Source organism: Actinoplanes sp. NPDC049118, from assembly GCF_040648555.1.
Lineage (GTDB): Bacteria > Actinomycetota > Actinomycetes > Mycobacteriales > Micromonosporaceae > Actinoplanes.
Map to the genome: position 1 here is coordinate 1 of NZ_JBEZDY010000011.1, position 55364 is coordinate 55364.

At 72.7% G+C, this 55364-nt stretch carries 42 protein-coding genes and 1 pseudogene; 23 read left to right on the forward strand and 20 right to left on the reverse strand.

Annotated elements, in window-relative coordinates; all coding sequences use genetic code 11:
* Both AB0B58_RS18450 and AB0B58_RS18455 read left to right on the forward strand, forming a co-directional pair.
* The coding region (locus tag AB0B58_RS18450; RefSeq protein ID WP_360224811.1) for an SDR family NAD(P)-dependent oxidoreductase at positions 1–2987 on the forward strand (2987 nt) is incomplete at its 5' end.
* Between the two features lie 12 nt (positions 2988–2999).
* The gene (locus AB0B58_RS18455) at positions 3000–3857 is read left to right on the forward strand and encodes a HemK/PrmC family methyltransferase (protein ID WP_360224813.1); all 858 of its coding nucleotides are present in this window, start codon (positions 3000–3002) and stop codon (positions 3855–3857) included.
* 46 nt (positions 3858–3903) lie between these two features.
* On the opposite strand, the gene AB0B58_RS18460 is transcribed toward AB0B58_RS18455, so the two are convergent.
* The 8 genes from AB0B58_RS18460 to AB0B58_RS18495 form a co-directional block, all read right to left on the reverse strand.
* Complete coding sequence (locus AB0B58_RS18460) at positions 3904–5496, reverse strand: GGDEF domain-containing protein (protein ID WP_360224815.1); 1593 nt, start codon at positions 5494–5496, stop codon at positions 3904–3906.
* Between the two features lie 191 nt (positions 5497–5687).
* Complete coding sequence (locus tag AB0B58_RS18465) at positions 5688–10517, reverse strand: beta-ketoacyl synthase N-terminal-like domain-containing protein (protein ID WP_360224817.1); 4830 nt, start codon at positions 10515–10517, stop codon at positions 5688–5690.
* 15 nt (positions 10518–10532) lie between these two features.
* Complete coding sequence (pabB, locus tag AB0B58_RS18470) at positions 10533–12632, reverse strand: aminodeoxychorismate synthase component I (RefSeq protein ID WP_360224819.1); 2100 nt, start codon at positions 12630–12632, stop codon at positions 10533–10535.
* Positions 12633–12670: 38 nt separating this feature from the next.
* Entirely contained in the window at positions 12671–13447 is a 777-nt protein-coding gene (locus AB0B58_RS18475) for an alpha/beta fold hydrolase (RefSeq protein WP_360224821.1), read from the reverse strand.
* Between the two features lie 59 nt (positions 13448–13506).
* Entirely contained in the window at positions 13507–13698 is a 192-nt protein-coding gene (locus tag AB0B58_RS18480; RefSeq protein ID WP_360224823.1) for a ferredoxin, read from the reverse strand.
* Positions 13699–13725: 27 nt separating this feature from the next.
* On the reverse strand, positions 13726–14907 hold the full coding sequence (locus AB0B58_RS18485; RefSeq protein WP_360224825.1) for a cytochrome P450: 1182 nt from the start codon (positions 14905–14907) through the stop codon (positions 13726–13728).
* On the reverse strand, positions 14904–15965 hold the full coding sequence (locus tag AB0B58_RS18490; RefSeq protein ID WP_360224827.1) for a DegT/DnrJ/EryC1/StrS family aminotransferase: 1062 nt from the start codon (positions 15963–15965) through the stop codon (positions 14904–14906). Before AB0B58_RS18490 ends, AB0B58_RS18485 begins: the two co-directional genes overlap by 4 nt.
* Entirely contained in the window at positions 15962–17311 is a 1350-nt protein-coding gene (locus tag AB0B58_RS18495) for a glycosyltransferase (RefSeq protein WP_360224829.1), read from the reverse strand. The genes AB0B58_RS18490 and AB0B58_RS18495 overlap by 4 nt, the downstream gene beginning before the upstream one ends.
* Before the next feature lie 288 nt (positions 17312–17599).
* Between AB0B58_RS18495 and AB0B58_RS18500 the strand changes: the two genes are divergently transcribed.
* The gene (locus tag AB0B58_RS18500) at positions 17600–19363 is read left to right on the forward strand and encodes a LuxR C-terminal-related transcriptional regulator (RefSeq protein WP_360224831.1); all 1764 of its coding nucleotides are present in this window, start codon (positions 17600–17602) and stop codon (positions 19361–19363) included.
* A gap of 16 nt (positions 19364–19379) precedes the next feature.
* On the opposite strand, the gene AB0B58_RS18505 is transcribed toward AB0B58_RS18500, so the two are convergent.
* On the reverse strand, positions 19380–20072 hold the full coding sequence (locus AB0B58_RS18505) for an endonuclease/exonuclease/phosphatase family protein (protein WP_360224833.1): 693 nt from the start codon (positions 20070–20072) through the stop codon (positions 19380–19382).
* Positions 20073–20190: 118 nt separating this feature from the next.
* Here AB0B58_RS18505 and AB0B58_RS18510 point away from each other — a divergent pair, with 118 nt between their 5' ends.
* From AB0B58_RS18510 to AB0B58_RS18520, 3 genes are all read left to right on the forward strand, one after another.
* On the forward strand, positions 20191–21924 hold the full coding sequence (locus AB0B58_RS18510; RefSeq protein WP_360224835.1) for an ABC transporter ATP-binding protein: 1734 nt from the start codon (positions 20191–20193) through the stop codon (positions 21922–21924).
* 92 nt (positions 21925–22016) lie between these two features.
* Positions 22017–23705, forward strand: coding sequence for an ABC transporter ATP-binding protein (locus tag AB0B58_RS18515; RefSeq protein ID WP_360225310.1), 1689 nt, complete (start codon positions 22017–22019; stop codon positions 23703–23705).
* 119 nt (positions 23706–23824) lie between these two features.
* Positions 23825–23959, forward strand: coding sequence for a hypothetical protein (locus tag AB0B58_RS18520; RefSeq protein ID WP_360224837.1), 135 nt, complete (start codon positions 23825–23827; stop codon positions 23957–23959).
* Between the two features lie 55 nt (positions 23960–24014).
* Here the strand turns inward: AB0B58_RS18520 and AB0B58_RS18525 are convergent, their stop codons facing one another.
* The 4 genes from AB0B58_RS18525 to AB0B58_RS18540 all read right to left on the reverse strand — a co-directional run bounded on the left by AB0B58_RS18525 (position 24015) and on the right by AB0B58_RS18540 (position 31898).
* Positions 24015–24887, reverse strand: a complete 873-nt coding sequence (locus AB0B58_RS18525) for a tetratricopeptide repeat protein (RefSeq protein WP_360224839.1) — start codon at positions 24885–24887, stop codon at positions 24015–24017.
* Between the two features lie 183 nt (positions 24888–25070).
* Positions 25071–28367, reverse strand: coding sequence for a S8 family serine peptidase (locus AB0B58_RS18530; protein WP_360224841.1), 3297 nt, complete (start codon positions 28365–28367; stop codon positions 25071–25073).
* Between the two features lie 192 nt (positions 28368–28559).
* Positions 28560–28856: a hypothetical protein gene (locus tag AB0B58_RS18535; RefSeq protein WP_360224843.1), complete on the reverse strand. Its 297-nt coding sequence runs from the start codon at positions 28854–28856 to the stop codon at positions 28560–28562.
* A 96-nt stretch (positions 28857–28952) separates the two neighbouring features.
* Entirely contained in the window at positions 28953–31898 is a 2946-nt protein-coding gene (locus tag AB0B58_RS18540; RefSeq protein ID WP_360224845.1) for a family 16 glycoside hydrolase, read from the reverse strand.
* A 159-nt stretch (positions 31899–32057) separates the two neighbouring features.
* Between AB0B58_RS18540 and AB0B58_RS18545 the strand changes: the two genes are divergently transcribed.
* A complete protein-coding gene (locus AB0B58_RS18545; RefSeq protein ID WP_360224847.1) occupies positions 32058–32873 on the forward strand; it encodes a ThuA domain-containing protein in 816 nt (271 codons plus the stop codon).
* A 165-nt stretch (positions 32874–33038) separates the two neighbouring features.
* Positions 33039–34826, forward strand: a complete 1788-nt coding sequence (locus AB0B58_RS18550) for a TIGR03767 family metallophosphoesterase (RefSeq protein ID WP_360224849.1) — start codon at positions 33039–33041, stop codon at positions 34824–34826.
* 45 nt (positions 34827–34871) lie between these two features.
* Here AB0B58_RS18550 and AB0B58_RS18555 read toward each other — a convergent pair whose 3' ends face one another.
* Positions 34872–36557 carry a S8 family serine peptidase gene (locus tag AB0B58_RS18555; RefSeq protein WP_360224851.1) on the reverse strand — a complete coding sequence of 562 codons (1686 nt, stop codon included), beginning with the start codon at positions 36555–36557 and terminating at the stop codon, positions 34872–34874.
* A gap of 475 nt (positions 36558–37032) precedes the next feature.
* Here AB0B58_RS18555 and AB0B58_RS18560 point away from each other — a divergent pair, with 475 nt between their 5' ends.
* From AB0B58_RS18560 to AB0B58_RS18595, 8 genes are all read left to right on the forward strand, one after another.
* A complete protein-coding gene (locus AB0B58_RS18560; RefSeq protein ID WP_360224853.1) occupies positions 37033–37857 on the forward strand; it encodes an AfsR/SARP family transcriptional regulator in 825 nt (274 codons plus the stop codon).
* Positions 37858–37926: 69 nt separating this feature from the next.
* Positions 37927–38454 carry a sigma-70 family RNA polymerase sigma factor gene (locus tag AB0B58_RS18565; protein WP_360224855.1) on the forward strand — a complete coding sequence of 176 codons (528 nt, stop codon included), beginning with the start codon at positions 37927–37929 and terminating at the stop codon, positions 38452–38454.
* Positions 38451–39101, forward strand: a complete 651-nt coding sequence (locus AB0B58_RS18570) for a hypothetical protein (RefSeq protein WP_360224857.1) — start codon at positions 38451–38453, stop codon at positions 39099–39101. The genes AB0B58_RS18565 and AB0B58_RS18570 overlap by 4 nt, the downstream gene beginning before the upstream one ends.
* 173 nt (positions 39102–39274) lie before the next feature.
* Positions 39275–39565: a hypothetical protein gene (locus tag AB0B58_RS18575; RefSeq protein ID WP_360224859.1), complete on the forward strand. Its 291-nt coding sequence runs from the start codon at positions 39275–39277 to the stop codon at positions 39563–39565.
* Positions 39566–39640: 75 nt separating this feature from the next.
* Positions 39641–40345, forward strand: coding sequence for a hypothetical protein (locus AB0B58_RS18580; protein ID WP_360224861.1), 705 nt, complete (start codon positions 39641–39643; stop codon positions 40343–40345).
* A 1-nt stretch (position 40346) separates the two neighbouring features.
* On the forward strand, positions 40347–41381 hold the full coding sequence (locus AB0B58_RS18585) for a peptidoglycan-binding domain-containing protein (RefSeq protein ID WP_360224863.1): 1035 nt from the start codon (positions 40347–40349) through the stop codon (positions 41379–41381).
* Positions 41372–42004 carry an ATP-binding cassette domain-containing protein gene (locus AB0B58_RS18590; RefSeq protein ID WP_360224865.1) on the forward strand — a complete coding sequence of 211 codons (633 nt, stop codon included), beginning with the start codon at positions 41372–41374 and terminating at the stop codon, positions 42002–42004. Before AB0B58_RS18585 ends, AB0B58_RS18590 begins: the two co-directional genes overlap by 10 nt.
* Positions 42001–43068, forward strand: coding sequence for a hypothetical protein (locus tag AB0B58_RS18595; RefSeq protein WP_360224867.1), 1068 nt, complete (start codon positions 42001–42003; stop codon positions 43066–43068). Before AB0B58_RS18590 ends, AB0B58_RS18595 begins: the two co-directional genes overlap by 4 nt.
* Positions 43069–43077: 9 nt before the next feature.
* On the opposite strand, the gene AB0B58_RS18600 is transcribed toward AB0B58_RS18595, so the two are convergent.
* Complete coding sequence (locus AB0B58_RS18600; protein WP_360224869.1) at positions 43078–44058, reverse strand: NAD(P)-dependent alcohol dehydrogenase; 981 nt, start codon at positions 44056–44058, stop codon at positions 43078–43080.
* 121 nt (positions 44059–44179) lie between these two features.
* Between AB0B58_RS18600 and AB0B58_RS18605 the strand changes: the two genes are divergently transcribed.
* From AB0B58_RS18605 to AB0B58_RS18615, 3 genes are read left to right on the forward strand one after another with little or no spacing between them, the layout of a single operon-like run.
* Positions 44180–44872, forward strand: a complete 693-nt coding sequence (locus AB0B58_RS18605; protein ID WP_360224871.1) for a TetR/AcrR family transcriptional regulator C-terminal domain-containing protein — start codon at positions 44180–44182, stop codon at positions 44870–44872.
* Positions 44869–45843 (forward strand): nucleoside hydrolase, encoded by a 975-nt coding sequence (locus tag AB0B58_RS18610; RefSeq protein WP_360224873.1) that lies wholly within the window; start codon positions 44869–44871, stop codon positions 45841–45843. The genes AB0B58_RS18605 and AB0B58_RS18610 overlap by 4 nt, the downstream gene beginning before the upstream one ends.
* Positions 45844–45886: 43 nt before the next feature.
* Complete coding sequence (locus AB0B58_RS18615) at positions 45887–46375, forward strand: hypothetical protein (RefSeq protein WP_360224875.1); 489 nt, start codon at positions 45887–45889, stop codon at positions 46373–46375.
* A 24-nt stretch (positions 46376–46399) separates the two neighbouring features.
* Here the strand turns inward: AB0B58_RS18615 and AB0B58_RS18620 are convergent, their stop codons facing one another.
* Positions 46400–47158, reverse strand: coding sequence for a DUF4190 domain-containing protein (locus AB0B58_RS18620; RefSeq protein ID WP_360224877.1), 759 nt, complete (start codon positions 47156–47158; stop codon positions 46400–46402).
* Between the two features lie 200 nt (positions 47159–47358).
* On the opposite strand from AB0B58_RS18620, the gene AB0B58_RS18625 reads away from it, so the two are divergent.
* Entirely contained in the window at positions 47359–47799 is a 441-nt protein-coding gene (locus tag AB0B58_RS18625) for a protealysin inhibitor emfourin (protein ID WP_360224879.1), read from the forward strand.
* A gap of 16 nt (positions 47800–47815) precedes the next feature.
* On the opposite strand, the gene AB0B58_RS18630 is transcribed toward AB0B58_RS18625, so the two are convergent.
* Entirely contained in the window at positions 47816–49402 is a 1587-nt protein-coding gene (locus tag AB0B58_RS18630; RefSeq protein WP_360224881.1) for a methyl-accepting chemotaxis protein, read from the reverse strand.
* A gap of 147 nt (positions 49403–49549) precedes the next feature.
* Here AB0B58_RS18630 and AB0B58_RS18635 point away from each other — a divergent pair, with 147 nt between their 5' ends.
* Positions 49550–50410, forward strand: a complete 861-nt coding sequence (locus AB0B58_RS18635; protein WP_360224883.1) for an ABC transporter substrate-binding protein — start codon at positions 49550–49552, stop codon at positions 50408–50410.
* A 6-nt stretch (positions 50411–50416) separates the two neighbouring features.
* On the opposite strand, the gene AB0B58_RS18640 is transcribed toward AB0B58_RS18635, so the two are convergent.
* Both AB0B58_RS18640 and AB0B58_RS18645 read right to left on the reverse strand, forming a co-directional pair.
* Positions 50417–51091 carry a DUF6891 domain-containing protein gene (locus AB0B58_RS18640; RefSeq protein WP_360224885.1) on the reverse strand — a complete coding sequence of 225 codons (675 nt, stop codon included), beginning with the start codon at positions 51089–51091 and terminating at the stop codon, positions 50417–50419.
* A gap of 59 nt (positions 51092–51150) precedes the next feature.
* Positions 51151–51978, reverse strand: coding sequence for a DUF4142 domain-containing protein (locus tag AB0B58_RS18645; RefSeq protein ID WP_360224887.1), 828 nt, complete (start codon positions 51976–51978; stop codon positions 51151–51153).
* Positions 51979–52332: 354 nt separating this feature from the next.
* Here AB0B58_RS18645 and AB0B58_RS18650 point away from each other — a divergent pair, with 354 nt between their 5' ends.
* Both AB0B58_RS18650 and AB0B58_RS18655 read left to right on the forward strand, forming a co-directional pair.
* Entirely contained in the window at positions 52333–52974 is a 642-nt protein-coding gene (locus AB0B58_RS18650) for a TetR/AcrR family transcriptional regulator (RefSeq protein WP_360224889.1), read from the forward strand.
* Positions 52971–54353, forward strand: coding sequence for a patatin-like phospholipase family protein (locus tag AB0B58_RS18655; protein WP_360224891.1), 1383 nt, complete (start codon positions 52971–52973; stop codon positions 54351–54353). Before AB0B58_RS18650 ends, AB0B58_RS18655 begins: the two co-directional genes overlap by 4 nt.
* A gap of 22 nt (positions 54354–54375) precedes the next feature.
* Here AB0B58_RS18655 and AB0B58_RS18660 read toward each other — a convergent pair.
* A pseudogene (locus AB0B58_RS18660) lies at positions 54376–55004 on the reverse strand (response regulator transcription factor).
* Positions 55005–55364 lie beyond the last annotated feature (360 nt).

Here is a 55364-nt window from a genome sequence, read left to right on the forward strand (position 1 = left end):
ACCCGCCGGTGGTTTCGTTGGTCTCCAACGTGACCGGCCGGGTCGAGTCGGAGTTGTTCACCGATCCGGCGTACTGGGTGCGGCACGTCCGCGAGGCCGTGCGGTTCGCCGACGGGGTCGCCGCCGCAACGGCCGACCGGTTCCTGGAGGTGGGTCCGGACGCCGTGCTTTCGGCGATGGTCGACGACGGTGTACCGGCGATGCGCCGCGACCGGGACGAGGTCGCCACGCTGCTCACCGCGGTCGGGCGGCTCTGGGTTTCCGGTCAGCACGTCGACTGGACCGCCATCGTCAGCGGCGACCGGGTCGACCTGCCCACCTACCCGTTCCAGCACCAGCGGTTCTGGCCGCACGGCTCGGCGCTGCCCGGCGGCGACATGCGCCGGGCCGGACTCACCGACGCCGGACACCCCATGCTCGGCGCCGCCCTCGAACTGGTCACCACCGACGGGTACCTGTTCACCGGCCTGCTCAGCGCGCAGGACCAGCCGTGGATCACCGACCACGAGGTCTTCGGCAGCGTGCTCGTGCCCGGCACCGCCCTGGTCGAGCTGGCCCTGCACGCCGGCGCCGAGGCCGGCACCCCCGGCCTGGAGGAGCTCACCCTCGCCGCGCCGCTGGTGCTGCCCGAACGCGGCGCGGTGCAGGTCCGGGTCAGCGTCGGCGCGCCCGACGACACCGGCCGCCGCCCGGTGGCGGTGCACTCCCGGCCGGAGAACGAACCGGACGGCGACTGGGCCGCGCACGCGAGCGGCACCCTCGGCGCGGCGGGCACGCCGGAGACGTTCACCGTCACCGGCGAGGAGATCGACCTCGCCGGCGCCTACGAACGCATGGCGGACGCCGGATTCGTGTACGGCCCGGTCTTCCAAGGCCTGCGCGCCGCCTGGCGCGACGGCGACGACCTGTACGCCGAGGTGGCCCTGCCCGAGGACGCGGGCGCGGACCGGTACGGCCTGCACCCGGCCCTCTTCGACGCCGCCCTGCACGCGATCATGGCGGCCGGCGGGGACGGCCCGGCGGGTGTCCCGTTCGCCTGGGAGGGCGTCACCCTGCACGCCCGGGGCGCGTCCACGGTCCGGGTCCGGCTGCGCCGCACCGGCGACGGCATCGCCCTGGCCTTCGCCGACACCGCCGGAAACCCGGTCGCCACCGTGGACTCCCTGGTCACCCGGCCGCTGGACCCGGGCGCGCTGACCGCCCGCGACCTCTACGCCGTGAACCGGGTGCCGGTGGCGCTACCGGAGACCGGCGTGGAATCCGTCGCGGTCCTCGGCGCAGGCTGGGAGACGTTCGCCGGCCTGCACGCCAAGTCGTTCCCCGACCTGGACACCCTCGCCGGCTCCGGCGTACCGCAGGCCGTCGTCGTGCCCGTCGCCGCCGCGCCCGGGGCGGACACCGCCGACGCGGCCCACGCCGAGACCGCCCGCGTGCTGGCCCTGCTCCAGGACTGGCTCGCCGACGACCGGTTCGCGGCCGCCCGGCTCGTCCTGGCCACCCGCGCCGGTGACCTGGCCGGCGCGGCGGTCCGCGGCCTGGTCCGCAGCGCACAGGCGGAGAACCCGGGCCGGCTCGGCCTGATCGAACTGGACGGCGGGGACCTCACCGGGCCCGCGCTCGCCGCGGACGAACCACACCTGATCCTCGCCGCCGACGGCCCGTACGCGCCGCGGCTGGCCCGGATCGGCGCCGGCGGGGAACCGGCGCGGTGGCGCGGCACCGTGCTCGTCACCGGCGGCACCGGCGGCCTGGGCGCGCTCGTCGCCCGGCACCTCGCCGCGCAGGGCGTCACCGACCTGCTGCTGGTCAGCCGCCGTGGCCCGGAGGCGCCCGGCGCCGACGAGCTGCCCGGCCGGGCGGTCGCCTGCGACGTGACCGACCGCGCCGCGGTCGACGCGCTGATCGCCGGCATCCCGGACCTGCGCGCGGTCGTGCACTGCGCCGGGGTCATCGACGACGGCGTGATCGGCTCGCTCACCCCCGAGCGGCTGGCCGCCGTGCTCCGGCCCAAGGTGGACGCCGCGTGGCAGCTGCACCGGGCCACCGCGGGACTGGACCTGGACGCCTTCGTCCTGTTCTCCTCCCTGGCGGGCCAGCTCGGCAACCCCGGGCAGGGCAGCTACGCGGCGGCCAACGCGTTCCTGGACGCGCTGGCCGCGCACCGCGTCGCGGACGGCCTGCCGGGCACCTCCCTGGCCTGGGGGCCGTGGGTGCGCTCCGGTGGCATGACCGCGACGCTGAACGCCGCCGACATCGACCGGATGACCCGGGCCGGCATGCCGCCCCTCACCGTCGAACAGGGCCTCGACCTGTTCGACGCGGCCCTGACCGCGGGCACGCCCGTGGTCGCGCCGGTGCGGCTGGACCCGGCCGCGCTGCGGGCCCGCGGCGACCTGCCCGCGGTGCTCGGCGGACTGGTCCGCACGCCGGCCAAGCGGGCCGCCGCGGCCGGCGACGGCGGCGCCGAACTGGCGCGCCGGCTGGCCGGCGCCTCGGTGCCGGAGCGGCGGGAGATCCTGCTGGACCTGGTCCGGGCGCAGGTCACCCAGGTGCTGGGCCACTCGGACAGCGGCCGGATCGGGACCGCCACGGCGTTCAAGGACCTCGGCTTCGACTCGCTCACCTCGGTCGAACTGCGCAACCGCCTCACCGCCCTCACCGGCGTGCGGCTGCCGGCCACCCTGCTCTTCGACCACCCGACGCCGGACGAACTGGTCACCCACCTGTACGCGCAGGTGGCGCCCGCCCCGGTGTCCGGCGCCGAGGCGCTGCTGGCCGAGCTGGAGCGCATGGAACAGGTCCTCGGCGAGCTGGAGGTCTCCGAGGACCGGCACGAGCAGATCGCCGGGCGGCTCGAGGTGCTGCGCACCAGGTGGAGCAAGCGGCGCGGGGGAGCGGACGCCGGGAACGGGCCGGAGTTCGACTTCGACTCCGCGTCCGACGACGACGTCTTCGACCTGCTGGACAACGAACTGGGCCTTTCCTGACTGGAGTGTCACATGACGATCGGCAAACTCATCGACGCCGCGGTCGGCCCGATAGCGCACGGGATGAGCGCCACCCCGCACCGGGACGCCGAGGAGCTGTACGCCCTGGCCGCCGGGATCGGCGCCGCGGACATCGACCGCGACGCCGAACCGGACGACACGGTCGCCGAGGAGTTCCAGCGCCTGACGAAGCGCCGGATCTCCGGCGTGCCGATGGCGTACCTGACCGGGGTGGCCCCGTTCGCCGGGCTGGAGCTGCGGGTCGGCGCGGGCGTGTTCGTACCGCGGCGCGACTTCAGCGACCCGGTCGAGCCGGCGCTCGAGCACGTACGGGCGACCACCGCCCCGCTGATCGTCGACCTGTGCGCCGGCGCCGGCGCGATCGCCCTCGCGATCGCCCACCGCCGCCCCGACGCCGAGGTGCACGCGGTGGAGATCGCCGAGCAGGCGTACGGGTTCGCCGAGCTGAACGCCGCCGACCGGGTCGCGGCGGGAGACACCGCGATCCACCTGCACCGCGGCGACGTCACCGCGCCGGACGTGCTCGCCGAGCTGAACGGCAGGGTGGACGTCGTGGTGACGAACCCGCCGTTCGTGCCCGAGCAGGCCCAGCTGCCGCCGGAGTTCGCGGTGCACCAGCCGCGCATCGCGATCTACGCCGGACCGGACGGCCTGGACGTCATCCGTGGCGCGGTTGACACCGCGGCCCGGCTGCTTCGGCCCGGCGGCGCGCTGGTCCTGGAGCACGGACACCTGCACGGCGAGACGATGCCGGCGCTGTTCGCCGCCGACACCCGGTTCACCGGGGTGACGCTGCACCCCGACCGGTTCGGCTACCCGCTCTACCTGCTCGCGCTGCGTGCTGGCTGAGCCTAGGGCCGCGTTCCCGGCCTGTCGAGGTGGACGCTCCCGCCCGTCAGGACACCACCCGGTCGCGGCCCTGCCGCTTGGCCCGGTACAGGTTCTCGTCGGCCGCGGCGAACAATCCGTCGGCCGGCACGCCGCCGCCGACCGCGGCCATGCCCATGCTGATCGTGACCTTCAGGCCCGGTGCGAGCGCGTCCCAGTCGCGGTTGGACACCGCCTGGCGGATCCGTTCGCCGATATCCGCGGCGCTGGCCCGGTCGGCGTACAGGAACACCGCGAACTCGTCGCCGCCGAAGCGGGTGACGACATCGCGGTCCCCTCGGCAGCCGGTACGCAACGCGGTCGCGATCTCGACAAGCACCTGGTCGCCGACGGCGTGTGAGTACGTGTCGTTGATGGGTTTGAACTCGTCGACGTCGATCAGCAGCAGGTACCGCGGCTCGTCACAGGACTCGCGGAAGGTGGCCATCAGGCGCTCGAACAGGCGGCGATTGCCGACGCCCGTCAACTCGTCGCGGAGCAGCTCCGCGTCGGTGCGGCGACGCTCCTTCTCGAAGTCGATGCGCTCGGTCGCCTGGCGGAGCATCGCCACCCGCTCCAGGCGCAGCTCCCACAGGCATCTCGCCTGCTCGTGCACGGCGTTCATGAGGTCGCGGGCATGCGCCGGGGCCACCTGGGCTGCGGCCAACCGGGCCAGCTCGTACTGCACCTGCAGCCGTTCCATCCGGGTGCTGCCGTACTCGCAGAGCTGCTGCGCCGCCAGCAGCTCCCGATGGGCGCCCTCGACATCGCCCGCCGCGTGGATCGCCAGTCCGGCGGCGAGATGCGCAAGCCGGGCGTCCATGTACTGCTGCTCCTCCCGCAGCGGCCCGATGATCTCCCGCGCCAGGGCGAGCGCGGCGGTGAACTCGCCGAGTTTGGCAAGCGTCAACGCGTACGCGCCCTTCATCACGAGGGTGGGTGTGGATTCCCGGAGCTCCAGGTCGGTGATGATCTCGACGGCGATCGCCCGGCATCGGCGCAGGCGCGCCCGGGCCTCGTCCGGCCGGCCGATCTGCTCCAGCCGCAGGCCCCACTCGAGCAGAAGCATGACGTACGTCTCGTGGATCGGACAGGCGAAGTTCATCCTGGTGCCGACGCGGTGCATGACCCGTCGGCACGCCTGCTCGCCCAGCTCGTACAGCTCGACCCCGTGTGCGGCGTTGGCGAGCGAGTTCACCGCCGCGAGGTACCGCAGGTCGTTGCTGTCGATGGGCGCCAGCGTCGCGCTTGCCCGCGCCAGACCCTCAAGCCCCTCGTCGAGCCGCCCGAGCCGGAACTGCATCTCGACGAGATCCGCACGGGTCTTCGCCTCGGCCACCCGGTTGCCGAGCCGCTCGCGCAGGCGCAGGAGCTCCTGGCCCACCGTCACCGCTTCGCGGTCACGGCCCATCCACATGAGTGCGAACATCCGGCACTGCTGCAGGTAACCGAGCGTGATCTCGTCGCCGGCTAGCCGGATCAAGGCCTCGTAGTGGTCGGCGGCCTCGATCGCGCGGCGGAACTCACCCTTGACGATCATCTTGTGTACCCGGAAGGCGAACGCCGTGAACGGACCGTCACTGGAGAGGGGCACGGGGAGGGGCGCGCGACCCGGATCCATCCGTTCCATGATCAACTCCCGGGCGGCCGCAGGCAACTCACCATCACTGATCGGCTTCCCGCGCGACGTCCTGAGCGAATGTCCGATTATTGTATTTTGGGTGGTCTCGGGGCGAAGTCGGGCCGCCATCAGGCGAGTTGCCCGTCGTTCGCGCCCGCGAGGCGTCGCGAGGGGGACACGGTGCCGATCGGCTAGGCGTTGTCCAGGAGACGGAACAGCTCGTCGTCGCCGGCGGCGTCGAGATCCAGCCGCGCGCCGGCCAGGGCGCGCAGCCGGGCCGCCGCGGCGGCGTCCAGGGTGGTCCCGTCGGCCAGCAACCGCTCCAGCCGGGTGATCAGCTCGTCCGGGGTGTCGGCCGACGGCGCGAGGGACGCGCGGATCAGCCGCACGATCGCGTGCGGCGTCGGGTGGTCGAAGACCAGCGTCGCGGGCATCGTCACCCCGGTACGCGCCATCAGCCGGTTGCGCAGCTCGATGGCGTTCACCGAGGTGATGCCCAGCTCGGTCAGCGGCCGGGCCGGGTCGATCGGCCTCGACGGCGCGCCGCCAAGCACCGCGGCCAGCTCGGCCACCACGACGCCGAGGACGACCTCGTCCCGCTCGAACGCGCCGGGCCCGGCCGCAACCGGCTCGACCACGTCGTCGATCTCCGGCGTCCGCGGCGGCGCGGACGGGGTCACCGACACCCAGTACCGCCGGTGCTGGAACGCGTACGTCGGCAGCGGTGTCCGCCGCGCGCCGGGCAGCACCGCGGACCAGTCCACGGCCACGCCCGCGCCGTGCAGGCGGGCCACCGCCTCCAGCAGCGCGGCGTCCTCGTCGCGGTCGCGGCGGCCGGCCGGTACCACCGTCGCCCCGGTGATCGCGGGCGTCAGCACGGCGTCCGGGCCGATCTCGACGTACGTGGTGATCCGCGCCTCCCGCAGGGTCGCCACGGCGTCGGCGAACCGGACCGTCTCCCGCACGTGCCGGACCCAGTGGCCGGGGCCGGCCTCGGTGACGCGCGCCCCGGTGGTGTCGCAGATCCACGTGATCGACGGCGGGTGGAACGTCAGCCCCCGCAGCACCTCGGCGAACTCGTCCAGCATCGGCTCCATCAGCGCCGAGTGGAACGCGTGGCTGACGGCGAGCCGCCTGGTCCGCGCGAACCGTGCCGCGTAGGCGAGCACCGGCTCCTCCGGTCCGGACAGGACGATAGCGTCGGGCGCGTTGATCGCCGCGATCGAGACGCCCTCGGGCAACTCCAGCCCGTCGGGCGAGGCCTGCACGGCGACCATCGCGCCGCCGGCCGGCAGGTCCTGCATGAGGCGGGACCGGGCGGACACCAGCGTGCAGGCGTCCGCCAGCGACAGCACCCCGGCGACGTGCGCCGCGGCGATCCCGCCGATCGAGTGCCCGGCGACCGCGTCGGGCGTGACGCCCCAGGACTCGAGGAGCCGGTACTGCGCGACCTCGAAGGCGAAGATGGCCCGCTGCGCGTTGCCGGTGCGGTCGAGGCGGTCCGGGTCGAAGCCGCCGAGCAGCGCGCGGGCCTCGTCGAAGGCGGCCGCGAAGACCGGGTAGCGCCCGGACAGCGCCCGCCCCATGCCGGGACGCTGGCTGCCCTGCCCGGAGAAGACGAAGGCGAGCCCGCCGTGCTCGGCCGTCCGGCGGGTGATCTGCGGTCCGCCGCCCGCGGCGAGCGCCTCCAGCTGGTCGGTGCCGGTCGCCACGGCCTGGTGGTCGTGCACGGCCCGGCCGGTGAGCAGCGAGTACGCCACGTCCGCCGGTGCCGCGGGCGCGGCCGCGAGGTGGTCGGCGAGCCGGCGCGCCTGCGCGCGCAGCGCGGGTTCGTCGCGCGCGGTCAGCAGCCACGGTGCGTCGCCGGCGGCGGCCGGCCCGGCGTCCGGCTCGGGCACGTCCTCGAGCACCACGTGCGCGTTGGTGCCGCTGATCCCGAACGACGACACGGCGGCCCGGCGGCGGTCCGCGGCCGGCCACGGCCGGGCCTCGGTGAGCAGCCGCACCGACCCGCGGGACCAGTCGACGTTGCCGGACGGCCGGTCCGCGTGCAGGGTGCGGGGCAGCACGCCGTGCCGCATCGCCAGCACCGCCTTGATCACCCCGGCGACCCCGGCGGCGGCCTGGGTGTGGCCGATGTTGGACTTCACCGAGCCGAGCCACAGCGGCCGGCCGTCCGGCCGGCCCTCGCCGTACGTGGCCAGGATGGCCTGCGCCTCGATCGGGTCGCCCAGCGACGTGCCGGTGCCGTGCGCCTCGACCAGATCCACATCGGCGGGCGAGACGCCGGCGTTGGCCAGCGCCTGACGGATGACGCGCTGCTGCGCCGGGCCGTTCGGTGCGGTCAGGCCGTTGGACGCGCCGTCGGAGTTCACCGCGGAGCCGCGGATCACGGCGAGCACCGGATGGCCGTTGCGGCGGGCGTCGCCGAGGCGTTCCAGCAGCAGCAGGCCGGCGCCCTCGGACCAGGCGGCGCCGTCGGCGCCGTCGCCGAACGACTTGCACCGCCCGTCCGGTGCGAGGCCGCGGAGCCGGGAGAACTCGACGAACGAGTCCGGGGTGGCCATCACCGCCGCGCCGCCGGCCAGCGCCATCGAGGACTCGCCGGAACGTAGCGACTGGCCGGCCAGGTGCAGCGCGACCAGCGACGAGGAGCAGGCGGTGTCCACCGTGACGGCCGGGCCGTGCAGGCCGAACTGGTACGCGATCCGGCCCGACATGGCGCTGGCGGCGCGCCCGACGGCGCGCAGGCCCTCGAGGTCGCCGGCCGCCCCCGTGGCGTAGTCCTGGTACATCGCGCCGAGGAAGACGCCGGTGCGCGAGCCGCGTACCGAGTCCGGGTCGATGCCGGCGCGCTCGAACGCCTCCCAGGCGGCCTCCAGCATCATCCGGTGCTGCGGGTCGGTCGCCAGGGCCTCGCGCGCGGAGAAGCCGAAGAACCCGGCGTCGAAGCCGGCGGCATCGTGCAGGAAGCCGCCCTCCCGCGCGTACGTGGTGCCGGGGTGGTCCGGGTCGTCGTCGAACAGCGTGTCGAGGTCCCAGCCGCGGTCCCGCGGGAAGCCGGTGATCGCGTCCACGCCGCCGGCGACCAGTTCCCAGAGCTCGTCCGGGGAGGTCACGCCGCCGGGCAGCCGGCAGGCCATGCCGACGATCGCGATCGGTTCGTCCGGGCCGGCGGCCCGCACCGGCAGCGGGTCGTCGTCGTCCTGCCCGACCAGGTGCCGCGCGACGGCGAGCGGGGTCGGATGGTCGAAGGCGAGCGTCGCGGGCAGGCTCATCCCGATCGCCTCGGCGATGGCGTTGCGCAGCCGGATGGTGCGGATCGAGTCGAGGCCGCGGCTGCGGAAGCTGTCCCGCGGGCCGATGTCGGCGCCCTCGCCGACCTGGGCGACGCAGGCGCGGACCAGGTCGAGCGCGTCCTGCAGGGTGCCGGCGTACGCGACCGGCCGGTGCGGGCGTTCCCGCAGCAGGTCCTCCAGCGCGCGGCGGTGCAGCTTGCCGGCCGGGGTGCGCGGCAGGTCCGGCAGGAAGACCAGATCCAACGGGATCTTGTAGTCGGCCAGGCCGAGCCCGCGCAGAAAGCCGGTGACCTTGGCGAGGTCGATCCGGCCGCGGGCCGCCTCGGTGACCACCAGGACGGGGAACTCGCCGAGCCGCGGGTCGGCCTGGCCGACCACCGCCTGCGGGCCGATGCCCGGCAGGTCGGCGAGCAGGCTCTGCACCTCGACCGCGCTGACCTTGCGGCCGCCCACGTTGATGATCTCGGCGGCCCGGCCGTGGAAGACGATCCGGCCGTCGGCGTCGACCGCGGCCGTGTCGCCGGTGCGCAGCCAGCCGTCGTCGGTGATCGCGGCGGCGGTGAGCCCGGGATCGCCGTAGTAACCGCGGAACAGGTTCGGCCCCCGGTACTGCAGCTCACCCGCCACGCCGACGCCGACCGGGTTGCCGCCCGCGTCGCGGATGCGCAGCTCGGAGCCGGTGCCGGGCCGGCCGATCGTCCGGGCCGCGACCATCGGGTCGTCGCCGGCGTGGGTACGGGTGCCGGTGCCCAGCTCCGACATCCCCCAGACGATCACCACGGGCGCGCCCAGCGCCGCACGGGCGTCGGTCACCGCCGCGGGCGGCAGCGCGCTGCCCGCGGTGCGCACCTCCCGCGGCGCGAACCCGGCCGGCTCGCCGAGCTCGGCGAGCCGGGCGACCACGTCGTAGATCTGGGTGGGCACCAGGAACACCACGCCCGGCCGCGCCCGCCGGCACAGCTCGAGGAACCGGTCCGGGTCCCAGGCGTCCAGGATGGTCTGCCTGCTGCGCGCGAACAGCGCGTGGTGCATCGACTGCAGGCCGAAGAGGTGGCTCAGCGGGCAGGCGGTGACGATGCCGGGCGCGAACGACCCGGCGGCCTCGGCGGTGACGTGGGAGATGTTGGACAGCAGGCCGTCGTGGTGGTGCACGCAGATCTTCGGCCGCTGCGACGTGGTGCCCGAGGACGGCATCAGCACCAGGGGAGAGTCCGGCAGCACCTCGACCGGGGCCGGCCGGTGCCCGCGCCAGTGCGCGGCGGCGGCCAGCAGCGCCTCCAGCGTGAGCACCGCCCGCAGCGACGGCACCGCGGCACGCAGCTCGTTCGTCGAACCGCCGGTGGCCAGCACGAACGCGACCGGATCCACCCGGCGCAGCAGGGCCAGCACGTCGCGGGCGCCGCTGCCGGCGTGTATCGGCATCATCACCGCGCCGGCCTCGGCGACGGCCAGGTGCACGGTCTGGAACTCGAAGCCGTTGGGCAGCTGCACCGCTACGACGTCACCGGGCCTGACGCCCGCCTCCTGCAGGCCCCGGGCCACCGCGTCCACCTCGGTGCGCCACCGTCGCCAGGTGTAGGACCGGTCGCCGTCCACGATCGCGACGGCGTCCGGGTCGGCGGCCACCGCGGCGGCGAACACCGACGGCAGCGTGTACCCGCCGAGGTGGTGCACGAGATCCGCGGGCGGGTCGAGCTGATAGTCCGCGGCGGTGATCGCCATGGTGCCTCCAGAGGGTCAGGCCTGCGCGAGCAGCGGCGCGGCGTCGCGCTCGGGGAAGTCCGCGCCGAGCAGGGTCAGCAGGGGACGCGCCTTGACGGCGGTCTCCTCGTACTCCGCCGCCGGATCGGACAACGCGATGATCGCGCCGCCGACGCCGTAGCGCAGCCGGCCGCCGTTGAGCACCACGGTGCGGATGACGATGCTCAGATCGGCGGCCCCGGTCAGCGAGAAGTAGCCGATGACGCCGGAGTAGATGCCGCGCGGACCGGCCTCCAGCCGGTCGATGATCTGCATGGTGCGGATCTTCGGGGCGCCGGTCATCGAGCCGCCCGGGAACGCGCAGCGCACCCCGACGGCCGGGCTGCGGTCCGCGGCGAGCTGGGCCCGTACGGTGCTGACCAGCTGGTGCACGGTGGCGTACGACTCGACGTCGAACATCTTGTCCGCGTGCACCGAGCCGACCTCGGCGCAGCGGCCCAGGTCGTGCCGGACCAGGTCGACGATCATCAGGTTCTCGGCGCGGTCCTTCTCGCTCGAGGTGAGGTCGTCGACCAGCAGCGCGTCCTCCTCCAGGGTGCGCCCGCGCGGCCGGGTGCCCTTGATCGGCTTGGACTCCATGTCGCCGTACCGGTCGATCTGCAGGAAGCGTTCCGGCGAGGTGCTCAGCACGGCGACGTCGCCGAAGCCGAGGAACGCGGCGAACGGCGCCGGGCTGTACCGGCGCAGGAAGCGGTACGCCTGCCAGGGGTCGATGTCGGAGTCCGCCTCGATCATGTTGGTCAGGCAGACCTCGTACGTCTCTCCGTTGCGGATCTCCCGCTGGCACTCCTCGATCAGAGCCAGGTACGCCTCCCGGTCGTGGCGCAGGCGCAGCGGCGAGGTCGTCGAGGCGGGCGGCCCGTCGCACGGTGCGGGCTCGCGGCCGCCGAGCGCCTTGATCGCGGCGGTGGTGTCGGCCAGCCAGGCGCGGGCGGCGTCCTCGTCGCCGTCCTCGGCCAGCGCCAGCAGGTAGGTGCAGCGGGTGCGGTGGTCCAGCACGATCGCCCGGTCGGCGAAGACCATCACCGCGTCCGGCTCGTGCGACGGGTGCGCGGCGTCGCCGTCGCACTCGGCCTTCAGCTCGTAGCCGAGCGCGCCGACCCAGCCGAGGGCGAAGTCGAACGGCAGGAACGGCACGCGGGTGTCCAGCGAGCGCATGTCCGCGTCCAGCCAGTCCAGGAACGTGCCGGAGGTGATCTCGACGCCGTCCGCCGAAACGACCGTGACGGTGCCGGCGGTGACGTCCGCGGTTGCGATCCGGGCCAGCGGTCCGGCGGCGTTGCCCATCACGGAGACCTCGCCCGAGGCGCCGGTCTGGCTGCTGTCCAGCCAGTACGGGTGCCTGCCGGCACGGATCAGCGTGTCGAACGCGACCTCGGCGTCCCAGCGGGTGTCCATCGCCTCGACCAGCACCTCGAGCCGGCGGGTCCGCTCCGGCGCGGTGACGGCCGCGGCCGCCGGTGCGGGCGGGGCCACGTCGATGACCTCGCGGGCGCCGCGGTGCCGCTCGGTCAGCCGGCCGAAGTTGGCCAGCAGCTGGTGCCCGCCCTCCGTGCCGATCGATTCGGGGTGGAACTGCACGCCCCAGAGCGGCAGCGTGCGGTGCCGCAGCGCCATCACCACGTCGTCGTCGGCCCACGCGGTGGCCTCCAGGTCGCCGGTGATCCCGGTGACGGCCAGCGAGTGGTAGCGGACCACCTCGAGCGGCGACGGAAGGCCCTCGAACAGCTCGGTGCCGTCGTGGCGGATCAGCGAGGTGCGGCCGTGCCGCGGTTCCGGGGCGTGGCCGACGTGCGCGCCGTGTGCCAGGCCGATGCCCTGGTGACCCAGGCAGACGCCGAGCACCGGCAGCCGCCCCTCGGCGGCGATCGCGGCGCACAGGCCGAAGTCGGCCGGCCGGTGCGGGGTACCCGGGCCGGGGGACAGGACCACGTTGTCGAACTCGGCGAGCCGCTCGGGCCGCCACGCCGGGTCGTCGTTGCGGATCACCTCGGGCTGTCGCCCGTTCACCTCGGCGAGATAGTGGAAGAGGTTGTATGTGAACGAGTCGTAGTTGTCGACCAGCAGCGTGCGCATGTGCGGTCCTTGTCCTGGTCCTCGAGGTGACAGGGGAATTACCGGACGGCCTCGACACCGGGCCGGCGGGCGGCCGCCAGGTCCGCGGCGATCTCGGCGTTCACCGCGTGCTGCTGGGCGGCGATGAAGAAGTGGCCGCCCGGGAAGCCGGTCAGCCGGAACGGGCCCTCGGTGTGCCGCTCCCACGCGGCTGCCTCGTCGGCGGTGGTGAGCGGATCCGCGTACCCGGTGAGCACGGTGATGCCGGCACGCAGCCGGGCGTCCGGCAGGCCGCGGTAGGTCTCGATGGCCTCGTAGTCGGCGCGGATCGCGGGCAGCGCCATGCGCAGGATCTCGTCGTTGCCGAGCAGATCCGGCACGGTGCCGTTGAGGCGCTTCAGTTCGGTGATCACGCCGTCGTCGTCGCGGTTGTGCACGGTCTCGGTGCGTGAGGTCGACGGCGCCCGCCGCCCGGAGGCGATCACCGTGCGCGGCCCCGCGCCGTCGCGTTCGAGCCGCAGCGCGGTCTCGAACGCCAGGACCGCGCCCATGCTGTGCCCGAAGAACACGGTGGGCTTCTCGTCGAGCGTGCGCAGTTCGGCGACGATCGCGTCGGCCAGCGAGGCGACGGAGGTGTGGCAGGGCTCCCGGCGGCGGTCCTGCCGCCCCGGGTACTGCAGGCAGATCACGTCGGCGACGGCGCCGTGCGCCGCCGAGACCGGGTGGTAGAAGCTGGCCGAGCCGCCCGCGTGCGGGAAGCAGACGAGCCGCACCGCCCGGCCCGGGCCGGGGTGGTAGCGCCGCATCCACCTGGTCGCGTCGTCGGCGATCGTCACGGCAGGGCTCCTTCTCGCTGGGTGTCGCTCATCAAATCGGACCGGGGTGCCGGAATTTGCTAGTCCTGGACGGCGATGGCGCCCGACGGGCACAACTCCTGCGCCAGGTGCACCGCCCCGCTCTGCCCGGCGTCCGGCTCGGCGGCCAGCACCTCGACCACCCCGTCGTCGTCCTGGTCGAAGACGTCGGGCGCGGACAGCACGCACTGTCCCGCGCCGACGCAGGCCTCGGTCGACACCGTGATACGCATCTCGTCCTCCGTGGTCGTTCGGCGTCGCTACCAGCGGACCGGCAGCGCGTGCAGGCCGTGCAGGACACCGTCGTATTTGTAGGGCAGGCCTTCCGCGCCGACCGCGGGCGAGAGGCCCGGGATCCGCTCGAACAGGGTCCGGTACGCCAGCTCCATCTCCACCCGGACGAGGTTCTGGCCGAGGCACTGGTGCACCCCGTAGCCGAACGCGACGTGCTGGCGGGCGCTGCGCCCGGGGTCGAACAGGTGCGGGCAGGCGAACACCTCCTCGTCGTGGTTGGCCGCCGCGACCAGCGGCACGATGCCCTCGCCGGCCTTGATCAGCTGGCCGCAGATCTCCACGTCCTCCACCGCCACCCGCAGCGACACCAGGTCGGCGACCGAGTGCAGGCGCAGCAGCTCCTCGACGATCCGGTCGTCGCCGATCCACTGCGGGTTCTCCATCAGCGTGACGATGCCGAGGCCGATGTTGTTCGCCGTGGTCTCGTGCCCGGCGATCAGCAGCAGGAGCAGCACGCCGGGCAGTTCCCGCGCCTGCAGCACGCCGCCGGCGAGCAGCCGGCTGGGCAGGTCGTCGCCGGGCCACTTCGACTTGATCTCGATGAGCCGGTTGATGTAGCGCAGCAGCTCCCGGCTGGCGAGGTCGCGTTGCGCGTCGGTGGACTGCCGGATGTTGACAAGCGTCCGGGTGCGCGACTCGAAGAACTCCCGGTCCGCGGCCGGCACGCCCAGCAGCGCCGAGATCACCAGCGACGGGATCGGCAGCGCGAAGTCGTTGATCAGGTCGGCCTCGTCGCCGGCCGCCAGCAGGTCGTCGATCACCTTGTCGATGACGCCCTGGATGGCCGGGCGCATCTCCCGGATCCGGCGCACGGTGAACTCCGGGATCAGGGCCTTGCGGAACCGGTCGTGCTCGGGCGGGTCCAGGCCGACGAACCAGCCGGGGATCTGGTCCTGCCGCGGCACGCCCATCGTCTCGCCGATGTTCGGGAAACCCTCGCGGTCCGGGTTGGAGCTGATCTTCCTGCTGGTCAGGATCTCCCGTACGGCGGCGTGCCGGGTGACCAGCCAGACCGGTCTGCCGTCCGGAAGGTACGACAGGACGAGCCCGTCGCGCCGCCGGTACTCGCAGTAGCGCGGCGGCGGGAACGGCTCGCCCTCCTTGCGCAGCGGGAAGTCGACGACCAGCTGTTCCCCGGTCTCGCTCATGACGGCCTCTCGTAGAACTCGCCGACCCGGGCGACGATGATGTCGATGTCGGCGTCGGTGAGGGACGTGTGTGTGGGCAGGTAGAAGCCGTCCTCGCTGAACCTGGTCGCGTTCAGCGACGGCCAGCGCTCATCCAGATAACCGGGCTGGCGGCTCATCGCCTTGAAGAACAGCCGGGTCTCGATGCCGTGCCCGGCCAGGTGGGCCCGCAGCTCCTCGCGGCGCTCGGCGCGCAGGTCGTACATCCAGAGGACGTCGCGCGGCGGCATCAGGGTGATGCCGGGGATGTCGCGTAGACCCTCGTCGTACCGCTTCTCGATCTGCGCGCGGCGGGCCAGGATCTCGTCCAGCCGCTCGGTCTGCGCCAGCGCGACGGCGGCCTGCATGGCCGTCATCCGGTAGTTGTAGGCCAGCTTCTTGTGCAGGAAGCTGTGATCCCTCGTGAACGCCATCGCGCGCAGGTGCGCCATCTGCCCGGCCAGGCCCGGGTCGTTGGTGAGGCAGACGCCGCCCTCGCCGGAGGTGATGATCTTGTTGGCGAACAGGGAGAAGCAGGCGATGTCGCCGACCGGCCGCACCCCGTGCGCCTCGGCCGAGTCCTCCACCACGCGCAGGTTGTACTGGAACGCCAGATCCATGATCGGGTCCATGTCGCAGCGCCGGCCGTAGATGTGCACCGGCATGATCACCCTGGTCCGCGGGGTGATCGCCGCCTCGATCTTCGTGACGTCGATGTTCAGGTCGTCGCCGCAGTCCACGAAGACCGGTGTCGCGCCGGTGTAGGTGACCGCCCAGGCGGACGCGATCATCGTGAACTCGGGGACGATCACCTCGTCGCCGGGGCCGACGCCGAGGGCCCGCAGCGCGAGCGTCAGGGCGGCGGTGCCGGACGAGCAGGCCACCCCGTGCGCGACGCCGTTGTAGCCGGCGAAGGCCCGCTCGAAGCGGGCGACGAACGGGCCCTGTGAAGAGATCCAGCCGTCGCTGATGGTGCTGGTCACGTACTCCAGCTCGCGGCCGTCGAGGGACGGCATGGACACCGGGTACCGGTAGTTCATCGGGCCACCTGTGTGATCAGGTCGGCCGCGGCGCGTGCGCCGCCGGCCGCGCGCTGGCGGGCGCCGAGCTCCTCGGCGCGCCGGGTGAACGAGGGGTCGGTCAGCACCCGGGTCAACTTGTCGATCACGTCCTCCGGGTCGATGGTCATGGGCCGGTCCAGGGTCAGGCTGACGCCGGCGTCACGGCCGCGGACGGCCTGGTCGAAGCAGTCCACCCAGAGCGGCCGGACGACCAGCGGCTTGCCGAAGTAGATGCCCTCGTGGAAGCCGTTGCCGCCGCCGTGGGTGAAGAAGACCTTCACCGACGGGTGTGCCAGCACGTCCAGTTGCGACGGCAGCCAGCTCTCGATGCGCAGGTTGCCCGGCAACTCGCCGGGCGGCGGCAGCAGGTGCTGCTGCTCGGCCGGCAGCTTCCACAGCACGCTGTGGCGGCCGTCGAGCCGGCGGGCCACCTCGACCAGCGCGCCCGCCTGCTCGGCGGTGAGCCGGGTGATGGTCCCGAAACCCATGTAGACGACGGACTCCCGGGCATCCAGCCAGCGCGTCACGTCGTTGTCCGCGGAGGCCTCGGGCAGCGGCGGCAGCACCGCGCCGACCAGCTTCAGCTTCTCCGGCACCTCGAACGGGTAGTCCAGCTCCGGTATCGAGGCGCACAGGATCATCCGCGCCTCGTCCACCCGGGTCATCGGGCTCGGCGCGGTCAGCCCCAGCTCCTTGCGGATCCGGGCGTCCTCGGAGAGCACCCGGCCCATCGCCGGGTTGAAGAACATGGCGAGGGTGCGCAGCTTGAACAGCCGGTTCCGGAGCCGCTGCCCGGGCGTCATCCGCGCGGGCAGGCCGGAGTGCGGTACCGGAAAGCCCTTGGGGGTGTACGACTTTCCGAACGGGTTGTGCGCGGTGAGGATGTTGCTGGGCAGGAACGGCACGCTGAGCACGAACGGGATACCGCGGGTCAGCGCCAGATCGACGGCGAAGCCGCACAGCGACTCGATGACCATCAGCGAGGGCTGCACCTTGTCGACCACCTCGGCCAGCGCCCGGAACTTCACCGCCTGCAGATCCGGGCGGTAGGTGTGCCGGATGACCGCCCGGTGCGCCTTGAACCGGCTCCGCTGGGTGACCTCGCGGTAGACGTCGTCGTCCCACGTCACCGCGGACAGCTCGGGCGTCACCGGGCCGAGCGACGCGAACTGCACCGGCGCCGCACCGGCGATCCGCTCCACGTCGTCCCGGCGCGGCTCGTCGGTGGCGAACCAGAGGTCCGGCACGCCGCGGCGGGCCAGCTCGGACGCGAGCACCAGCATCGGGTTCAGCAGCCCGCTCTCCGGCAGGCTGACGAACAACACGGGACGCGCGTCAGGCGCGGTCGATGGCTTCACTCCATGTTGATCCCATGCCGGGCACCGGGGATTTCCTTAGACCTCGGCAAGCGACGCCTCCACTACCATCCGTGGCCCCGGCGTGACAACCCGGTGTGAGAAGAAGAGAAGCGGATACGGCTGAAAGCGCAACCATTGATAGGCTTGATCGCGGCTTCCGGGTGGCGGGAATGGTCCTTCGCTCGCCCCCGACCAGGGTCATATCTCATTGTCGGTGCAATTAACCGGTTGAGTCGACGTGGAGAAAAGGAAACGGTGACGAGGGCTCTGCCGCGCGTCTGCAATTGCGATCCCGATGCGCCCGATCTTCACGCACACCGTGCCCGGCATCTCGAGGCGGCCGGTGCGCTGCTCGCCGCGGGCGAGTCCGTACACATCGCCGCGCTCCACCTGGCCGCGGCCGGCGGCAGCGACGAGCCCTGGGCCGTGGCGGCGCTGCGCGAGGCAGCGGCCGAGTCGGTCGCCCTCGGCCGCGACGAGGAGGCCCGGGAGTTCCTCGGACTGGCCGTGCGCGCCGACCCCGGCGGCCCCGCCGAGGCGGAGCTGGCGGACGTCGAGTGGTGGCTCCGCCCGGCCGGCTCCGTGCGCGCCCTCGTCGAACTCGGCCACACCGCGGCGGCGCGCCGGTCCGGCACCGCCGTGCTGGCCCGCCGCCTCGCCTGGCACGGCCTGATCGACGAGGCCGCCACCATGCTGGCCGGCCGGCCGGAACCCGGCATCGAGGGCGCCGTGACCGACGTCTGGCTCAGCCGCCTCTACCCCGGCGCGTTCACACCGCGCGCCGCGGCGCCGCCGGTCGACACCGTCGCCGCCACCCGCCCGTGGCTGCGCGGATCCGCCACCCCCGAGGCCGTGCTGCAGGGCCTGGTCCCGAACCGCGCCGCCCTGGAGCCGTTGCAGATGGCCCTGCTCGCCCTCGACGACACGGAGACCCTCGACCCCGGCGCACCATGGTTCGCCGACCTGCTGGCCGCCGCCCGGCGCTGCGCCAGCCGGGTCCCCGAGGCGTTGCTGACCGCCGCCCGGGCCCGCGACGAGCTGCGCCGCGGCGACCTGTGCGCCGCCGAGGAGTCCGCCGAGGCCGCGCTGCGCGCCCTCACCCCGGCCGGCTGGGGCGTGCTCGTCGGGATGCCGCTCGGCACGGTCCTGGAGTCCCTGACCCAGCAGGGCCGGCACGACGAGGCCGCCGAACGGCTGCGGGGCACCGTGCCGCGCGCGCTCGGCCGCAGCCCGTACGGCCTGATCTATCTGCGCGCCCGCGGCCTGCACTACCTGGCCGTCGGCCGCGAGCGGGCCGCCCTCGGCGAGTTCCTCGCGGCCGGCGAGATCCAGGAGACCTGGGGTGTCAGCTACCCCGGGCTGTCGCCGTGGATGCTCGACGCCGCCCGGGCCCACCTGCTCCTCGGCGAGCCGGACGCCGCCCGCGCCCTGGCCGACCGCCAGCTCCGCGCGCTCGGCGACACCCGGCCGCGGATCCGTGCCGCCGCGTTGCGGGTCTACGCCGCGACCCTCGTTCCGGCCCGGCGTCCCGAGCCGCTGCGCGAGGCCGTCGGCCTGCTCGAGGCGTGCGGCGACCGGCTCGAGCTGGCCCGCTGCCTGGCCGAGCTGGGGCTGGCCTTCGAGCAGGTCAACGAGCGGCAGTACGCGCACGCGCCGCTGAACCGGGCCTGGCGCCTCGCGCACGACGCGGGCGCCGTCCTGCTGCTGCGCGAGCTGGCCGATCGCGGCCTGGACGCCCCGCCGGCCGCCCCCCGCGGCGGCCCGTGCTCGGCGAAGCTCAGCGGCGCCGAGCGTCGGGTCGCCGAGCTGGCCGCGCAGGGTTACAAGAACCGCGAGATCGCCCGCCGCCTGTTCCTCACCGCGAGCACGGTGGAGCAGCACCTGACCCGCATCTACCGCAAGCTGGACGTGCAGCGCCGCAGCGCCCTGCCCGACGTGCCCGGCCTGATCCCGGCGGCCGAGGCACCGCGGCCGCGCCGCCCCCGCCCGCGCTCCATCCGCACCGAGCCGACACAGTGACCGGCCCCGGGGCGGATCACTGGATCGTCAGCCGGACCGGAAGGTGGTCGGAGCCGAGGTTCGGGCCGACCTCGGCGCCCGTCGCCGTGACGCCGGCGCCGAGCAGCACGTGGTCGAGCTGCGCGACCGGCCGCTGCGCCGGCCAGGTACGCCCGCGCACCGCCGGCCGGTAGCCGCGGGCAAGGTAGACCGTCGGCCGGCACATGTTCAGGTCCCCGGCGATCAGCGTGGGCACCCGCGACGAGCGCAGGCCCGCGAGCAGGCGCCGCAGCTGTGCCGGCCCGTGCAGCAGCCGGTGGGTCAGGTGCACGTTGACCACGCGCAGGCCGGGGAGTTCGATCACCTGCGCCGAGCGGGCGCCGACCACGTCCCCGGGCGCCGCACCGAGTCCGATGACGGTGGTGCCGACCCAGGGGACGCGGCTCATCACCGCCAGGCCCCACGCGCCGACCTCGTCGGGCGCGGCGCCGTCGACGACGTCCAGGTCGGCGAGCGGCGAGTCCGGCACCATGTCCAGCTCGGTGAAGCAGGGATACCCGCAGTCGGCCGCGGCGGAGGCGGCGAGGCTCTCGCCGCCGCGCGCTCGCCAGTTCTCCTGCACGACGATGACGTCGGCGTCCAGCGCGGCGACGGCCGCCTTGACCGAGTACGGCGCGCCGCGGTGATCCAGCCCGCAGTGCAGATTGAGGCTGGCGAGACTGAGAACCATGGCCGCCTTCCGATCGGTCTGTGATCTTACGTCAGGTATAGCCGGGCGAACTCTAGGAAATCCCCTGATCGGCTGAGCGCAGGCTGGGATTAGAGGACCGGTCGGCGAAGGGCGTGTTGTGGGTTTGCTCCGACTCCTGCGCGCCCGTCTCAAGACCTACCGCGGCGCCCTGCTGCTGCTCGTCCTGTTGCAGGTCGCGCAGACCGCCGCCCTGCTGGCGCTGCCGGCGCTGAGCGCCGACGTGATCGACAACGGGGTCATGGCCGGCGACCGGGACCGCATCGTGTCCACCGGCCTGATCATGGTGGCGACCGCGGTGCTGCAGGCCGCGCTCAGCGTCGTCGCCGTGTGGCGGGGCACGCGGATCGCCACCGCGGTGGGCGGCGACCTGCGGGCGGCGGTGTTCCGCCGCACCCACGACCTGTCCGTACACCAGGCGGCCCGGTTCGGCACCTCCTCGCTGGTCACCCGGACGGTCAACGACGTGCAGCAGGTGCAGGAGCTGATCCTGACCACCCTGAACGTCGCGCTCGCCGCACCGTTCGTCTGCGCCGGCGCCATGCTGCTGGCGATGCGCTCCGACACGCCGCTGGCCTGGCTGATCACGCTGATCGTGCCGGCAGTGTCGATCACCGCGACGATCATCCTGGCCCGGATGAGCCCGCTGTACGCCAGGATGCAGGCCGGCCTGGACGGCGTCGGGCAGGTGCTGCGCGAGCAGATCACCGGCGTGCGGGTGGTCCGGGCCTTCGTCCGCGACGCGCACGAGCGGCGGCGGTTCGCCCTGCACAACGCCGGGTTGCTCGACGTGGCGCTGCGCGTCGGCCGGCTCACCGCGGCGATGTTCCCGGCCGTGCTGCTCGTGATGAACCTGTTCACCGTGGCCCTGCTCTACGCGGGCGCCGTCCGCATCGACGACGGCCGGGTGGGTGCCGGCACCCTGAACGCCTTCCTCGGCTACCAGGCGCTGATCCTGATGGCCACCGTCGCCGCGATGCTTGTCTTCCTCAACGTGCCCCGCGCCGGCGCCTCCGCCCGCCGGATCCTCGAGGTGCTGGACTGCGAGCCGGGCGTGTCACCGCCGGCCGAGTCGCGCCCGGCCGGGGACGCCCCGCTGCTGGAGATCCGCTCCGCGCGCTTCGGCTACCCGGGCGCGGAGCGCCCGATCCTGGACGGGATTGACCTGGTGGCCGGCCCGGGCGAGACGGTCGCCGTGGTCGGCAGCACGGGCGCCGGCAAGACGACACTGCTGAACCTGGCCGTACGCCTGCTCGACGTCACCGCCGGCGCGATCCGGGTGAACGGCGTCGACGTGCGCGAACTGAGCCCCGGCGCGCTGAGCCGTCTCGTCGGCCTGGTGCCGCAGACGCCGTACCTGTTCTCCGGCACGGTCGCCACCAACCTGCGCTTCGGCAACCCGGCCGCCACCGACGCCGAGCTGTGGCGGGCGCTGGAGGTGGCGCAGGCCCGGGAGTTCGTCGAGGCGATGCCGGGCGGCCTGCACGCGCCGCTGTCGCAGGGCGGCACGAACGTCTCCGGCGGCCAGCGGCAACGCCTGGCCATCGCCCGCACCGTGGCGCGCCGCCCGCGGATCTACCTGTTCGACGACTGCTTCTCCGCGCTCGACGCGACCACCGACGCCGCGGTCCGCTCCGCGCTGCGCGCGTGGACGGCCGGCGCGATCGTGCTGACGGTGGCGCAGCGGATCAGCGCCGTCCGGCATGCGCACCGCATCCTGGTGCTGGACCGCGGCCGCCTGGTCGGCGCCGGCACCCACGACGAGCTGCTGGCGCGCAACGACACGTACCGGGAGATCGCCGCCTCTCAGCTCGAGCCGCAGGCCGCGCGGTGACGGCCGCCGGGACCGCACCCGGCGGCCGGCACCGGGCGCCGCCGACCGGCGTCGCGCAGGTGTTCGGGCTGCTGGCCCCGTACCGTGGCCGGATCGTCGCGATGGTGTCCCTCGGCGTGACCGGGGTGCTCCTGAACGCCGCCGGGCCGCTGCTACTCGGCCGGGTCACCGACCTGATCTTCGCCGGCGCGGTGAGCCGCGGCATGGACTTCGCGGCGATCGGCCGCCTGCTGGCGCTCGCCGTGATCCTGTACGTTGCCGCGTCCGCGGCCAAGCTCGCGCAGGACCGGATGGCCGCCCGCGTGGTACAGCTGGCCGTGGCCGGGCTGCGCGAACGCGTACAGGACAAGCTGGCCCGGCTGCCGCTCGCTTACTTCGACCGCAACCCGCGCGGCGAACTGATCAGCCGGGTCACCAACGACGCGGACAACGTGCAGCGGACCCTGCAGCAGGCGCTGAGCCAGCTGGTCACCGCGCCGTTCGCGGTGCTGGTCGTCTCGGTGCTGATGTTCGTCGTCTCCCCGCTGCTCGCCGTCGTCGTGCTGGCCGGCGTGCCGGTCTCCGGCCTGATCGTGTCCCGGCTGGTGATGCGGTCGCAGCCCATGTTCGGCCGGCAGTGGGCGGCCACCGGCGTGCTGACGGCGCACGTCGAGGAGGCGTACAGCGGGCACTCACTGATCAAGGTTCTCGACCGGCGCGCGGACGCCGAGCAGGCCTTCGACGCGGAAAACGAGGTGCTGCGCGAGGTGAGCTTCCGGGCGAACCTCATCTCCGCGGCGATCGAGCCGGCGATGATGTTCGTCAGCAACCTCAACTACGTCGCGATCACCGCCGTCGGGGCGCTCCGGGTCGCGACCGGCAGCCTGTCACTCGGCGACGTGCAGGCGTTCGTGCAGTACTCCGGCCAGTTCGGCCAGCCGCTCGGCCAGCTCGCCAACGCCTCCGGCCAGCTGCAGTCCGGTGTCGCGTCCGCCGGGCGCATCTTCGAGCTGCTCCGCGCCGGCGAGCAGGAGCCGGAACCCGCCGACCCGGTGCGCCTGGCCCGCGCGCGGGGCCGCATCGAGTTCCGGGACGTCTCCTTCCGGTACGTGCCGGAGCGGCGGCTGATCGAGAACCTGTCCCTGGTCGTCGAGCCGGGCAGCACCGTCGCCGTGGTCGGCCCGACGGGCGCCGGCAAGAGCACGCTGGGCAACCTGCTGATGCGTTTCTACGATGTGGACGGTGGCCGGATCCTGCTCGACGGTACCGACATCACCGCGATGACCCGGGAGGACCTGCGCTCGTGCACCGGCATGGTGCTGCAGGACGCCTGGTTGTTCGCCGGCACGATCGCCGACAACATCGCGTACGGCCGGGAGGGCGCCACCCGCGGGGACGTGATCGGCGCGGCGCGGGCCACCGGCCTGGATCCCTTCGTCCGCACCCTGCCGGGGGGCTACGACACGATTCTCGACGAGGACGCGTCCGGCATCAGCGCCGGCGAGCGGCAGCTGATCACGCTCGCCCGCGCGTTCCTCGCCGACCCGGTCCTGCTGCTGCTCGACGAGGCGACCAGCCTGGTCGACACCCGCACCGAGCAGCTGGTCCAGCGGGGCATGGCCGCGCTGCGCGCCGGACGGACCACCTTCGTCATCGCGCACCGCCTGTCCACCATCCGGCACGCGGACGTGATCATCGTGATGCGGGACGGCCGGATCGCCGAGCAGGGCGGACACGACGAGCTGATCCGCGCCGGCGGCGCGTACGCGAACCTGGTCCGGTCGCAGCACCCCACCCCGTAGTGCGCGCGTTCAGTGCGGGAAGACGCGGGGGATGTCCGAGCTCGGAGAACGACAGGTTGGCCAGGTGAACCTGCACGCCGCGGCGCCACAACGCCAAGGCCAGCGGCAGACCGGCGTAGATGTCGAAACCGCCGCCCGCGCCGGCGATCAGCACGCTGCGGGCCGACGCCAGCGCGGCGAACAGCGGCGGCGTGTCCAGAGAGAACGACTCGGACTCCGCGGGCATCTCCGCAGGGTTCGGCACCGCCCCATGATCAACCATCTCAGCAACCACCCGCGGGCCGGGTGGCGGAATCCTCGGTAGTTCGTTCACTGCGGCAGTTCGCGCACCACCTTGGTGCGGGCCTCGCAGTCGGCCGGGCAGTCGTCGTGGTAGTTCGCGGACCGTTGCGCGCCCACGATGAGACTCACCCACTCCATCCGGCCCGCGCCCTTGAGCCGGCACGCCTCGGCCTCCAGTTCGGCGAAGCGCCGCTGCTCGGCGAGCAGCCAGCCGAGCGAGCGGCGGGAGCCGCCCGATTCCTGGATCGCCGCGGTCGCCTCCGCCAGGCGGCCCGCCGACGCCAGGGCCCGGATCAGCCGGTAGCGCACGTGCTCCTCGCCGGCGGCGACGGCGTCCCGGTAGGCGGCCACCGCCTCGTCCAGGCGGCCGAACCTCTCGAACAGCGCGCCCAGCGGCCATCGGGCGACGCCCGCCGCGTCGATCGCCCGCCGGTAGGCACCGATCGCGTCGTCCGGCCGGTCCGCCCGCGCGTACATCTTGGCCAGGTCTCGGCCCGCGGCCGCGTCGCCGCCCGCGATCATCGCGCGGTACTCGGCGATCGCCTCGTCCACCCGGCCCGCCCTGCCGAGCAGCCTGGCAAGCTCGGACCAGGCGTGCGGCTCGCCCGCCTCCATCGCGGCCCGCCACCCGGCGAGGGCCTCCCCGGTGCGCCCGGACTCCGCCAGCAGGGCCGCGAGGCCGCCGTGCGCCCCCGGCAGGCCGGCCGAGACGGCCGCGCGCCAGTGCGTCTCGGCCTCCTCGACGCGGCCCTGCTCCACCAGCAGCGCGGTCAGGTTGTACAGGTCGCCGTCGTCGCCGTCGCGCGCCAGGCCCTCGAGCACAGTGATCGCCTCGTCCACCCGGCCCCGTTCGATCAGCCAGTCGGCACGGTCCTCCGGATTCAACGGCTCGATGATCATCGAGCCACCCTAAGGCCTGCCGTTGCCAGAGCGCCGGCGTGATCGACCCGCGAAGTGGCACATCGCCCGTGACCTGGGCAGAGTTCCCCGCGTTCCTGCCGATCGCCGGGCGTTGCAGGCGTGGACCACCTGACGAGGCGGTGGGCCGTCGGCCCACCGCCTCGTCTTTCTTCTGTCTAGGTCCTACCCGACCGCGTACGCCCGCAGCACCGTCACCGCGGCGGTGTTGCCCGCGGCGTCGGTGGCATCGGCGCGCAGCGACACGAACCCGGTTCCGGCGGGATTGGTCACCTGGACCGTCCGCCGGTCGCCGGTTCCGCGCACCTTGGCCGGCCGCCACGTGTGCCCGTCGTCGGTCGAGAACTCGACGGTCAGCGTGCGGTTGGGCCGGGCCGCCGAACCGGCCGTCCGCTCGACGGTGACGGGGATGAAAGCGGGACCGGCCGGTGCCACGTTCCTGCCGTCCACGCGCGGGCTGAACCGGACCGTGGACAACGGCAGGCGGACCGGGTCAGCTCCGGCCGCCGCCGAACGGAACGTCCACGCGGCACTGACCGATGTAGACAGCCGGAACGGTGCGCCGCGGGTGGCGGACTGTTCCAGCCGGTACCGCGCGTTCCCCGGCGGCACCTCGAACTCGGCGTAGCCGGACGGTTCCTCGCCGATCAGCCTGCCGCCGGCGTAGAGCGCGGTCCGCGCGGTCTCGGTGCGCGCGTCGCCCCAGTGCCCGGAGCCGTCGCCGAACAGCGGAACGCCGGCCACGATCTGATTCTCGATCCGAGCCGCGAAGTCGACGTCACCGGCGGCCGAGGGTGCGAACACCGCGCGGTTCCAGCTTGCCCGGTAGGTCCTGCCCGCCTGGTACCGCTTGCTGGGCGCGAAGGCGATGCTGATCAGGTCGGGGTAGCTCTCCGGATCGCTCCGCAGCTCCTGGTCGAACTCGCCCGACCAGGCGAGCCCGCCCTCGGTGTTCAGCCACTCGGTGCGCTCCGACGGCAGCCGGAACGGGATGCCGACGGCCCATCCGCCGATGCGCGGCCCCAGGTCGGGCCAGTTGAACTTGACGGGGGTGACGCCCTCGGCCTCGGCCGCGAATCCGGACCTCACCGTCGCCAGCTCGCCCGCCCGGACGCGCTTGGTGAAGCCGGTGTAGAAGGCGCCCTTCCTCAGGTACGCGAGGCTGTAGGTGAAGGGCGTGTCCTGGAACGTATCTCCCGTCTCGTCGAGCTTCGCGAAGGACGCGTTGACCGATCCGTAGAAGCCCGCCTGCCTGGCGCGGGGGCCGACCTGTCCCACGAAGATGTCGTCGCCGCGCTCGGACAGCGCGGAGACGCCGACCCCGAAATCGTCGTTGACCCAGTCGGCGTTGATCGCGACCAGGGCCGGCGTGGCGTCCCTGCGGGGCACGGTGATCTTCACCGGCTTGCCGCGGCGGGCGTCCAGCCGCACGGTCGCCGGGCCGTCGACGACGAGCTTCGACTGGACCAGCATCGTCACGTCCTGCTCACCGTAGATCCAGGTGAACAGGCCGTATTCGCCCTTGGGCACCCGCACCCTGTCGGTCGCCTCGGAGCTGAAGACGTCGTAGAACGCGAGCGTGTCCAGCCGGTTCAGCGACGTGACGTGCTCGGCCGTCCGCCCGTCCCGGCCGGCGTGCGCCAGCGTGATGTCGTAGCTCTCCACCTCGCGGTTCACCGCGACCGGGGTCTCCACCCGGACGTCGCCGGGTCCGGTCGCGACCAGCCGCCCGGTCTTGAAGCCGTCGGTGCCGTCCCCGCTGGTGTCCGCCGTGACCGTGGTCGTGGCGGTGCCGCCGGCCGGCACGGTGACGCTGGTCGCCGCCAGCGAGAACGTGCCGGGGTCGCCGGTCAGCGCCAACGACAGGGTGATCGGCCCGGCGCCACCGTTGCGGTAGGTGACGGTCCTGGTGACCGGCACGTCGTCCTGGTGCGGCCACTCCTGCCGGCCGAAGCTGATGCTGCCCTCGTCGACGGCCACCGCCTGGCGCACCACGCGGGCCACGTCGACGCGCCCCGCGCCCTGGCCGAAGACGTCGACGCCCTCGGTCGGTCGCGCGGCGCCCATCAGCAGGGTCTTGCGCTGCTTGGCGGACCAGCCCGGGTGCTGCTGCGTGACGATCGCCGCCGCGCCGGCGACGTGCGGGGTGGCCATCGAGGTGCCGGAGAGGCTCACGTAGCCCTCCCCGGCCGGGGAGCCGATCTGGCCGTTCGCGGCCGCGGCCGCGACGATGTCGACGCCCGGCGCGGTGATGTCCGGCTTGATCGCGTCGTCGCCGACCCGGGGGCCGCGACTGGAGAAGTCGGCCAGCTGGTTCTCGTCGTCCACCGCACCGACGGTGAGCGCCGAGTCGGCGCTGCCCGGCGAGCCGACCGTCGCGGTATCGCCGGAGTTGCCGGCCGCGATCACGAAGAGGGACCCGTGCGCCGCGCTGAGGTCGTCGACGGCCTGCTCGAGCGGGTCGATGCTGGGCGAGTCACCACCGCCAAGGCTGATGTTGATCACGGGTGCGGCCTGCGCCGCCCACTGCATGCCCGCCAGGATCGCCGACTCCTCGCAGAACTCGGTCTCGCACACCTTGCCGATGGCCAGCTTCGCACCGGGCGCCACGCCCTTGTACCTGCCGCCGGACTTCGCGCCGCTGCCGGCGATGATCGAGGCGACGTGCGTGCCGTGGCCGACGACGTCGTCGGCGTTGGCGTCGGTGGTGAAGTTCTCGTTCGCCACGATCTTCCCGGCGAAGTCCGGGTGGGTGGCGTCGATGCCGGAGTCGAGGATCGCCACCGTCACGCCGGTGCCGTCGAGACCCGCCTGCCAGGCCGCCGGCGCGCCGATCTGCGGCACGCTGACGTCCAGGTCGAGCTTGCGCTTGCCGTCCAGGTAGATCCGCTCGACGCCCGGGCGAAGGGCGCGGGCCGCGGCCGTACCCGTGGTCAGGGAGCTCCAGAGCCCGGCCCGCGCGGTGCGCTGCGCGCGCACCGCGAGCGCGCCGACCCCGCTCAGATCGCGGACTACGCGGGCCGTCGCGCCGGTCGCCGCCCTGGCGCCCGCCGGTCCCTTGCGGCTTCCTGACCTGGGGTACGCGAGCAGCAGCGGCAACTCGGCCTCGCCGGTGTAGCCGAAGTCGCGCAGCGCGGTCAGGTCGAACAGCCGCTGGTCGATCCGGCCGCCCTGTACCAGCGGCAGCGCGTCCACCGGGATCACGTAGTGGTGGCCGCCGGCCCGGCGGCTGACGAACCGCGTTCCCGCCCGTCCCGGCGCGCGTTCGACGCTGGTCTGGCCGTCCGGCGCGACGATCACGCGGTCACCGGTGATCAGGGTGATGCTGCTGGACTTCCCGGCGACCCGGCCGGGCGGTGCTTGCGGACCGGGTGCCGCGGACGCCGCGGCGGGCGCGACCGCGGTGAGCGCGGCGGCCGTCCCCACGGCGAGCAGGGCGGTGTGCAGTCTTCTCAGGCGCATGGAGGGCCTCCCGTCAGCCGGGTCACGCGGCCCGACTCATAGATGGCCGTAACTCTTCCATGGTCGCGCAACCGGGCATTCCGGGTTAGAACCAGCTACCCGTCCGGACGATCCAAAAGGTCCGGACATGTTGGACGTACACGATCGGGGTGGCGGTCGTCAGACCGCCACCCCGATGCGCAGTGCTATCCGTCAGGCCGGGAACGACCTCTTGACCTCGAGGTTCCGAAAGCGCGGCCCGCTCGTGCACAGCGCCGCCATCTGCCGGGCGAATTCGCCGGTCTCGGGCAGGTCGCTGTTCGCCATGGCCGCCTCGTACGACGGGAACTCCACGACCGTCACGAACTGCTTCGGGTTGTCCCGGTCCTGGGTGACGGTGAGCCGGAATCCCTCCGGCGCGTCGCCCAGCCGGGCGGTCTGCGCATCCCCGAGAGCCCACATCTCATCCGGCCGGTCGGTCTCGTACTCGATGATCTGAATGAAGCTCATCCAAGCCTCCCGGGTGTCCGAATTGTGGCTCGAAGTTATCAGCCTTCCCTCCCTTCGAACCGTCGCGAGTCCCCGAAGAACCCGATCGAATGAACGCTAGGTGAGCGGTTCGATCCAGACGTTGCGGTACTGGACCTTGTTGCCGTGGTCCTGCAATCGGATGGCGCCCGTTGACGGGCCCTCGGGGATGTTGCCGCCGGTGCCGGCCGGTATCTCCACGTCGTCGTGCACGGTCCGGCCGTTCCAGACCACGGTGACGCGGGCGTTCGCGGTCTTGTTCCCGGCCTCGTCGTAGCGGGCCGCGCGGAACCCGATGTCGTACGTCTGCCACGTCTCCGGCGCGGTGGACGCGTTCACGTCGGGGGCCTTGTGCAGGTAGATCGCGCCGGCCTCGTTGTTGTCGAGCGTCGTGTCCCCGTACGAGTCGAGGATCTGGATCTCGTATCGCTCCTGCTGGTAGACGCCGCTGTTGCCGCGGTTCTGGCCGGTCACGTCGGCGGGCAGGAGCGGAACCTTGAACTCGACGTGCAGCCGGTAGTCCCGGAACGCCTCCCGGGTGCGCAGGTCGCCGCAGCACACCTCGGTCGCCGCGCTCTCGACGGCCGGCCACTGCGGACGCCGCCCGTCGGTGTGCTGCCAGTCGTCCAGTCCGTGGCCGTCGAACAGGATGATCCGCTCACCGGGCCGGCGAACGCTGACCAGGTCGAGGTTGACGTGCCCGGTGTCGAGGGCGTCGACCCGGTACTGGATCGCGTTCACCCCCTTGCGCAGCGTCAGCGTCTCGGTGGCCGTCGCCCACTCGTCCCAGGTGACCGTGGACGGCAGCGGCACCTGGCGTATCTTGCGTCCGTTGACGTGGACGCTCACGGTCTTGGTGCCGCTGAACGGGTTGGGACCGTTGGAGTAGCGCAGCCCGACCGCGTAGTCCCCGGCCCGGTCCACCGTCACGTGCGTGGTGGTGGCGGAGTTCAGCGCGCCGAAGCCGGCCACGAAACCGACGCCGGAGTAGCCGCGGTGGTCGGTGGCGAGCGTGGCGCCGCCCTCGCGGTTGCCCTCCTCGGCCTCGTAGTGGACCTGCCGCGGCCGCGGGCCGGGAACCTCGTTCAGTGTGTACCAGGCCTCGGTGCTCCACAGTGTCTCGCCGTCCCGGGCACTGAACGGGCGCGGCGAGCGCAGGTGCACCACGCGGTCGCGGCGCAGCCCGGCGATCGTCAGCGTGACGGTCCGCCGGTCGGCGGAGACCCTGGCCGCGGTCACCGGCAGCGTCTCGCGGTCCACCTTCGGGCCGCCGTACTGCGGGGTGGCGACGTAGCGCCACTGCTCCACCGCGTACGCGGTGGGCAGCTTCGCGACGGTCGCATCGGACAGCGGCTTCGTGTATTCGATCTTGAATCCGGTGGCGGTGGCCCTCATGGTCCGCATGTCGAAGACGTCGGTGCCGTTCGGGGTGAGCTTCTGCAGGCCGTGCCGGAGCTTGCCCTCCTGGCCCCAGTTGCCGTCGGCGCCGAGCCCGCCGACGTAGACGGCGCCGTCCGGGCCGATCGACACCTCGTTGACGCCGGCCTCGAGACCCTGGGTGTGCCGGAACACCGCGCCCTGCTCCCGGCCGTGCACCGTCTCCAGGTACGCCCGCTGCAGCCCGCCGTAGGTGACGTCGCCGATGAGGAACTGACCGCGATAGGGCCCCGACTTCAGCAGTACCGGGGTGCTGGGCGAGTTGGCGATCTCGTTCTGCGGCAGCCAGAGCACCGGCCGGGTGACCGGCTCGGCGTCGAACGGGCCGTCCGGGTTGGTGAAGTGCTGGTAGAACGCGCCCTTCTCGATCTTGATGAGCTTGGACGAGGGTAGCCATCCGCCCTGGTTGTCGGTGACGTAGAGCTCGCCGCCGGGCCCCCAGCCGATTCCGTTCGGGGTGCGCAGGCCACCCGCGACCGTGGTCACCCTGCCGGTGCGCCGGTTGACTACGATGCTCGTTCCCCGGCCGCCGACCGGCTGCGGGTCGGTGGTCGCGCCGCCCAGGTTGATCGAGACCGACAGGTTGAGGTAGAAGTCGCCGCCCCTGTAGAGCAGGCCGAACGCGAACTCGTGGAAGTTGCCGCCGAACGGCCAGACCGCCACGGTGCGCCGCGCGTCGAGCACCTCGTCGCCGTTCGTGTCGCGCAGCTCGGTCAGCTCGTGCTTCTGCGACACGTACACCATGCCGTCGACCACGGCGACGCCCATCGGCTCCTTGAGGCCGCCGGCGAGCCTGCGGTAGGTGACGCTGCCCGGCCCGGTCTCGCCGGTCACGTTCTCGACCAGGTAGACCTCGCCGGCCAGGGTGTCCGAGCCGCCCCACGTGCTGAGCACCATCTTGCCGTCCGGCCGCCACGCGATCCCGGTGACCTGCGGCTCGAAGCCCGGCGGGCGCAGGTCGGTGAGGTCGTAGCCGGGGTGCACGGCGGTGAGCGGCAGCCCGTCGCCCGGCGTGTCGGTGCCGGTGGTGCACTCCTTGCGCCCGGGCGCGGTCACGCGGACCACCCCGGCGTCGGTGCTGAGCGCGCTCGTCGGCACCACCGCGAAGCCGCTCGCGCCCGGCGGCCGCCAGCCGAGCGTCAGCCGCTGACCGCCGTCGCGCTCGAAGTGCTCGACGCGCAGCGGGTGCACCCCCGCGGTCAGGTCGATCGTGCCGTCCTTGGCGTCGGCGCCGTGCAGCCCGTCATGATCGACCACCAGGGTGTCGCCGATCCACAGCTTGGAGCCGTCGTCGCTGGTGAGCCGGAAGGTGTACGAGCCGTCGGCGGGCGCGGTGAGGTTGGCCAGCGCGTGCGTCACGAAGTTCTCCGACAGGCCGAACTGTTCGTCGGTCGACCAGTCCACCGTGGGCATCAGCTTGTCCACATTGGGTGTCTGTCCGGGCTTGAGGTCGCAGACCCGGCTGATCGGCACCCCGATGTCGTACGTGCGGAGGGTGACCCCCGGCTCCTGGGGCGGGTCGCCGGCGTAGGCCGGCGCCGCGGTGAAGGTTCCGATGATCAAGGCGGCCACTACCGCACGTTTCATGGGCGCTCCCGTTACGGGTGGGATTCAGGATGGTGAATATCTTGATCCAGTTGCTTCGCAACGTCCATGACTTTCGATGAAATAGTTTGAACTTTCCGCTGAGCCCACGAAAGTTCCCGGGTCCAGCCGGAAGTCATACGCTTCGATCGAGGAGGGGTCATGAGGTTCATGGTCAGGTTCCTGATGGCGGTGGTTCTGGCGGTGGGAGTCGCGGGTCTGGCGGCGCCGGCGGCCGCGGCGTCCGGGCATCCCCGGTTCAGCGCGCTGGTCTTCTCGAAGACCGCGGCGTTCCGGCACGACTCGATCCCGGCCGGGGTGGCCGCGATCCGGGAGCTCGGCGCCCGGCACCGCTTCACGGTCGACGCGACCGAGGACGCCGCGGCGTTCACCGACGCGAACCTCGCCCGCTACGACGTCGTGGTGTGGCTGAGCACCACCGGCGACGTGCTGACCGACGCGCAGCAGGCCGCCTTCGAGCGCTACATCCGCGCCGGCGGCGGGTACGCGGGCATCCACGCCGCCTCGGACACCGAGTACGACTGGTCCTGGTACGGCGGGCTGGTCGGCGCGTACTTCCGCGACCACCCGGGCTCGGTCAGCCCGCAGTTCCAGGTCGCCACGGTGCGGGTCCTGGACCGCGACACCGCCGCCACCCGGCCGTTGCCGCGCCGCTGGGTCCGGGAGGAGGAGTGGTACAACTTCCGCACCAATCCGCGGGACACCGTGCGGGTCCTCGCCGAGGTGGACGAGGGGACCTACGACCCGCGCGGCTACAGCGTCCCCGGCGGCTCGCCCGGCATGGGCCGGCACCATCCGATCTCCTGGTGCCAGCCGTACGACGGTGGCCGCGCCTTCTACACCGCGATGGGGCACAAGCCCGAGTACTACTCCGAGCCGCTGCTGCTGGCCCATCTCCTCGGCGGCATCCGGATGGCGGCCGGCGTGGCGCGGTTCGGCTGCGGCCGGGAGGACTGAGCCAGAGATCGATGCCTAAGGGCCACTTAGGACTGATCGCGGCCTATTAGGTCCCTAATGGACTCGATGTCCGCCCGAGCCCGCCCCTTCGGCTGATTGCGTTCGCGAAACCTGCCGGAAATCGTGTAGGGACGCCGCAGCGGGGCGGCTTGAAGGGGGAATGGCGTGGGAATCACCAGGCGTACGATCCTCGGCGGCGCGCTCGGCGCGGCCGGGTTCACCGTTGCCGGAGCACTGGATCCGTTCTCTGAACCGGCCGCGTCCGCCGGCCGGGGTGCCGGGACGACGCTGGCGCGCACGATCGTCCGGGGCCCGGCCGGCGCGGGCGGCTACGCACGCCTGACCGCCGCGGCCGGCGAGCCGTACCTGTTCCGTGGGGAACTGGCCGGCGTGTCCCGCCATGCCTGCCGCCACCGGCGGGTGCTGACCTGCTTCACGCAGCTCACCGACGTGCACGTGATGGACGTGCAGTCGCCGGCCCGGTTCGAGTTCTTCGCCCGCTACAGCGGCGTTCCCGGCCTGTCGAGCTTCGCGAGCGCCCACCGTCCACAGGAGCTGCTGAGCGCGCAGGTGGCGAACGCGATGGTGGGCCAGCTGCGCCGGGTCCGTCGCGGCCCGGCGACCGGCGCGCCGGTGCGGTTCACCGTCGTCACCGGCGACAACACCGACAACTGTCAGTTCAACGAGCTGCGCTGGTACATCGACCTGCTCGACGGCGGCGCGGTGCGGCCCGATTCCGGCGACACCGGGCGGTACGAGGGCGTGCTGGACGACGTGGCGCCGGACCCGTACTTCTGGCATCCGGAGAGCGGGTTCGGCCGGCCCACCGCGGAGTACGGGTTCCCGCGGGTACCCGGCCTGCTCGATGCGGCCCGGGCGCCGTTCCGCGCGGTCGGGCTGGACCGGGCGTGGTACGCCGTCTACGGCAACCACGACGGTCTGGTGCAGGGCAACCTGCCCAGCAACGACCTGGTACGGCAGCTGGCGACCGGCCCGCTGAAGCTGACCAGCCTGCCGCCGTCGATCCTGGCGGCGCCGCTGTCCGCGCAGGTGCAGTTCATCGTCGCGCTGCTGCGGCTGGACCCGGCCGCGGTGGACAAGCAGTTGGCGGAGGGCGGCCGGCGGTTCGTCACGCCCGACGCCAACCGCCGGATCGTGGACCGTGGCACCACCATCAGGGAGCATTTCAAGACCACCGGTGGCCCGGTCGGGCACGGATTCACGGCCGCGAACCTGGCCGCCGGCACCGCCTACTACACGTTCAGCCGTGGGCCGGTACTCGGCGTGGTGCTGGACACGGTCAACAGCGCCGGCGGCTCCGACGGGTCGCTGGAGCCGGCGCAGTTCGCCTGGCTCGAGGCGCAGTTGCAGGCGGCGAGCCGCCGGTGGCTGGCGCCATCGGGCGAGGTGGTGCGCCGTCGCGGCGGCCCCGACCGGTACGTGATGATCTTCAGCCATCACACCGTCGCGTCGATGACCAACGTTTCCGACGGCAGCGGCCGGATCGGCGGCCAGCAGGTGCGCGACCTGCTGCTGCGCTATCCCAACGTGATCGCCTGGGTCAACGGGCACACGCACCGCAACCAGGTGCTGCCGCACGCCCGCCCGTCCGGTGCGGCCGTCGGCGGCGGCTTCTGGGAGATCAACACGGCGGCGCACATCGACTGGCCGCAGCAGTCGAGGATCATCGAGGTGGCCGACAACCTGGACGACACCCTGTCGATCTTCTGCACGATCGTGGATCACAGCGGCCCGATCTCCCGGGGCCGCCGGCTGACCGATACCGTCGCGCTGGCCTCGCTCTCCCGCGAGCTGGCCGCCAACGACCTGCCGAACCGGACGGACGCCCGCCGGGGAGAACTCCCGGACCGCAACGTGGAACTGCTCCTGCCGGACCCGCTCTCGGTGCGGAGCCGGCACGGCGTCCAGGTCGCCGCGATGAGCGGCAGCTGATCCCACTCGGGTTCCCGGGTCTCCGGGAACCCGAGCGGATCCAGATCAGCGCAGGTGCTCGGTCACCGCGGCGTAGGCGTCGATGACGCCGTGGCCGTAGAAGCCGTTGAACCGCTTGCCGCCCTCGCACAGGGCGTCGAAGGTGGCGTCGCGGCCCTCCTGCGCGTAGCTGCGCAGCCGCGGCTCCGGGCAGGCCGTCTCGGTGGCGGTGCGGTAGAGCTGCTTCTCGACCTTGGCCGGCGACATCGTCAGGCCGCCGCGCCACCGGTCATGCTTGCCGTACCTGCTGGCGATCAGCGCCGCCACGCCGGCGGCGTGCGGCGAGGCCATCGAGGTGCCCTGCAGGTAGGTGTAGTAGCCGCAGACCCCGGCCTTGGTGCACTCCTTGAGGACGAGCTCCTCGTTGCCGGCGGTGACGTTGCCGGCCGCGTCGACCTTGCCCTCCTCCTGCAGCACCTTGACCGGGTACGACGAGAGGATCATGTTGCCGTTGGTGCGGGAGGTCGGGGTGCCGAAGCCGTCGCGGAACCAGCCGCCCGGCGCGGCGACGGAGATCTGCTCGAGACCGTAGTTGGAGTAGTCGGCCTTCTGGCCCGACGGGCCGACGGACGAGACGCCGATGACGTGCGGTCCCTCGACGGGCAGGTCCCAGCAGGCGCCGTTGTCGATCGGACGCGGCTTGGCGGCGCCGGCCGGGTAGTCCGGGCTGGACGTGTCGGTACGCGGCTTGCCGAGGTCCTCGTGGTTGTTGCCGAGCGCGCCGACCAGGGTGACGCCGCGGCGGTGTGCGTACTCGAGGGCGCGCTTCATGCCCTGGATGATGGCCTTCTGCTCGGCCTTCTGCTCCGCGGTGTCGGCCGGGTTGTCGGTGCAGTTGTAGAGCCACGGGTCGACGTAGAACGACATGTTGACCACGTCGAGGCCGACGTCACCGGCGTAGGTGAGCGCGTTGACGACGGGCTCGAGGAAGAAGTAGCCGGAGTCCTGGCCACCCTTGAGCTCGACCAGCGTGATGCCGGGGGCGACGCCGGAGATTCCGGAACCGTTGACGGCCGCGCCGATGGTGCCGGCGACGTGCGTGCCGTGGCCGCCGTCGTCGGTGCCGACCGGGTCGAGACAGCCGGCGACCTCGCAGGGGCCGTCGACGTCGATCAGGTCCGCGGCGAAGTTGCGCGAGAGCCGCTTGCTGAAGTTGGGCGCCAGGTCCGGGTTGCTCGCGTCGAGGCCGGTGTCGAGGACACCCACGGTGATGCGCCGGTCGCCGGCCTCCTTCTTGCGTGCCTTGTCGGCCCTGATCATCTTCAGGCCCCAGAGCTTGTCGTCGAGCGGGTCGAGCTTGGCGCCCTTCGAGGAGTGTTTCCGGGAGGACGCGGCGGCGGTCAGGTTCTCCCGCTCGATCGCCTTGTCGGCCTTGGGCGCGTACCCGATGGCCTTCCGCTCGCTCGCCCCGATCAGGGTGGTGGCGGCGGTGGCCCGGGCGCCGAAGTCGGCGCGCTGCGAGGTCACCTGGAACATGCCGACGGCGTCGTTGCGGCCGACGACGGTGCCGCCGGCGGCGGTGATCGCCTGCATGGCCGCCTCGGCGGATACCCCGTCCTCGGCGACCACGGTGTATTCCGTCTCGGCCGTCGACACCGCAGGCGTGGCGACCGCCGAGCCGCCGGGTGCGGTGATCAGGAATGCCAGGCCGGTCGCGGTGGCGACGGCTCCGGCGGTGAGGCGTTTTCTCATGGAACGCTTTCCTCCGATGCGGTTGACAGTGCCACATCACATCGAACTCAGATCACGTTCCGGTATCTATACCGGCGAACATATGGATACGTGGTCGCGGCGCCGGGCGGGAGCGGTCGTCGCCACGACGGCGGGCCGGCCGGGATCGACGGTGCGACGATCGCCTTTAAGAATTGTTCCGAGGGTTAACATTTGCGTCGCCATTTCACCCGACGGGCAAGTTGTAAGGGAACTCACAAACGCCGTTCCATCGTATGGAATTCCTTCACAGCGTTCGATGTCGCGGCCCATCATTAGTTTGACGCAAGTAGATCAATGTTCGCGCGTGCCGGTTGCTGATCCCACGGCATGAAACGCCTCTGAGCTGCGCGTTCATGCATCGGAGGATGCGTCGCTGATGGCGAATTCGGGTCATCCGGAATCCGATGGAGAAAGGATCTACGCACTTCAAGGGGACGGGGGACGGGGGACGGAAATGCATACTCAGGAAGGACGAACCCTGACGGTCCGGCTGCTCGGGCCGATTGCGATCACGGCGGGCGGTGAACATCACGGCAGCCTGCCCGCTCAGCTGCGAAAAGTGCTGGCCCTGCTGGCGGTCGGCCGGGAGACGCCGCTGTCGGCCGAGCAACTGGTCCGGCGCATCTGGGACCACGCGCCACCGGACAGCGCGGTACAGATGGTACGTAACCAGATCCGGGCGCTGCGGCGGCTGATCGGCCAGAGCCCGCTGGAGAGCGACCTGCCGGGGTACCGGCTGTCGGCGCGGCACGTCGAGGTCGACACGGAGACCTTCCGCGCGCTGCTCCGGGAGGGCCGCCGGCACCTCGCCGACAACCGGATCCTCGACGCGGTGCACACCGTCCAGCGCGGCCTCGACCTGTGGCGGGGCCCGGAGGCGCTGGCCGGCGTGCGCGACGTCAGCTCCCTGGAGATCGAGGCGATAGACCTGGAGGACCTGCGGTTCCAGGCCGAGGAGGTGATCGTCGAGGGCTACCTGGCCCTGGACCGCCCCGGCGACGCGCTGCCGCTGCTGCGGGCGATGACGGCCGCGCACCCGACCCGGGAGCTGCCGTGGTTGCAGCTCATGGCGGCGGAGACGCTGATCGGCCGCCGCATCGAGGCGTCCGTGGACACCTTCCGCCGGGCGCAGCACCACCTGGTGGAGAGCACCGGCCTGGACGCCCCGCTGCTGGCCAGCGTCCACACGGCACTGTTGCGCGGCGCCGAGGGCCACGAACTGGTCGCGCTGATCCGGCGGCGCCCGCGAGATCTTCCGATCCGGTGGCAACGGAGGTGAAATGCCGCGGGCCCCTGCGACATGTATGAGATGTCGGGACACGGAGCGGCATCGAGGAGGGCACGGCCGATGAGCGACGAGCGGACGGCCACCTTCGAGACGCTCTACACCGGCATGTTCCACCATCTGCTCGGCTATGCGACCCGTCGCTGCGACACACCGGAGGACGCGGCCGACGTGGTGGCGGAGACCTTCGCCATCGCCTGGCGCAGCATCGACCGGGTTCCGCCGCGCGACGAGGCCCGCCTGTGGCTGTACGGCGTCGCGCGCAACGTGCTGGCCGGCCAGCGCCGCAGGGCGACCCGCCAGCGGCAGCTCGCCTCGGAGATCGCCGTCCTCTACGAGGCGAGCGCCGAGGACAGCGCGGACCTCGGCATCGTGCCGGCGATCTTCCGGAAACTGCCCGACCAGGAGCGGGAACTGCTCTCGCTGGTGGCCTGGGAGGGGCTCGACCCGGGCCAGATCGCGACGGTTCTCGGGTGCTCGCGCAACGCGGCGCGGATCCGGTTGCACCGGGCCCGCAAACGCCTGGCCAGGGAACTGGCCGCGGCAGGAGTCGTGCTTGATCCTTCCACCTTGCAAGGAGGTGTTCGATGACCCCGGCGAAGGACATTGACCGGCAGGTGGCACGGCTGGCCCGGGTCACCGACGAGCAACTCATCGAGTGCGACCGGAGCCCCGCCGCCCGCGACCTGCTGGCCGCGATCGTGAGCGACCGGTCCGATCCCGTGCGGCAGCGCCGGTCGGCCGGGCGGCCCGTTCGGCGGTTCGCCCTGGCCGCGGCGTCCGCCGGGGTCATGGCCGTGGCCATCGTGCTCGGCCCGGTCGTGCTGCCCGACGGCGCCGGCACGGCCACGTCGTACGCCAACGAGGCCATCGAGATCAGGAAGGAGGGCGGCGAGTTCATCGCGCGGATCAAGGACCCGCTCGCCGACAGCTCCCGCTACGAGAAGGGCTTCGCGGCGGTCGGCCGGGACGTCGAGATAGTCCTGGTGCCGGTACCACCGGCGATGGTGGGGATGCTGCTCGAAACGGACGGCGGCGGCAGCATGCGGGTCACCAGCCGGCAGGACTGCGCCACCGCCTCCGGACCCTGCAATCTGGTGATCCGGGTCTCCGCAAACGGCGACGGCAGGGTCCGGCAGACCATCGGCCGTGCCGCCCAGCCGGGCGAGAAGTACCAGGTTCCCGGCTCGGCCGAGCCGCAGCGATCCACTGGGACCACCGGCGGTTCCGGTGACTGATTACGCGCGAGTGCGCGGCATGTTATTGCCTGATTCCGTAGGCGATTACGGCCGTCACGGATGCTTCTCGGGGAGCGATGGTGACCGATCGACAGCTCGGCTCACCGGGATCTCCCAGGCACAGGCCCGACTGATTCCGAACACCGGATCGGGCCCGGACAAGAGGAGCAGCAATGCGCAACCGCATCACATCCATGCTGGCCGCCGCGGGAGTCGTGGCCGCCACCTCGGTCGCCGTCCTCACGGCGGCGAGCCCGGCGCAGGCAGCGGTTTCCTGGTACGCGGACCTGGGTCCGGCCTACTCCTACACCGAGGCGCACACCGAGGGCGACCCGCGTCAGAGCAGGTCGTACGCCCGTCACGGCAGCGTTTCCGCGCTGTCCGGCTGGTACACCGAGAACTCGTGGGCGTTCGCCGACGCCGGCACCGCGAGCAGCTGGGCGGCCCGCGCCGACTTCCGGTAGCGGCCGCATTTCAATAGCGCCATGGCCACGCATTTCCCGCGTGGCCATGGCCCCTTTCCTTTTCGGGAGCACACGATGAGACGAACCGGTCTTGGGTCGACGCTTGCCTTGATCGTCCTGTTCGGAGTGACGGCGTGCGGCGCGGACGCGCCGGAGAACGGGGCGGGCACCGGCGCACGGCAGGAGCCGGAAGGGCAGGCCCAGACGACGATCGGCCAGAAGGGCGCGCCGCCGCAGGGCGGGGAGCGGCTCAAGCCCCTCCTCGACCAGTTCAAGGAGGCGCGCGCCCGGGCCTCGTCCGACTTCGAACGCGACACGCTGGACCGGGCCATCTCCACCGGCAAGATCACGGCCGCGGACTACGAGGAGGCGTTCGGCCGGTATCGGCAGTGCGCGCAGGACTCCGGGATCACCGAGAAGTACACCAAGGAGGCCAGCGGCTTCTACCGGATCGACCCGCCGGCCGACATCGCCGACATCGACAAGTACATGAACGACACCGGAATCTGCGCGAAGAACGCGGGCCTGATGAGCATCGAGGCCCTGTACCGCACCCAGGTCGACAACCCGGAGCTGCTCGCCGACGCGCGCGAGATCGTCGTCCGCTGCCTGCGCAAGGCCGGCCTCGTCGGTGCCGACTACACGCCGGAGAAGCTGATGGCCTTCGTGCAGGGTGGGCTGAAGTCCGGCGACTTCGACGCCCGCAGCCCGGAGGCGCAGAAGTGCTTCACCGCCGGCGGCATGACGGTCAACGTGGCGGGCCCGAAGGGCGGGTCCTGAGGTGGCCGGAGGCCGCACGCTCGGTACCGCCCTGCTCGCCGGCCTGACCCTGCTCGGCGCGGGCGGGGCGACCGCCGTCATGCTCCACCCGGCCGCGGCGCCGGCCGGACTGCGCACAGCCACCGAGGTGACCTCCGCGCCGACCGGGCGGGAGGACCTGACCGACGAGCGGACCGTCAAGGTCTCCCTCACCCAGCTGCCGACACCGCCCCTGGTCGTCGGGATCGGGGGGCGCGTCACCCGCATCTCCTGCAAGGCGGGCAGGCCGCTCCGGTCCGGACAGACCGTCGCCCGCATCGACGACACCCCGGTGATCGCGCTGGCGACCCGCACACCGCTTTACCGCGATCTCGGGTACGGCGACAAGGGCGACGACGTCCGGGCGCTGCAACGCGAGCTGCGGCGCCTCGGACACGACGAGGTCGAGGCGACCGGAAGGTACGACCGGCGTACCCGCGCGGCCGTGCGGGCGATCCAGAAGAAGGCGAAGGTCGACGACCCCGAGGGCACGATCACGGTCGGTGAGATCCTGTGGCTGCCGGCGCCCTCGGTGGTGCCGAACGCCTGCGAGCTCACCCTCGGGGCGTACGTCTCCGCCGGTCAGACGTTCGCCAAGGTGCCGCCCCGGCTCACCGCGGTCGTGGTGAACTCGCTGCCGTCCGGCATCGTGCCCGGCGAACGCGGCATCGAGGTGCTGGGGGAGAGCGGCCCCCTGAACTCACAGGGCGCCGCCACCGACCCGGGCTTCCTGAGCCGGGTCGCCGCCGGGCAGGAGTACCGCCTGCTGCTGGCCAGCGGCGAGAAGCCCGACCTGTCCGGGATCATCCGGCTGCGGAAGGCCGTTCCGACGGTGAAGGTGCCGCCCGGCTCGGTCTTCGCCCTCGACGGCGACCGGGGATGCGTCCAGTCCGGTGACACCGGCCACCCGGTGACGGTCGTCGGCTCCCGGCTCGGCGCCACGCTGGTGACCATGAAGGGCGCCGTGCCGCCCGAGGTCGCCGTCGGTCCCGCGATCACCCTGGAGTCGTGCCGGTGAGCGCTGCCGAGAAGGCGGTGCGCGGCTTCGGGCTCGCGCACCGGTTCACCGGGACGCAGTATCTGTTCGAGAACCTGGACTTCGAGCTGCTGCCGGGGCAGGTCGTCGGGCTGTGCGGTCCGTCCGGATCGGGCAAGTCGACGCTGCTGTCGATCCTCGCGACCTGGGTGGAACCCACCGAGGGCCGGATCGAGGCGAGCGGCGTGCGGCGCATCGGATGGGTCTTCCAGAATCCGTACGGCGTACCGCGCCGTACCGCCATCGACCACGTGACGCTGCCACTGCTGGCGCAGGGGAAGTCCCGGAGCGAGGCCGAGGAACGGGCGATCCGGGTGCTGGCCGGGTTCCGGCTCGAACACGCCGCCGGTCAGCAGTTCCGGGAGCTGTCCGGCGGCGAGGCGCAGCGGCTGATGCTGGCCCGGGCGGTCTGCTCCGGACCCGACCTGCTGCTGGTGGACGAGCCCACCGCGCAGCTGGACACCCGGACCGCCGCGACGGTCAACGAGACCCTCGGCGCGATCGCGCAGGACGGCACCATCGTCGTGATCGCCACCCACGACCCGCACACCCGGGAGGCGTGCACCCACGTCATCGACCTCGCCCACCTCGGGAGCCGGCCGTGAGACTGCGTTCCATCCTGTCGGAAGCCGGCCGCAACATCGTCACCGGCACCACCCGGGCCCTGTTCTTCGGCATCGTCCTGGCCGCGATCAACGCCGGGCTGGCGATCGCCGACGCGCGATCCATCGTCGACATCGAGCAACGGGCGTCCGGTTTCGTCTCCGCGGGCGCGTCGGTGCGCAAGATGGTCGCGAAGCGGTCCACCGACGCGGCCGCCTGCGAACGGCTCGGCGACGTGCCGGGCATCCGGTCCGCGGGAGCGTTGCGGGAGGCCGACGCCGTCGTCCTGCGCACGATGCGATCCAGCGCGATCCCGGCCTATGCGGTGTCGCCCGGGCTCCTCGAGGTCCTTGGCGGCACGGGTGATGCGCCCGCCGGGGTGTGGCTCTCCGCCGACCTGGCGGCCACGCTGGCCGTACACGCCGGTCAGACGCTGGCGACGACGGTCGGGCCGCTGACCGTCGCCGGGGTGTTCGACTACCCGGACGACGGGCGCGACAGCCGGCTGGCGTGGGCCCTGCTCCTCCCGCAGCCCGCCACCGGCGTCTTCGACGAGTGCTGGGCTGACGTCTGGCCCCTGTCGGAGTCCCGTAAGACGCTGCTGCACGCCGCCCTGAAGGTCGACACCGTCTCCACCGACCCGGTCGAGATCGGCCAGCTCAACACCGGCCTGGGCACGGTCTTCGACTCGCTCGGCCTGTTCGGTGGCCGGCCCACCCGGTTCGTGGTGCCCGGCTGCGCCCTGGCCGGCCTGCTCCTCGGCTGGGCCGCGGTCCGCCTGCGCCGCCTGGAGATCGCCGGCGCCCTGCACCTGGGACAGTCCCGCCGGGACCTGCTCGCCACCCTGGCACTCGAGACGATCGCCTGGTCCTCGCTCGCGCTGCTGCTGTCCGCGGCCGCCCTGCTGACGGCGGTCCGGGTGATGAACGCGACCGACGCCCTCGACATCTACCTCATCGACATCCGGGGCCCGGCCGCCGCGGCCGCCGCCGCCCTGATCGGGGCCGTGCTGGCCACCTTCCGGATCCGCGAGAGGCACCTGTTCGCCTACTTCAAGGACCGCTGACGTGGTGCCTTAGACGGTGATGACGACCTTGGCGCCGGCGTGTTCGCCCTCGAGGTAACGGATCGCGTCGGCCGCCGCCGACAGCGGGTACGTCCGGTCGATCGCCGGCGTCAGCGTGCCGGCCGCCGCCATGTCGGCGAGCACCGTCAGCGAATCCCGGCTGGTGACCGCCGTCAGCGTCAGCACCCGCTGGCTGACGAAGCGGGACAGCAGCCGCCCGCGCAGGATCAGGCGCATGGGCCCGAGGAGGCTGCCGCCCTCGTAGACGCCGCCGCCGGAGAGGATCAGTGTGCCGGTGGGGGTCAGCAGGCGCCGGTATTCGCGCAGGGACCGGTTGCCGACCAGGTCGAACACGAGGTCGTAGCGGCGGCCGGCGGCGACGACGTCGTCGCGGGTGTAGTCGACGACCTCGGCGCCGAGCGAGCGGACCAGCGCCGCGTTCCTGGTGCTGCAGACCCCGGTCACCTCCGCTCCGGCGGCCTTCGCCAACTGGACGGCGAAGGTTCCGACGCCGCCCGAGGCGCCGTTGATCAGGACGCGCTGCCCGGGTGACACCTGGCCCAGATCGCGTACGCCCTGTAGGGCGGTCACCCCGGCCAGCGGAATCGCGGCCGCCTGCTCCGGGGTCAGCCCGGCCGGTCGCGGCGCCACGAGGTCCTCGGCGACGCTCACGTACTCGGCGAACGCCCCGTCGGCGGTGCCGAGGTCGCCGAAGACCTCGTCGCCCGGGCGGAACCGGGTGACCGCCGGCCCGACCGCCTCCACCTGCCCGGCGAAGTCGCGGCCGCGGATCCGGGTCTTCGGGCGGAGCAGACCGACGGACAGCCGGGCCAGCCGCGGGTCGCCCCGCATGACGTGCCAGTCGTAGGCGTTGACCGCGGCGGCGCGGACCCGCACGAGCAGCCGGTCGCCGGTGGCGGTGGGCCGCTCCACCTCCCGGAACCGCAGTACGTCCGGTCCGCCGTACCCGTCCTGCACGATCGCCTTCATCGCTTCCTCCCGCCCTCCCGAGGTGTACGGCGTACACCCGCCTGTGGCGACAATAGGTGTACGGCGTACACCTGGTCAATGGCGATATCGTTCAGGCGCGGCATGGCGGAAAGGCGGCCCGATGGCGGAGAGCACACTGCGTCGTGCACCCCTGAGCAGGGACCGGGTGCTCCACGCCGCGGTGTCGCTGACCGACGTGATCGGGATCGAGTCGCTCAGCATGCGCAAACTCGCCCAGGATCTCGGCGTCGTGCCGATGGCGCTGTACAAGCACGTCGCGAACAAGGACGAACTCGTCGGCGGCATGGTGGACGTGGTCGTGGCGGAGATCGATCCGCCGGAGCACGGCACCGCCTGGAAGCCCGCGGTCCGGCAGCGGGTCCTGTCGGCGCGCCGGACGATGCTGCGGCACCCGTGGGTGTCCCGGGCGATCGAGACGCGCCAGGCACCCACGCCGGCGGTGCTCGCGTACCTGGACTCGGTCATCGGCATGTTCCGGGCCGGCGGCTTCTCGGCCGACCTCACCCATCACGTCATGCACGCCATGGGCAGCCGGGTGCTGGGCTTCACGCAGGAGCTCTTCACGTCCCCGGAGCCGGTCGACCCCGCCGTGCACGCCGCCGCGGCCCGCGAGCTGGCGGCGGCCTATCCGAACGTCGCCGAGATGGCGCTGGCCGCGGCGCACGAGGACGCATCGATCGTCGGGTCCGGCTGCGACGACCAGTTCGAGTTCGAGTTCGCGCTCGAGCTGCTCCTGGACGGCTTCGAGCGGCTGCACGAGCGGCGCTGGACCTCCGCGGCCCGCGCGCGGTGAACGAGCGGTACGCCGCACGTCCGGTGGTCGTGGACTGCGACCCGGGACACGACGACGCGCTGGCACTGCTGCTGGCGGCCGGCGACCCCCGGCTGCGCCTGCTCGGCGTCACGACCGTCGCGGGCAACCAGACGCTCGACAAGACGACGAGGAACGCGCTGCGGATCCTCTCCCTGGCCGGCGCCGCCGACGTTCCGGTCGCCGCCGGCTGCGACCGGCCACTGGTCGGCGAGCTCACCGTGGCCGAGGACATCCACGGCCCGTCCGGGCTCGACGGGCCCGACCTCGACGTGCCGGTCGCCGGGGCCGTGGACGTGCACGGGGTCGAGCTGATGCGACGGCTGATCGTGGGCTCGGCCGAGCCGGTCACCCTGATCGCCACCGGCCCGCTGACCAACGTCGCGTTGCTGCTGCGCGGCCATCCCGAGGTCGCGCCGAACGTGCGCCGCGTCGTCCTCATGGGCGGCTCGACCGATCGGGGCAACACGACGCCCTACGGCGAGTTCAACATCGTCACCGATCCCGAGGCGGCCGACATCGTGCTGCGGTCCGGCCTGCCGACCACGATGATCGGGCTGAACGTCACGCACCGGGCCCTGGCCACCACGGAGATCATCGCCGAGTTCCACGGCCTGGGCACCCGGCTCGGTGCCGTCTGCGCGGACCTGATGACGTTCTTCGCCGGCACCTACCACCGGGTGTTCGGGTTCGAGCACCCGCCGGTGCACGATCCGATCGCCGTGGCCGCGGTCATCGACCCGTCGATCGTCCGGACCGTCGCGGTCCCGGTGGCGGTCGAGCTGACCGGGACGTACACCCGCGGCGCGACCGTTGTGGACCTGCACCGCCGAACCGGCCGGGACCCGAACGCGGACGTCGCGGTGGGACTGGAGGTGGCCGCCTTCTGGCGCTTGCTCATGGCCGCGGTGCGGCGGCTGGGCGGAGTTCCCGGCCCGGCGGCCCGGCGATGAGGCGGTCCATGGTGGTGGCGGACATGCGGTACCGTGCCGCCCCATGGGATTCGATCTTGTCGTTGTGACCAAGCAGCGCCCGGCCGACCTCGTGCCGCGCTGGGAAGAGGCGCTCGCCGGGCAGGGGCTCCAGGTGGAGATCTGCCCCGGCTTCAGCCTGACTTCGTGGAGCGGGTTCCTTCCGTTCCGGCTGGAGTCGGCGCCGAGCTCCCTGCTCGGCATGGACCTCGCAGCCCCGATTGTCACCGGCTTCGAGCTGCAGATCCACCGGCGCGAGGTCACCTTCACGACCCGCTATCCGACGCTCGCCGCCGAGTTCGTGATGCAGTGCCTGGGCGCGGCGACCCTTGCCGCCCTCACCGGCGGCACCTATGAGGATCCGCAGCAGGGAGAGCGGTACTCCGGCCCGGACGCGCTGGACGCCGCGCTGGCGGAGATCTCCGGTTTCCTCGCCTCCGCCAAGTCGTCCGCGTTCGTCCAGCATCCGTTCCCCGGCTGGGCGGCGCTGAACGTCGCGACGGCCGACGGGTAGCCCGCCGGCCCCGCCCGGCGATGCCTACCCGACCAGTGAGCCGGTCCGCGTACCCTGCGGGTCGACGGCGATGCAGGTGACCTGCCGGCTGAGCGGCCACGACATGGACGAGGGGCGCAGCCAGTACAGGTCCATGGATTCGTTCCCGCTCAGGTAGGGCTTGAACGACCGGGCGCTGCGCTTCTCGACCTCACCCTCCAGCTCGGCGTCACCGGGGTAGGGGCCGTCCGGAAAGGTGAAGACGGTGTACACCTCGGCGGCGTGCGGATCGCCGCACGGCAGCACGGGCGGGCCCGCGGCAGCGGCGGAGCCGTCGATGGTGCGCAGGCAGTCGCCGGGCGCCAGGCTCTTCCCCTGCACCGCGCGGTTCACGCCCGGGTCCGTCAACCGGGGTGCGTCCGGCCGTACGAAGATGAAGACGACGACCATCAGCACCCAGAGACCCGAGACGACCAGGCCGGCGATGGCAAGCCCGCGTCCCCTCTGCTCGCGCCGGCGGATCTGGCCCAGCGCGTCGACGCCGAGAGCCGCACTCACCACCGCCACCACCAGGACGGGTATGGCGCCCAGGGCGAAACCCACGCCCCCGCCCACGACGGCGAGGATCAGACACGCGACGGCCCTGCCGTTGGTGCCGGTGGGCCCCGGCTCGGGATAGGCGTTCGAGGCGGCCCATTCCCGGTACCCGCCGGGCGCGCTCGGCGCCGCTGCCGTGGCGCCGGCGGGTGGCTGCGCGGCGGGGAGGTGTTGCGGATCTTGATCATGCACGCCGCGTACATCCACGGTCATCAGGCTCGGCGGGCGGCGACTGCGGAGCTGTCCGGCCGGACCTGGCAACTAGGTTCCTAGGATGCTGTGCACGTGGTGGGCTCTGCCACGACCCCGGGGGACGGGTTCTCCGGAGCCGGGCGTTTCCCGGACGCCGGGGTGCTGTTCTCGGTAGGGGAGGCGCCGACGGCGGCGCCGGACACGGGGGGACCACGATGGAACCGACGATCACCCGCAGGGGCGCCATTGCCCTGGCCGCCGCGTGCGCCGTCGCGGCGCTCACGCCGGCCGCCCCGGCGGCCGCCGCGCCGGCACCGGCCGTCGCCATCGTGCTGGAACGCACGGGCGGCTTCGCGGGGACCCGGGACACGTTCGTGGTCGACCGCTCGACCGCCGAGGGGCGCCGGCCACTGCGGATGGCCGCCAGCCCGGCGTTCAGGGGACTGCGCGGCTCCTATCAGCCGGCGAACTCCTGCTGCGACCGCTACTTCTACCGCCTCACCGTCACCTACCGCGGCGGCCGTCACAAGACGGTCTCCACCGTCCAGGGCACCACCGCACCGAGCATTCTGTGGCGCGTCATCGCCGATGTCGAACGGGTCGGTGCCCGCCACGTCCCGGCGCACGGCGACGCGGTGCCGCTCCACGGCCGGTGAGCGGTGACGCGCCTGATCAGTCGAGGCGGAACTCCCGGACCAGGTTGCGCAGCTGGACCGCGAGCCGGGCCAGGTCGGTGGCGGCGTTCTGGGTCTCGCCCGCGCCGATCCGGGTGAGCGCGGCGTCCTGCATCACGGCCTGCAGCTCGCTGGAGATGCCGTCGACCGCGGTGACGGCGCGCGACACGCTGTCGTTGATCTCGACCGTTGCGCGGCCCTGGTCGTCGACGGCGACGCCGATGACGTCCTGTGTGCCGTTGATGGCACCGACGATCCGGGTCACCTCGGCCGTGGCCTGGCGCATCGCCTGCGAGTCGCGCTGGATCGCCTCGATGCGCCGGGAGATGTCGTCGGTGGCCGCGGCGGTCTCCCGGGCCAGGTCCTTGACCTCGCCGGCGACCACCGCGAAGCCCTTGCCGTAGTCCCCGGCGCGGGCGGCCTCGATGGTGGCGTTGAGGGCCAGCAGGTTGGTCTGCTCGGCGATCGAGTTGATCAGCTTCACCACGTCGCCGATCTCGGCGCTCGAGATGTCCAGCTGCTCGGCCAGCCGGCCGGAGGTCGCCGCGGCCGCCGCGGCGTCGGCGGTGATCCGCCGGGCGTCGGTGGTACGCGCGGCGATCTCGTCGATCGAGGAGCTGATCCGGCCGATGCCGGCGGCGGCCGAGTCCACCACCTCGTGCACCGTCCCGGCCGCCGTGGCCAGCGTGTCGGTCCGGGCGACGGTCGCCTGTGCGCCGTCGGTGAGGCTCATGCTGGTCGCGTGCAGCTCCTCGGAGGCGCTGCTCAGCGTCGCGGCGGCCTCGTCGAGATCGAGGACCGCCGAGCGGACGTTGTCCGTGGCGCGGCCCATCGCGATGGTCAGCTCGGTGATCTCGTCCGACCCGGTGGCCCGCGGATGCACCGACAGGTCCTTCGCGGCGATGGCGTTGGCCACCTGCAGGCAGTCCGCCAGCCGGCGTCCGATGTGCCGGGCCAGCAGGACGGCGGAGCCGAGCAGCAGGACCGCGGCGAGCACGCTGGCCGCGATCGTGAGGTTGCGGGCGGAGCGCTGCACGGCGCCGGCGTCGAGGCGTGCCTGCTGCGACTCGGCCGCGATGGCGTCCTCCACCGGGCGGAGCGCGGCGATCAGCGCGTCGGAGGCGCCCTGGAAGGCGGGCAGCGCCGCCCGGGCCTTCTCCTGTGCCGGGTCGGTGACGCCGAGGTTCGCCAGGCTCACCAGGCGCTGGCTGAGGGTGATCAGCTGCTCGACCTTGTCGTCCAGGCCGTCGGCCGCCTTGCGTACGGACGCCGGCGCCGTGTCGGCGTGCAGCGCACCGATGCTGTCCCGCAGCGTCGTGGCATCGTCGCCGAGCCGGTCGAGGGCGCCCCGGCGCTGCTCGGCGGTGCGCGCCACCATGGCGGAGAGTACGTCGCCGCGCAGCACGGCCTGGGCCGCGGCGACCGCGCGGTCGGCGCGCTCGGCGTCGGTGGCGCGGACCAGCCGCGCCTGCGCCTGCTGCTGCTGTGCGGCGGCGAGCAGCCCGATCCCGCCGACGGCGAGGACCAGCACCAGCCCGGCCATGGCCAATGCGACGATCTTGCGGCCGAGGCTCAGCCGTGGCATAACCCGCAACATGACATCCCCTCACGCGTGATCCAGCACCCCTCGAATCGGTCCGTCTGAGGATTTCTTGAGGATTGAAATCACTCAACATCCGCCGCGGGCCGTCGATCGGGCAGTCGATTCCGCCGGTTCAGGAGAGGAGGGGACGTGCGCGTCAAACCAGCCCTCACGATGCTCGCGGTCGTGTCTGCCGTCCTCGTCGGCAGCGCCACCTATACGAATGCGGCCCCGACCGGGCCGAACCCGGCAGCCGCGGCCGTGCCGGCCGACGTGCGCCAGGCCGGGACCCTCGTCGTGGCCTCGGAGATCGCCTACCCGCCGTTCGAGTACTACGACGACCAGAAGCGGCCGCAGGGCATCGACGTCGAGCTGGCCGCCGCGCTCGCCGAACGGCTGAACCTGCGCCTGGACTTCCGCAACGTCGCCTGGGACGACCTCATCCCCACCGTCGCCGGGCACAAGGCCGACGCGATCATGTCGGGGATGACCGACAACGCCGAGCGGCAGCAGAAACTCACCTACGTGGACTACCTGATCGAGGGCTCACAGGTCGTGGTCGCCGGCGGCAACCCGCGCCACATCGGCGGCATCGACGGCATCTGCGGCCACCGCGTCGCGCTGCAGGCCGACACCACCCAGGACGACCTCGCGCAGGCGCAGTCCGACCTGTGCGCGGCCGCCGGGCGGCCGAGGCCGACCATCTCCGGGCTCGGCTCGGGCGAGGCGTACCCGTTGCTGAAGGCGGGCCGGATCGACGCGATCGTCGACGGCTACACCAGCGCCGCCTCCCAGGTCAAGGAGGGCAACGGCGGCTTCGAGCTGGCCGGGGTCCAGGTGGAGGCCAGCCCCATGGGCATCGGCATCGCCCGGGACCGCACCGACCTGCGTCACGCCGTGCAGCTCGCGTTGCGCGAGATCATCGCCGACGGCACGTACCTGAGGATCCTCGACAAGTGGGGCCTGAAGGCCGAGGCGCTGACCACCGCGGCCATCGACGGCGGGGTCTAGTTCCCCTCAGACCAGCGGCGCGTACCAGTGCGCACCGGTGAGCAGGATCCGGGTGTTCTGGTTCCGGTCCCACTCGACCCGCATGCCGTGCCTGCCGAGCACCGGAAAGACGACCTCGTCCAGCAGGCGTTCCACGTCGGCCCGGTACCGGGCCTGCTGTTCGTCCTCCGGCAGGGCGTCGTAGGCGGCCTTGTCGAAGTCCGCCGGCGGGTAGGAACCGTAGCCGAGGTACACCGAGCCGTCGGTGCTGGAGACCAGCGACTCGGTGTCCTGCTGGTGGTACCAGAGGTAGCCGTGCCAGTGCCGTGAGTCGTCGCGCTCGTCGTGGATCTCGGCGGCGGCGCAGGTGCCGCAGCAGGAGAAGTTCTCCCTCGCCAGCACGCCGAGCCGGTTGAGCTCGGCGAAGGCGAGGGTCAGGTTGCTCTGCACGTCACCCCACCCGCGCTGCTGGGCCCGCCTCACCTCGAGCGCGCTGCCGTACGCCGCCGCGAGTTCCTCGTCGGTGAGGCCGTGGCGCTCCTCATCGTCGTCGAGGTAGTCCACGAACTCGCCCGCGTCGTCCTCCCCGCGCACGATCCAGGCCCAGATCTCGTCCTCGATCTCGGTGCGGCCCGGCTCGGCGATCCGGTCAGGCAGGAACCGGACGCCGTCGGGACGGTCGTTGTAGGCCCATTCACTCACGCGGGCGATCATGACACGGGTGCCCGGACCACGCGCAGGTGGGCGGGGCCCGGGTCCGATCAGGACTCGAAGTACCGGCCTCGTTGCCTTGCGTAAGGACGTCGGCGGGAACCCATCATGAAATGCCGGCAGGCGAAGACCGTCAAGGCCACGCTCGCGAGCGCGACCACGACGATGGTGAACACCGGCGAGCCGGCCACCGACAACGGCGTACTGGAACTCGCCGGCTTCGGTGCCTGTGCGGCAGCCGCCGATCCCGTGGCGGATGCCGGCGGCGGAGCGGTCGGCAGCGCGCCGAAGTCGACGATTCCGCTGCTCTCCAGCAGGGTCATGTGCGTCATGACGAACTGGTTGGTGCGCTGGGCGAGTTTGCGCACCGTGTCGTTGCGGGTGCTGGCCCGGATGGTGGCGATGGCCGGGAAGATCTTGCCGTGGGCCGCCCGCAGCCGGTCGATGTACACCCGGTCGAACTCTTCGCCCTCCGCCTCGCGCATCTCGGCGAGCCAACCCTGCTGGTCCGCGTTGGGCTTGTTCGGCAGGGTGACGTCCAGCTTCTTCGCCGCGTCACGGACGAGCTTGTCGAGCGCTTCATGCTGGGCGGCGATGTCACGCCCGATGGACTGGATCCGGGGATCGTCCGACTTCTCCTGGGCCATCTCGCCCGCCGGAATCTCCCACAGTCCGGCAAGGCGGACCTTCACCGCGAAATCGCGGTCCGCGTCGGAGATGTCCCCCCTGCCGCGGTCGGTCAACAGCTCGTTCGGCGGCAGCGGTACGCCGGGTTCGGCGCGTGCCGCCTGCGGGTCGAGCAATATCAGGGCCACGGCGAGAAGCGCCCCACCCGACACGCGGCGACGCCACCGCAACGTTCGATCGACGGCGAGCACGTCAACCTCCAGCAAATCGGGGATGGTCCCTGGTGAGCGGAAGTACGCAGCGCGGCCCGCTTTGGATCAACGTTCGCCGAAATAGTTGCCGATCCCGTCCCGCGGAGCCGAGGTCCGGACCGGGTGGGGGTTCGGGCCAGACCAGCAGGACGGGGCAGGGTGCGTGGTCGACGCGGCGGAAAGGGCCTCCGCGAGCGAGGTGTTCAAGCCCGCCCGGTTCCCCGGGGCGGTGGCGGGGTAAACACCCGGCCGCCCAGGTGATCTTGGTCCCGCTCCGGTTGCCGCAATGAAATGAACCGTGGTTCACTCCTTGGAAAGCGTTGAATCCGGATTCAGAAGTTTGGGGGCCTCCGGATGCCATACCGGCAAACCGCACTGACCAGGCAGAACGCCAGGGACAAACGGGACGGAATGCTGCGTGCGGCCCGGTCGCTGGTCGCCGCCGAGGGGTTCAAGGGCGCCACCGTCGCCGCGATCGCCGCGCGCTGCCAGGCCAGCGTCGGATCCGTCTACTCGTACTTCGACAGCCGTGACCGGCTCCTCGCCGAGGTGTTCCGCAGCGCCGCGAGTCACGAGATCGACCTGGCCCGCACCGCCGTCGCCGGCACCGGCCAGCAGGCCGCCGAGCGCCTCGGCGAACTGATCCGGATCTTCAGCGGCCGGGCCCTGCACCGGCGGCGGATGGCCTGGGCGCTGCTGTTCGAGCCGGTCAGCCCGGTGGTCGAGGAGGAACGGCTGGTCTACCGCGGGTCGTACACCGACATCGGCGAGCAGATCATCCGCGACGGCCTGACCAGCGGAAACTTCGTGCCGCAGGACCCGCGGCTCGCGGCCTCCGCCGTGATGGGCGCCATCTCCGAGGCCCTGGTCGGGTGGATCCGCCCGGACAGCCGCGAACCGTCGCCCGACGAACAGGCCGGTGTTGTCGACGCGATCCGGCTCTTCTGCTTCCGCGCCCTCGGCGCGCACGACCTGGCGGGCGGAGCGGCCCGATGACCGCGACACCGTCGCTCGCCGGCGCGCAGCGGGTCCTCGCCGACCAGTCGGTGACCCGGATGTTCGGCACCCGCCTGGTCTCGTTCGGCGAGGGCGGCGCCACCGTCGAACTCGACATCCGGCCCGAGATCACCAACCAGCACGGCGCGGTGCACGGCGGCGTCATCGCGTACGCAGCCGACAACGCCCTCGCCTTCGCCGGCGGCGCCGCGCTGGGGCCCGACGTGGTCACCTCCGGGCTCAGCATCGACTACATCGTGCCGGCCCGGGGCCGTACGCTGCGGGCGCACGGCATGGTCATGCGCGCCTCCGGCCGGCGGGCCGCCTGCCGCTGCGAGCTGCACGCCATCGCCGAGGACGGCACCGAGACCCTGGTCGCCGTCGCGCAGGGGACCATCGTCGCCGCGGGTGAGCCGGCCGTCGCACCCGCGGCCCGGCCCGCGCGGGCCCGGCCGGGCCGGCTCGCCACCCCCGGCGTCCAGGAGATCCTCCGCGAGCGCCTCCGCACCGGCAACACCGACGACGGCGCCACCGTCGCCGTGGTCATCGAGGGCGGCGGCATGCGGGGCATCGTCTCCGCCGCGATGGCCGGCGTCATCGAGCGCGAGGGGCTGCTGCCGTCGATCGACATGATCGTGGGTACGTCTGCCGGCGCGGTCAACGCGGCCGCCCTCGCCGTCGGCGCCGCCGCGGCGATGGCCGAGTCGTACGCCGAGGTGTTCTCCTCGCCCGAGTTCATCGACGTGCGGCGGATCGCCCGCGGCCGCCCGGTGATCGACGGCCCGCGCATCGTCAGCCACGTCGACCAGCTGTTCGACCTCGGCTCCGCGGCCGGCTCCAACTGGGCCGGGCGGCTCGCGATGGTCGCCACCGATGTGGACACGGGCCGGGCCGAGGCGCTGTCCGACTTCACCGACCGCGCCGACCTGATCGCCAGCCTGCACGCCTCCGGCCTGCTGCCGATGCTCGCCGGCGACCCGGTCGAGCTGCGCGGCCGCCGCTGGCTGGACGGCGGCATCGTGGAGGCCGTGCCGGTCGTCACCGCCGCCGTGCGCGGCGCCACCCACGCCATCGTGCTCGCCACCCGGCCGCCCGGCACCCAGCCGGCGTTCGGCGCCGTCGACGTGGTGGTCGAACGCTACCTGCGCCGTCTCAACCCGGAACTCGCCGCCGCCTACCGCGGCCGGCCGCACCGCTACCGGGAGACCCTCCAGCAGGTCCGTGACGGCTGGAGCCACGGCCTGAGCACCCTTGCGCTCGCGCCCCGCCTCGGCGACCCGCTGCCGTCCCGGCTCGAACGCGACCAGAACGCGCTGCGCGCCGCCCGCGACGCGGCCACCGACGCCGCCCGCGAACAGCTGGCCTTCCTGCTGCGGTGAGCCCGCCCGGCGTCGGCGGCGACTACCCGTCGGTGACGCCGGGGCGGACGAGGCCGCTCTCGTAGGCGAACGCGGCCGCCTGCACCCGGTCGCGCAGGTTCAGCTTCGTCAGCATGCGGGACATGTACGTCTTGACCGTGGCCTCGCCCAGGTACAGCCGGACGGCGATCTCCGCGTTGGACAGCCCCCGGGCGACCAGGCGCAGCACGTCGACCTCCCGTTCGGTGAGGGTTGCCAGCTGCTCGGCGGCCTTCGGGTCGGCGCCGGGTGCCCGGGCGAACGACGCGATTACCCGCAGTGTGACGCCGGGTCGAGCAGCGCCTGGCCGGCGGCCACCGTACGCACCGCCTGCACCAGCTGCTCGGGCGGCGCCACCTTGAGCAGGAACCCGCTCACCCCCGATCGCAGTGCCCGCGCCACGGCGGCGTCCTCGTCGAACGTCGTGAGGATGATGACCTTCGCCGTGCTCTCCGCGACGATGTGCCCGGCCGCCTGGAGCCCGTCGCAACGCGGCATCCGGACATCCATGAGCACGACATCCGGCTGGGTACGCCGAACCACCTCCCGGGCGTCGAGTCCGTCGACGGCCTCACCGACGACGCGGATGTCGGGCTGGTGGTCGAGCAGCATCCGCAGCCCGGCGCGAATCATCGCCTCGTCGTCGGCGACCACGACCCGGATGCCGCTCACCGCTGCGCCTCGATCGGAAACAGGGCGTCGACGCCGTACCCACCGTCAGGCCTCGGACCGGCGGCGAGGCTCCCGCCGTACACGGAGACCCGCTCCCGCATGCCGACCAGGCCGGGGCGCGGTCCCGATGCTTGCCGTGGTGGCCCTCGCCGGCTGGCGGACGATCGTGCGCGCGCGGATGCGGACGACCTCCTGACCGTGTGCGGACGCGATCGTGGGGGGGGGGGGGGGGGGCGGCGGCCCCCCCAGCGGCGGGGCGCCGCAGGCGCGCGGCCGGCCGGCCCGCCCGCTCCCGCGGGCCCGCAGACCCTGCAAGGTGCG

Excerpts from the sequence above, each read along its gene's own strand:
- AB0B58_RS18455 (WP_360224813.1), top strand. The coding sequence starts at position 3,000 with ATGACGATCGGCAAACTCATCGACGCCGCGGTCGGCCCGATAGCGCAC.
- AB0B58_RS18460 (WP_360224815.1), bottom strand. The coding sequence starts at position 5,496 with ATGGATCCGGGTCGCGCGCCCCTCCCCGTGCCCCTCTCCAGTGACGGT.
- AB0B58_RS18465 (WP_360224817.1), bottom strand. The coding sequence starts at position 10,517 with ATGGCGATCACCGCCGCGGACTATCAGCTCGACCCGCCCGCGGATCTC.
- pabB (WP_360224819.1), bottom strand. The coding sequence starts at position 12,632 with ATGCGCACGCTGCTGGTCGACAACTACGACTCGTTCACATACAACCTC.
- AB0B58_RS18480 (WP_360224823.1), bottom strand. The coding sequence starts at position 13,698 with ATGCGTATCACGGTGTCGACCGAGGCCTGCGTCGGCGCGGGACAGTGC.
- AB0B58_RS18485 (WP_360224825.1), bottom strand. The coding sequence starts at position 14,907 with ATGAGCGAGACCGGGGAACAGCTGGTCGTCGACTTCCCGCTGCGCAAG.
- AB0B58_RS18490 (WP_360224827.1), bottom strand. The coding sequence starts at position 15,965 with ATGAACTACCGGTACCCGGTGTCCATGCCGTCCCTCGACGGCCGCGAG.
- AB0B58_RS18505 (WP_360224833.1), bottom strand. The coding sequence starts at position 20,072 with ATGGTTCTCAGTCTCGCCAGCCTCAATCTGCACTGCGGGCTGGATCAC.
- AB0B58_RS18520 (WP_360224837.1), top strand. The coding sequence starts at position 23,825 with ATGTCGAAACCGCCGCCCGCGCCGGCGATCAGCACGCTGCGGGCCGAC.
- AB0B58_RS18525 (WP_360224839.1), bottom strand. The coding sequence starts at position 24,887 with ATGATCATCGAGCCGTTGAATCCGGAGGACCGTGCCGACTGGCTGATC.
- AB0B58_RS18530 (WP_360224841.1), bottom strand. The coding sequence starts at position 28,367 with ATGCGCCTGAGAAGACTGCACACCGCCCTGCTCGCCGTGGGGACGGCC.
- AB0B58_RS18535 (WP_360224843.1), bottom strand. The coding sequence starts at position 28,856 with ATGAGCTTCATTCAGATCATCGAGTACGAGACCGACCGGCCGGATGAG.
- AB0B58_RS18540 (WP_360224845.1), bottom strand. The coding sequence starts at position 31,898 with ATGAAACGTGCGGTAGTGGCCGCCTTGATCATCGGAACCTTCACCGCG.
- AB0B58_RS18545 (WP_360224847.1), top strand. The coding sequence starts at position 32,058 with ATGAGGTTCATGGTCAGGTTCCTGATGGCGGTGGTTCTGGCGGTGGGA.
- AB0B58_RS18555 (WP_360224851.1), bottom strand. The coding sequence starts at position 36,557 with ATGAGAAAACGCCTCACCGCCGGAGCCGTCGCCACCGCGACCGGCCTG.
- AB0B58_RS18560 (WP_360224853.1), top strand. The coding sequence starts at position 37,033 with ATGCATACTCAGGAAGGACGAACCCTGACGGTCCGGCTGCTCGGGCCG.
- AB0B58_RS18565 (WP_360224855.1), top strand. The coding sequence starts at position 37,927 with ATGAGCGACGAGCGGACGGCCACCTTCGAGACGCTCTACACCGGCATG.
- AB0B58_RS18570 (WP_360224857.1), top strand. The coding sequence starts at position 38,451 with ATGACCCCGGCGAAGGACATTGACCGGCAGGTGGCACGGCTGGCCCGG.
- AB0B58_RS18575 (WP_360224859.1), top strand. The coding sequence starts at position 39,275 with ATGCGCAACCGCATCACATCCATGCTGGCCGCCGCGGGAGTCGTGGCC.
- AB0B58_RS18580 (WP_360224861.1), top strand. The coding sequence starts at position 39,641 with ATGAGACGAACCGGTCTTGGGTCGACGCTTGCCTTGATCGTCCTGTTC.
- AB0B58_RS18600 (WP_360224869.1), bottom strand. The coding sequence starts at position 44,058 with ATGAAGGCGATCGTGCAGGACGGGTACGGCGGACCGGACGTACTGCGG.
- AB0B58_RS18605 (WP_360224871.1), top strand. The coding sequence starts at position 44,180 with ATGGCGGAGAGCACACTGCGTCGTGCACCCCTGAGCAGGGACCGGGTG.
- AB0B58_RS18615 (WP_360224875.1), top strand. The coding sequence starts at position 45,887 with ATGGGATTCGATCTTGTCGTTGTGACCAAGCAGCGCCCGGCCGACCTC.
- AB0B58_RS18625 (WP_360224879.1), top strand. The coding sequence starts at position 47,359 with ATGGAACCGACGATCACCCGCAGGGGCGCCATTGCCCTGGCCGCCGCG.
- AB0B58_RS18630 (WP_360224881.1), bottom strand. The coding sequence starts at position 49,402 with ATGCCACGGCTGAGCCTCGGCCGCAAGATCGTCGCATTGGCCATGGCC.
- AB0B58_RS18650 (WP_360224889.1), top strand. The coding sequence starts at position 52,333 with ATGCCATACCGGCAAACCGCACTGACCAGGCAGAACGCCAGGGACAAA.
- AB0B58_RS18655 (WP_360224891.1), top strand. The coding sequence starts at position 52,971 with ATGACCGCGACACCGTCGCTCGCCGGCGCGCAGCGGGTCCTCGCCGAC.